This is a genomic window from Klebsiella sp. HC6, from assembly GCF_022605325.1.
GTDB lineage: Bacteria > Pseudomonadota > Gammaproteobacteria > Enterobacterales > Enterobacteriaceae > Klebsiella > Klebsiella terrigena.
Map to the genome: position 1 here is coordinate 1,420,358 of NZ_CP093276.1, position 54,826 is coordinate 1,475,183.

60 protein-coding genes, 1 tRNA gene, 3 rRNA genes, 2 pseudogenes and 1 other annotated feature (2 of these 67 cut by a window edge) are annotated in these 54,826 nt (G+C 54.6%); of the genes and pseudogenes, 21 read left to right on the forward strand and 45 right to left on the reverse strand.

All coding sequences use genetic code 11. From position 1 onward, the window contains the following. The 19 genes from MMW58_RS06990 to MMW58_RS07080 all read right to left on the reverse strand — a co-directional run. On the reverse strand, positions 1-915 hold the 5' portion of the coding sequence (locus MMW58_RS06990) for a phage tail protein (RefSeq protein WP_241722985.1). 249 nt of this gene lie to the left of the window's left edge; 915 of the gene's 1,164 nt are visible here — the first part of the coding sequence; its start codon is at positions 913-915; the stop codon falls past the left edge of the window. Positions 916-929: 14 nt separating this feature from the next. Next, positions 930-1,379: a DUF7736 domain-containing protein gene (locus tag MMW58_RS06995; RefSeq protein WP_241722986.1), complete on the reverse strand. Its 450-nt coding sequence runs from the start codon at positions 1,377-1,379 to the stop codon at positions 930-932. Positions 1,380-1,382: 3 nt separating this feature from the next. Next, positions 1,383-1,592 (reverse strand): hypothetical protein, encoded by a 210-nt coding sequence (locus MMW58_RS07000; protein ID WP_241722987.1) that lies wholly within the window; start codon positions 1,590-1,592, stop codon positions 1,383-1,385. 10 nt (positions 1,593-1,602) lie between these two features. Beyond that, positions 1,603-3,348 (reverse strand): tail fiber/spike domain-containing protein, encoded by a 1,746-nt coding sequence (locus MMW58_RS07005; protein WP_241722988.1) that lies wholly within the window; start codon positions 3,346-3,348, stop codon positions 1,603-1,605. Positions 3,349-3,358: 10 nt separating this feature from the next. Continuing rightward, on the reverse strand, positions 3,359-3,952 hold the full coding sequence (locus MMW58_RS07010; protein WP_241722989.1) for a phage tail protein I: 594 nt from the start codon (positions 3,950-3,952) through the stop codon (positions 3,359-3,361). Continuing rightward, positions 3,945-4,853, reverse strand: coding sequence for a baseplate assembly protein (locus MMW58_RS07015; RefSeq protein WP_241722990.1), 909 nt, complete (start codon positions 4,851-4,853; stop codon positions 3,945-3,947). The genes MMW58_RS07010 and MMW58_RS07015 overlap by 8 nt, the downstream gene beginning before the upstream one ends. 4 nt (positions 4,854-4,857) lie before the next feature. Then, positions 4,858-5,205: a GPW/gp25 family protein gene (locus MMW58_RS07020; RefSeq protein ID WP_241722991.1), complete on the reverse strand. Its 348-nt coding sequence runs from the start codon at positions 5,203-5,205 to the stop codon at positions 4,858-4,860. Next, positions 5,202-5,837 (reverse strand): phage baseplate assembly protein V, encoded by a 636-nt coding sequence (locus MMW58_RS07025; RefSeq protein ID WP_241722992.1) that lies wholly within the window; start codon positions 5,835-5,837, stop codon positions 5,202-5,204. Before MMW58_RS07025 ends, MMW58_RS07020 begins: the two co-directional genes overlap by 4 nt. 68 nt (positions 5,838-5,905) lie before the next feature. After that, a complete protein-coding gene (locus MMW58_RS07030; protein WP_241722993.1) occupies positions 5,906-6,355 on the reverse strand; it encodes a phage virion morphogenesis protein in 450 nt (149 codons plus the stop codon). Further along, on the reverse strand, positions 6,348-6,815 hold the full coding sequence (locus tag MMW58_RS07035; RefSeq protein ID WP_142131520.1) for a phage tail protein: 468 nt from the start codon (positions 6,813-6,815) through the stop codon (positions 6,348-6,350). Before MMW58_RS07035 ends, MMW58_RS07030 begins: the two co-directional genes overlap by 8 nt. Further along, on the reverse strand, positions 6,778-7,029 hold the full coding sequence (gene lysC / locus MMW58_RS07040; protein WP_241722994.1) for an Rz1-like lysis system protein LysC: 252 nt from the start codon (positions 7,027-7,029) through the stop codon (positions 6,778-6,780). The genes MMW58_RS07035 and lysC overlap by 38 nt, the downstream gene beginning before the upstream one ends. Further along, the gene (gene lysB, locus MMW58_RS07045; protein WP_191679287.1) at positions 6,911-7,342 is read right to left on the reverse strand and encodes an Rz-like lysis system protein LysB; all 432 of its coding nucleotides are present in this window, start codon (positions 7,340-7,342) and stop codon (positions 6,911-6,913) included. Before lysB ends, lysC begins: the two co-directional genes overlap by 119 nt. Continuing rightward, a complete protein-coding gene (locus MMW58_RS07050; RefSeq protein WP_241722995.1) occupies positions 7,339-7,836 on the reverse strand; it encodes a glycoside hydrolase family 24 protein in 498 nt (165 codons plus the stop codon). The genes lysB and MMW58_RS07050 overlap by 4 nt, the downstream gene beginning before the upstream one ends. After that, positions 7,823-8,113 (reverse strand): phage holin family protein, encoded by a 291-nt coding sequence (locus MMW58_RS07055; RefSeq protein ID WP_009309693.1) that lies wholly within the window; start codon positions 8,111-8,113, stop codon positions 7,823-7,825. The genes MMW58_RS07050 and MMW58_RS07055 overlap by 14 nt, the downstream gene beginning before the upstream one ends. Before the next feature lie 4 nt (positions 8,114-8,117). Next, on the reverse strand, positions 8,118-8,321 hold the full coding sequence (locus MMW58_RS07060) for a tail protein X (RefSeq protein WP_004175163.1): 204 nt from the start codon (positions 8,319-8,321) through the stop codon (positions 8,118-8,120). Further along, positions 8,321-8,827, reverse strand: coding sequence for a head completion/stabilization protein (locus MMW58_RS07065; protein ID WP_064184058.1), 507 nt, complete (start codon positions 8,825-8,827; stop codon positions 8,321-8,323). Before MMW58_RS07065 ends, MMW58_RS07060 begins: the two co-directional genes overlap by 1 nt. A 96-nt stretch (positions 8,828-8,923) precedes the next feature. After that, on the reverse strand, positions 8,924-9,667 hold the full coding sequence (locus MMW58_RS07070; protein ID WP_064190248.1) for a phage terminase small subunit: 744 nt from the start codon (positions 9,665-9,667) through the stop codon (positions 8,924-8,926). Positions 9,668-9,670: 3 nt separating this feature from the next. Continuing rightward, positions 9,671-10,729, reverse strand: coding sequence for a phage major capsid protein, P2 family (locus MMW58_RS07075; protein ID WP_241722996.1), 1,059 nt, complete (start codon positions 10,727-10,729; stop codon positions 9,671-9,673). A gap of 73 nt (positions 10,730-10,802) precedes the next feature. Beyond that, the gene (locus MMW58_RS07080; protein ID WP_241722997.1) at positions 10,803-11,657 is read right to left on the reverse strand and encodes a GPO family capsid scaffolding protein; all 855 of its coding nucleotides are present in this window, start codon (positions 11,655-11,657) and stop codon (positions 10,803-10,805) included. Between the two features lie 165 nt (positions 11,658-11,822). Between MMW58_RS07080 and MMW58_RS07085 the strand changes: the two genes are divergently transcribed. The 3 genes from MMW58_RS07085 to MMW58_RS07095 are packed head-to-tail and all read left to right on the forward strand — an operon-like array spanning position 11,823 to position 15,309. After that, positions 11,823-13,592: a terminase ATPase subunit family protein gene (locus MMW58_RS07085; RefSeq protein WP_241722998.1), complete on the forward strand. Its 1,770-nt coding sequence runs from the start codon at positions 11,823-11,825 to the stop codon at positions 13,590-13,592. Continuing rightward, positions 13,592-14,269, forward strand: a complete 678-nt coding sequence (locus MMW58_RS07090; protein ID WP_241722999.1) for a terminase large subunit domain-containing protein — start codon at positions 13,592-13,594, stop codon at positions 14,267-14,269. The genes MMW58_RS07085 and MMW58_RS07090 overlap by 1 nt, the downstream gene beginning before the upstream one ends. Positions 14,270-14,316: 47 nt before the next feature. Then, entirely contained in the window at positions 14,317-15,309 is a 993-nt protein-coding gene (locus MMW58_RS07095) for a phage portal protein (RefSeq protein WP_115193882.1), read from the forward strand. Between the two features lie 512 nt (positions 15,310-15,821). Here the strand turns inward: MMW58_RS07095 and MMW58_RS07100 are convergent. Next, a complete protein-coding gene (locus tag MMW58_RS07100) occupies positions 15,822-16,016 on the reverse strand; it encodes a hypothetical protein (RefSeq protein ID WP_064165133.1) in 195 nt (64 codons plus the stop codon). Between MMW58_RS07100 and MMW58_RS07105 the strand changes: the two genes are divergently transcribed. Further along, the gene (locus tag MMW58_RS07105; protein WP_019704249.1) at positions 16,015-16,446 is read left to right on the forward strand and encodes a hypothetical protein; all 432 of its coding nucleotides are present in this window, start codon (positions 16,015-16,017) and stop codon (positions 16,444-16,446) included. The two genes, MMW58_RS07100 and MMW58_RS07105, sit on opposite strands and share 2 nt — an antisense overlap. 72 nt (positions 16,447-16,518) lie before the next feature. On the opposite strand, the pseudogene MMW58_RS07110 reads toward MMW58_RS07105, so the two are convergent. The 12 genes and pseudogenes from MMW58_RS07110 to MMW58_RS07160 all read right to left on the reverse strand — a co-directional run. Then, positions 16,519-16,746 (reverse strand): annotated as a pseudogene (locus MMW58_RS07110) (DinI-like family protein); the annotation flags it as partial. A gap of 6 nt (positions 16,747-16,752) precedes the next feature. Continuing rightward, positions 16,753-16,941 carry a hypothetical protein gene (locus MMW58_RS07115; RefSeq protein WP_064185642.1) on the reverse strand — a complete coding sequence of 63 codons (189 nt, stop codon included), beginning with the start codon at positions 16,939-16,941 and terminating at the stop codon, positions 16,753-16,755. Positions 16,942-17,062: 121 nt separating this feature from the next. Continuing rightward, positions 17,063-19,132, reverse strand: coding sequence for a replication endonuclease (locus tag MMW58_RS07120; RefSeq protein WP_241723698.1), 2,070 nt, complete (start codon positions 19,130-19,132; stop codon positions 17,063-17,065). A 149-nt stretch (positions 19,133-19,281) separates the two neighbouring features. Then, complete coding sequence (locus MMW58_RS30420; protein ID WP_463351432.1) at positions 19,282-19,491, reverse strand: DUF7415 domain-containing protein; 210 nt, start codon at positions 19,489-19,491, stop codon at positions 19,282-19,284. A gap of 18 nt (positions 19,492-19,509) precedes the next feature. After that, a pseudogene (locus MMW58_RS07125) lies at positions 19,510-19,755 on the reverse strand (DUF5405 family protein); the annotation flags it as partial. Further along, on the reverse strand, positions 19,752-20,381 hold the full coding sequence (locus MMW58_RS07130) for a hypothetical protein (RefSeq protein ID WP_241723000.1): 630 nt from the start codon (positions 20,379-20,381) through the stop codon (positions 19,752-19,754). The gene MMW58_RS07130 and the pseudogene MMW58_RS07125, both read right to left, overlap by 4 nt. Further along, the gene (locus MMW58_RS07135) at positions 20,378-20,605 is read right to left on the reverse strand and encodes a TraR/DksA family transcriptional regulator (protein ID WP_241723001.1); all 228 of its coding nucleotides are present in this window, start codon (positions 20,603-20,605) and stop codon (positions 20,378-20,380) included. The genes MMW58_RS07130 and MMW58_RS07135 overlap by 4 nt, the downstream gene beginning before the upstream one ends. Then, the gene (locus tag MMW58_RS07140) at positions 20,605-20,829 is read right to left on the reverse strand and encodes a DUF2732 family protein (RefSeq protein WP_023317536.1); all 225 of its coding nucleotides are present in this window, start codon (positions 20,827-20,829) and stop codon (positions 20,605-20,607) included. Before MMW58_RS07140 ends, MMW58_RS07135 begins: the two co-directional genes overlap by 1 nt. A 65-nt stretch (positions 20,830-20,894) precedes the next feature. Then, complete coding sequence (locus tag MMW58_RS07145; protein ID WP_004195894.1) at positions 20,895-21,182, reverse strand: hypothetical protein; 288 nt, start codon at positions 21,180-21,182, stop codon at positions 20,895-20,897. A gap of 80 nt (positions 21,183-21,262) precedes the next feature. Further along, entirely contained in the window at positions 21,263-21,463 is a 201-nt protein-coding gene (locus MMW58_RS07150; protein WP_040165606.1) for a phage filamentation protein Fil family protein, read from the reverse strand. Between the two features lie 7 nt (positions 21,464-21,470). Next, a complete protein-coding gene (locus tag MMW58_RS07155) occupies positions 21,471-21,980 on the reverse strand; it encodes a phage regulatory CII family protein (protein ID WP_241723002.1) in 510 nt (169 codons plus the stop codon). 32 nt (positions 21,981-22,012) lie between these two features. Then, on the reverse strand, positions 22,013-22,387 hold the full coding sequence (locus tag MMW58_RS07160) for a regulatory phage cox family protein (RefSeq protein WP_042945810.1): 375 nt from the start codon (positions 22,385-22,387) through the stop codon (positions 22,013-22,015). A 121-nt stretch (positions 22,388-22,508) separates the two neighbouring features. Here MMW58_RS07160 and MMW58_RS07165 point away from each other — a divergent pair, with 121 nt between their 5' ends. From MMW58_RS07165 to MMW58_RS07185, 5 genes are all read left to right on the forward strand, one after another. Then, on the forward strand, positions 22,509-23,354 hold the full coding sequence (locus tag MMW58_RS07165) for a phage repressor protein CI (RefSeq protein WP_042945809.1): 846 nt from the start codon (positions 22,509-22,511) through the stop codon (positions 23,352-23,354). 7 nt (positions 23,355-23,361) lie between these two features. Next, a complete protein-coding gene (locus MMW58_RS07170; RefSeq protein ID WP_042945807.1) occupies positions 23,362-23,766 on the forward strand; it encodes a hypothetical protein in 405 nt (134 codons plus the stop codon). Between the two features lie 27 nt (positions 23,767-23,793). Then, complete coding sequence (locus tag MMW58_RS07175) at positions 23,794-24,843, forward strand: site-specific integrase (RefSeq protein ID WP_040165600.1); 1,050 nt, start codon at positions 23,794-23,796, stop codon at positions 24,841-24,843. Positions 24,844-25,060: 217 nt separating this feature from the next. Further along, the gene (locus tag MMW58_RS07180; RefSeq protein WP_241723003.1) at positions 25,061-25,513 is read left to right on the forward strand and encodes a DUF2946 domain-containing protein; all 453 of its coding nucleotides are present in this window, start codon (positions 25,061-25,063) and stop codon (positions 25,511-25,513) included. Positions 25,514-25,570: 57 nt separating this feature from the next. Then, entirely contained in the window at positions 25,571-26,941 is a 1,371-nt protein-coding gene (locus tag MMW58_RS07185) for a PepSY-associated TM helix domain-containing protein (protein ID WP_241723004.1), read from the forward strand. Between the two features lie 5 nt (positions 26,942-26,946). On the opposite strand, the gene MMW58_RS07190 is transcribed toward MMW58_RS07185, so the two are convergent. Genes MMW58_RS07190 through MMW58_RS07200 form a run of 3 tightly spaced genes read right to left on the reverse strand, consistent with a single transcriptional unit; the run spans position 26,947 to position 29,166 of the window. Then, a complete protein-coding gene (locus MMW58_RS07190) occupies positions 26,947-27,429 on the reverse strand; it encodes an OmpA family protein (RefSeq protein ID WP_132514680.1) in 483 nt (160 codons plus the stop codon). An 11-nt stretch (positions 27,430-27,440) separates the two neighbouring features. Next, a complete protein-coding gene (gene dgcN, locus MMW58_RS07195; protein ID WP_241723005.1) occupies positions 27,441-28,664 on the reverse strand; it encodes a diguanylate cyclase DgcN/YfiN in 1,224 nt (407 codons plus the stop codon). Continuing rightward, positions 28,657-29,166, reverse strand: coding sequence for a regulatory sequestration protein YfiR (locus tag MMW58_RS07200; RefSeq protein ID WP_133601450.1), 510 nt, complete (start codon positions 29,164-29,166; stop codon positions 28,657-28,659). Before MMW58_RS07200 ends, dgcN begins: the two co-directional genes overlap by 8 nt. Before the next feature lie 348 nt (positions 29,167-29,514). Between MMW58_RS07200 and aroF the strand changes: the two genes are divergently transcribed. From aroF to MMW58_RS07215, 3 genes are all read left to right on the forward strand, one after another. Then, complete coding sequence (gene aroF / locus MMW58_RS07205) at positions 29,515-30,585, forward strand: 3-deoxy-7-phosphoheptulonate synthase AroF (RefSeq protein WP_241723006.1); 1,071 nt, start codon at positions 29,515-29,517, stop codon at positions 30,583-30,585. 9 nt (positions 30,586-30,594) lie between these two features. Then, positions 30,595-31,716 (forward strand): bifunctional chorismate mutase/prephenate dehydrogenase, encoded by a 1,122-nt coding sequence (gene tyrA, locus MMW58_RS07210; RefSeq protein ID WP_241723007.1) that lies wholly within the window; start codon positions 30,595-30,597, stop codon positions 31,714-31,716. A gap of 66 nt (positions 31,717-31,782) precedes the next feature. Continuing rightward, positions 31,783-32,655 (forward strand): SMP-30/gluconolactonase/LRE family protein, encoded by an 873-nt coding sequence (locus tag MMW58_RS07215; protein ID WP_241723008.1) that lies wholly within the window; start codon positions 31,783-31,785, stop codon positions 32,653-32,655. Here MMW58_RS07215 and pheA read toward each other — a convergent pair. The 4 genes from pheA to bamD form a co-directional block, all read right to left on the reverse strand. Further along, positions 32,652-33,812, reverse strand: coding sequence for a bifunctional chorismate mutase/prephenate dehydratase (gene pheA, locus MMW58_RS07220; RefSeq protein WP_241723009.1), 1,161 nt, complete (start codon positions 33,810-33,812; stop codon positions 32,652-32,654). The genes MMW58_RS07215 and pheA overlap by 4 nt on opposite strands. 90 nt (positions 33,813-33,902) lie before the next feature. Then, positions 33,903-34,027, reverse strand: a sequence feature (Phe leader region). Next, the gene (gene pheL / locus MMW58_RS07225) at positions 33,979-34,026 is read right to left on the reverse strand and encodes a pheA operon leader peptide PheL (RefSeq protein WP_121497579.1); all 48 of its coding nucleotides are present in this window, start codon (positions 34,024-34,026) and stop codon (positions 33,979-33,981) included. (Overlaps the previous feature by 48 nt.) Before the next feature lie 121 nt (positions 34,028-34,148). Then, the gene (gene raiA / locus MMW58_RS07230) at positions 34,149-34,484 is read right to left on the reverse strand and encodes a ribosome-associated translation inhibitor RaiA (RefSeq protein ID WP_045855684.1); all 336 of its coding nucleotides are present in this window, start codon (positions 34,482-34,484) and stop codon (positions 34,149-34,151) included. Between the two features lie 272 nt (positions 34,485-34,756). Then, positions 34,757-35,494, reverse strand: a complete 738-nt coding sequence (gene bamD / locus MMW58_RS07235; RefSeq protein ID WP_041146779.1) for an outer membrane protein assembly factor BamD — start codon at positions 35,492-35,494, stop codon at positions 34,757-34,759. 131 nt (positions 35,495-35,625) lie between these two features. Here bamD and rluD point away from each other — a divergent pair, with 131 nt between their 5' ends. The 8 genes from rluD (at position 35,626) to MMW58_RS07275 (ending at position 47,348) form a co-directional block, all read left to right on the forward strand. Then, positions 35,626-36,606: a 23S rRNA pseudouridine(1911/1915/1917) synthase RluD gene (rluD, locus tag MMW58_RS07240; RefSeq protein WP_241723010.1), complete on the forward strand. Its 981-nt coding sequence runs from the start codon at positions 35,626-35,628 to the stop codon at positions 36,604-36,606. Beyond that, positions 36,603-37,334 carry a purine nucleoside phosphorylase YfiH gene (gene yfiH, locus MMW58_RS07245; protein WP_241723011.1) on the forward strand — a complete coding sequence of 244 codons (732 nt, stop codon included), beginning with the start codon at positions 36,603-36,605 and terminating at the stop codon, positions 37,332-37,334. The genes rluD and yfiH overlap by 4 nt, the downstream gene beginning before the upstream one ends. Positions 37,335-37,462: 128 nt before the next feature. Then, the gene (gene clpB, locus MMW58_RS07250; RefSeq protein ID WP_095105646.1) at positions 37,463-40,036 is read left to right on the forward strand and encodes an ATP-dependent chaperone ClpB; all 2,574 of its coding nucleotides are present in this window, start codon (positions 37,463-37,465) and stop codon (positions 40,034-40,036) included. 465 nt (positions 40,037-40,501) lie between these two features. Continuing rightward, positions 40,502-42,041 (forward strand): 16S ribosomal RNA (locus tag MMW58_RS07255). 84 nt (positions 42,042-42,125) lie between these two features. Then, positions 42,126-42,201, forward strand: a tRNA-Glu gene (locus MMW58_RS07260). Between the two features lie 216 nt (positions 42,202-42,417). Further along, positions 42,418-45,325 (forward strand): 23S ribosomal RNA (locus tag MMW58_RS07265). 96 nt (positions 45,326-45,421) lie between these two features. After that, positions 45,422-45,537: ribosomal RNA gene (rrf, locus tag MMW58_RS07270) — 5S ribosomal RNA — on the forward strand. The 16S, 23S and 5S rRNA genes sit together here with 1 tRNA gene alongside, the layout of an rRNA operon. A gap of 512 nt (positions 45,538-46,049) precedes the next feature. Beyond that, complete coding sequence (locus tag MMW58_RS07275) at positions 46,050-47,348, forward strand: MFS transporter (RefSeq protein ID WP_045856417.1); 1,299 nt, start codon at positions 46,050-46,052, stop codon at positions 47,346-47,348. 3 nt (positions 47,349-47,351) lie between these two features. On the opposite strand, the gene MMW58_RS07280 is transcribed toward MMW58_RS07275, so the two are convergent. From MMW58_RS07280 to trxC, 5 genes are all read right to left on the reverse strand, one after another. Next, a complete protein-coding gene (locus MMW58_RS07280; RefSeq protein WP_128877418.1) occupies positions 47,352-47,675 on the reverse strand; it encodes a YfiM family lipoprotein in 324 nt (107 codons plus the stop codon). Positions 47,676-47,716: 41 nt separating this feature from the next. Continuing rightward, positions 47,717-49,072, reverse strand: a complete 1,356-nt coding sequence (gene pssA / locus MMW58_RS07285; protein ID WP_159237920.1) for a CDP-diacylglycerol--serine O-phosphatidyltransferase — start codon at positions 49,070-49,072, stop codon at positions 47,717-47,719. Between the two features lie 114 nt (positions 49,073-49,186). After that, on the reverse strand, positions 49,187-51,844 hold the full coding sequence (locus MMW58_RS07290) for a bifunctional acetate--CoA ligase family protein/GNAT family N-acetyltransferase (RefSeq protein WP_133601142.1): 2,658 nt from the start codon (positions 51,842-51,844) through the stop codon (positions 49,187-49,189). 35 nt (positions 51,845-51,879) lie between these two features. Beyond that, positions 51,880-52,578 carry a tRNA-uridine aminocarboxypropyltransferase gene (tapT, locus tag MMW58_RS07295; RefSeq protein ID WP_159237907.1) on the reverse strand — a complete coding sequence of 233 codons (699 nt, stop codon included), beginning with the start codon at positions 52,576-52,578 and terminating at the stop codon, positions 51,880-51,882. Positions 52,579-52,647: 69 nt separating this feature from the next. After that, positions 52,648-53,073, reverse strand: a complete 426-nt coding sequence (gene trxC, locus MMW58_RS07300; protein WP_041146770.1) for a thioredoxin TrxC — start codon at positions 53,071-53,073, stop codon at positions 52,648-52,650. A 203-nt stretch (positions 53,074-53,276) separates the two neighbouring features. Here trxC and MMW58_RS07305 point away from each other — a divergent pair, with 203 nt between their 5' ends. Beyond that, positions 53,277-54,347: a tRNA/rRNA methyltransferase gene (locus MMW58_RS07305; protein ID WP_076947769.1), complete on the forward strand. Its 1,071-nt coding sequence runs from the start codon at positions 53,277-53,279 to the stop codon at positions 54,345-54,347. A gap of 80 nt (positions 54,348-54,427) precedes the next feature. Here the strand turns inward: MMW58_RS07305 and ung are convergent, their stop codons facing one another. Next, on the reverse strand, positions 54,428-54,826 hold the 3' portion of the coding sequence (gene ung, locus MMW58_RS07310; protein ID WP_241723699.1) for a uracil-DNA glycosylase. The gene runs 291 nt beyond the window's last position; only the last 399 of its 690 coding nucleotides appear in the window; its start codon lies beyond the right edge, outside the window; it ends in the stop codon at positions 54,428-54,430.

A 54,826-nucleotide genomic window follows, 5' to 3' on the forward strand; every position in this document is an offset into this window, starting at 1 on the left:
GCGCGTGGTCGTCAGCGTCTGCTCGGACTGCTCGCTGGTCTCGCCACTCACGTCAATCTGCACGGCTGGCAGGTTAGCCCGCTGGAGCGTCACGGTATCGCTGCCGCCGGTCGTACCGACGTTCGAGCCGTCCGCTTTGCCGACGCGGATCGTTTTATTTTCGCCGGTGTAAACCCATTGCGACCAGGGCCACTTTTCATTGGGATCCAGGTTCTGATTAAAAAAACGCGTGGTGCCGACGGGGTTATCCAGCTCCCACGCACCCCGGATAGCTTCCGCAATGGCCGCTTTTACCGCCGCCGGGGTAGCGGCTCGCTTGTCGCTGTCGCTGTCGGTGGCATTGCTGAGCTGCGTAAAGCCTTTTTCCTTCAGCGTGGCATCCGGGTGATTGCGGGATTCTGCATGCTCGCTTAGCTGGTTATCGGTATAATCCTTTGCATCATTTCCGGCCTGAATCACCGCTTCAATCGTCGCCACGACCACGCCCGGGTCGGTCAGCAGCTCCATGGCTTCCGTACTGCTGACTGCAATACGCATCCTGATAATGCTGAATCGCCCCGAGCCTTCGCTTAACAACGGCTTGTAGGTTTCGGGGATATTCGCCACCGCCAGGCAAACACCGTCATCATCAAACAATGCCGCCTCACGCAGGGTAAAACCGCCGACCTCCGGGGGCATTATCATTTCCGCTTCGATAATATTTTTCGCGTCGCCGGTCTCTTTCAGGCTGTTCAGCGTGGTGCGGAAAAGCTCATTCACGAGTCCTGACTGATCGTCATCAGGTCGTCTTAGCGTGCCATTGCTGTCGCCAACCGCCATATTCGTGATAGCGACTTTTACGCCGCTGACGACTGCCCCGGCAATTTTCTGAAGTCCGGCAGCAGTGACCAGAGAGATGTATTTTTTTTCGCTCACCGGATACTCCTCATTTATGCGCTGACGCTGTCGCTTTCATCCAGGTTGACAACTGAAGGTCTTAATTTTTCAATGTCATCTTTATACAGCTCACTGATGGCCTTCTGCCCCATTTTAATCAGGCCTTTCTCGTCCAGTTCGTGCCCTGTTCTTTTTTCGATATCGGCTGTCAGTAACGCCATATCGCAGAGCATAAATCCGGTATAACCGGAAATAATGACCGCCTGCTCCCTCGTCAGCGCCATTACCCCGCTGTTAACGGCTTCAACTTCCTGTTGTTCGATTGGTGATTCTTTCCCGGCCTCCGGGCCGTAGAGATTCACGTATTCCGCATTCAGTGAAGAATACTTACCCCAGTTTTTCTCAAGGTTTAATTCCGCATTCAACGACGAAAGCTGGTAAATACTTTCGTTAGCCATGCACAATTCAATTTCAAGCTCTAACTCACGTTTAGTTTTCATCATCCTTTAGTCCTGCTGGTTAATCAGTGATTTTTTCTGCTGCTCTTCGCGGTACTGTTCGCCGTTCTGTTTTGCCAGCAGGCTTGCAGCGCTCATCGCTTCTATTTCTGAGGCAAAACTGGAAAGAAGCGCCTCTCCCTGATATTCGCCCCCGTCATCGTCCTGATAAAAGGCCGTCACATTATTTCCCGTGATTTCATACGTTACAGAAGACATAAATACCTCCTCAGAATATTTCCCAGTTGCTCCCGTCAAAACTGATTTCAACTATTTTCCTGTCCGATGTGATTTCCAGCTTATAACTCACATACCCGTTAACCAGACAATCACCGTTATTCGAGGCGATGTAATATGTCCCCTTGCTCAGAAATTTTAATTTGTACCAGTGCCCGTTCAGGTGGTACGACGCAGGCGGCATGGTCAGCGTGATATCGGTCTTACTTATTGTGACAACCGGGTAGTACACGCTCAGGTTGGCATTTGCATTAAGAACAATATGGCGGTCAAATTTCCGGTAATTGCTGCCCAGCGGCCCGACAATCATGGGGGAGTTTTCCGGCGTCACATCGGTAACATCCGTAACCTTACTGTAGAGAACGGAAAAGGCGTTCTTTCCGGCGAATCGCAGGCCACAAACCGCCGTGGACGTTTCGTAAAATCCGGCACGGGTGGTTTTCACGCCATCAGCGGAAACAAAGTTCATGATGGCGCCTTCCGCCCGGTAAGCGTTGATCCAGCCTTTTTTATTCCCCGTTGCCTGTGCTCCGGCGCTACGAACCAGCACGCCCGCCGTCAGGTCATAGGTGGACTGCGCCAGCGTCACCACATCCAGACCATTCACAGATCCGGTGTAGTCCTTTTGCGCGCTGGCGCCAAACTCACCGATAACGGCGTTGTTGGCGTACGAGTTCGCCGTCAAAAACGCGTTGATGTTGAGAGGGTAAATTTTGGTAATGGGATGAACTTCAAACCCACAGGTAGAAGGCGGAGTAAGATTCGTTGCGGCAGGCGTCGCCCACTTATCCACCGTGACAACACCGCTGACTTTATCCACCGCTTTAACCAGACCGTAATACTTCACCGGGTGCAAAGTACGGATGACATTGCCACTCCGGATACCGGCCAGCGTGGCGGCATAGACCGTCGCGTCCAGCGTGACCGTATCCGCGCTGTAAACTGCACCACCGGCACTGTCAGTGCTGCCCACCGTCTGCCATGACTCCAGCGCCGGGGCGGTGGCGTCCGCGTAAAACGGGACGCATTCAATTTGCCCGTACCGGGCAAGATCATAAGCATCCGACACGCCCATAACCGGCACATTGAAACCGCCACCGAGCAGGGGCTGACCACCGCGAAGACTCAGCATCACACCATTGCGCCTGATGCCATTCGCTGAACGGGCAATATGGATGCCGCCATTCAGCATAATGTCCTGGTCATCCTGCCGGGCCATTTCATCATAAAGCGCGGCGTCGGTTTCGGGGTCATACCCCAGATAGGGCCGCGCTTTCCCTTTGTCCGCAACGGTGCGCATACGGGACAGGACGTCGTAGACCGTGCTACTGCGGTAGCCTGATGATTTCGCCCCCTCCGGGGAGGCCATTTCCTGACGAATAGCCGCATCTGAACTGTACGCCCAGGCACCGGCACCCACACCGCCGGTGTTATAGGGTGACGAACCCGCAGGAACAGTCTTCGGGAAATACCCCGTCCAGACCAGGCGGTAAAGACCGTAAATAATCTCATCGCGCGCGGAGTTCAGTGTTGCCCCGGCACTAAATGTGCTGCGCGCATCCACCTTGCCGGAAACATCTTCGCTGAAGTTATCCTGCTGCTCTTTCAGGAACGCCGTCCGGTTAACGAGTTGCTTTAGCGGGCGGTTGGCCGCACCGTCCTGACCGCCTTCCACGCGCTCCGAGCGTGAAATAAGATTAACTGCATCCCATGATGGTAATTCGCTGATATTTGCCATTGCTATTCACCTAATAACTAAAATTGCCATCGTGGAAGACCTGGCCGTTATAAGTCACATTCTCTTCCGGCTGATAATCTTCCGGGTACACCGTAATAATTTCGCCGCTGCATATAGCTGCCCCCATAAATACCGCGCCGCTGGTTGGAGTGGAGATGCTCATTGTCTCCAGATGGCGACTGACGGGCTTTGCATCCGCAATGAGGCGATTGAGTTCATCCAGTATTTTGCTGGTCAACCCCTTTTCATTCACATCAACCTCAAGGCGGAATGTGCCTGCCGGCCCATCGACTTCCCACCATTCCTCAATCGACATGAAATAGCCCAGTTTTTCCACCACACGACGAATGGCCGATACTGTGCCTTTACGCTGATGCAGCCAGAATGACTCATCAATGACACTGCGTTTTTCCTGTTCGCTCCATCCTTCATCCCAACTGTCAACGGAAAACGCCCAGGCCAGATACGGCAGGAATTTCACCGGACATTTCCACGGATCCCACAAATCACGCAGCGGGACAGATAAATCACTGATGACGGCACACGCTTCTGATGCCCTCTGTTCCAGCACCGACGACCCGGTCGCTATCAACGAATTATTCATCAGAGCCCCCGATCACAACGCTGGTTTCGGTGCAGTACGCAGCCTGGGTTTTATCGAGTACCACGTCGGCCAGCGGTTCGCGCAGTTCGACACGCTGGACGCCCTGCACATGCAGCGCGGCATAGAGGGCAGACATACGAATATCGCGGCCGAGGCGGCGCTGCTCAGTGATATAGGCGGTTAACTGCGCTTTGGCGGCGGCAAGAATTGGCTCAGTTGCCGGGCCAGGATAGACATACAGCACGGCATCGACCGCATAACTGACAATCTCTGCCGAGACGACTTTCAGGCGGTCAGCAACCGGGCGTACGCTCTCATCATTCAGCGCGGTACTGACGGCCAGCAATAAATCATCCGAGGCCGTGCCATCACCTTCCCGAGACAGTACCGCGATAGTGACCTCTGCCGGGGCAGGGCTGTTAGCCGAGGCATCCGCAACGCGGCCATCGGCGCTCAGGGCGTGAAACTCATAGGCACCGGTCGGCCCGGCAACGCTCATTCCCTCAAATGCGGCCGGTACGCGCTGGCGCAAATCGCTGTCGGATTCCATGACCGCTTCCACCGGCGGGATTTGGGTATCGTCTTCGGGGGTAATGACCAGGCGCTCAACGTTATTATTTGCCGCGAGCTGGTCAAGGTCGTTTTTGATGGCATAGGCCACCATTCCGGCTTTTGCTGCCTCGTTAATGCGCTGGCGTAAAATCACCTCCCGGTAGGCGTTCTCTTCCAGATATTTCACCAGTGGCTCTGACTCCAGCGTCAGCGCCCTGGCGACCGCCTCCTGCTCATCTTCCGGGTAGAGCGAAACCAGAGTGGCCTTGCGTTCGGCGAGGATGGTTTCAAAATCCAGCGTTTCCACCACATCAGGCGCGGGGAGCTGGCTCAGGTCGATAACTGCCATAGGTTCAACTCACAGGGATGGTTAAGGAAAGGCTCTCGCCGGTATCGGTGATTTGGCCGGTCACGTCGACGACCATCTGCCCGTCAAACTTCCGCGCGGTAGTGATGCCGGTCAGCCTGACGCGCGGCTCCCACTTCAGGATCGCCATGTAGCACGCCGCCATAATTTGCAGCTCAAGCGCCGGGGTCTGAGGCTGGTCAATCATCTGCGACAACAGCGAGCCGTATTCACGACGCATGACGCGGGAGCCGACAGGCGTGCGCAGAATATCCCCGATGCTCTGGCTGATATGGTCAACGTCTGAAATGCTTTCACCGGTTGTGCGGTTCATGCCGAGATAACGCGCTGTCATAGTGGTTCCCCCGTCTGTCCACCGCTGTCGCCAGGGTGTTTATGGGTGTGGAGCACCTTGCCGTTAGAAGAGAATGAGCCGCCGCTGTGCTCGATATCACCGGACATCTTGCCGCCTTGCTTCACCTCCAGCGTGCCGGTCGTCAGCTTGTTGGTGCAGACCACCTCCGGCGTATCGAGGGTGACACGGGTCGAGGCTTTTACCAGCACCACCGGCACGCTGACGGCAACCGAATCGGATGCGGTCACATCGGCAGTTTTAATGCCGGTGACGGTCAGCGCGCCGGTTTCCGGCTCATAACTCATAACGGCACCGTCGGGAAACTCAACGTGCCAGGCATCCGCCGAGGCAGACGGCGCGGGGCTGTCGTCGGAATAAATACCCGGCAGCACAAAAGCGGTATCGAGCTCACCGCCCACGGCCAGAATCATCACCTGCTCACCAACAGAGGGAGCCCACCAGGTGCGCGAGCGCCCGGCCCGGTGCGTCAGCCACTGGAGCCAGTCGGTATAAATGCCGCCGGTCTGTATGCGACAGCGCCCGGCGTCGAGGTCAGTTTCGACGACGATGCCGGTGCGGATCATGTTGCGTATCGCGCGGGCGAGTTCCTGGATAGATGCGAGAGTATTCATAGGGGAAAGGATGCCGCCGGGGTGTTCCGGCGGCAATCTGCTGGCGTTTTGCCCTGGCTGGCACAACGTTAATCGGCGAGGTAGTCGATAATGACGCTTTCCACAAGTTGCCGGTCGTCTTCGGTAAAGCCAAATAGCTGGCGCTGTGGGTACTCGACGGCGGCACTTTTGGGGGATGGTTTATCCTTGAGCCCAAGCTGATGCACGCGGGCGATGCGCTGCACTTTCCCGGTAAATTCCACCACCGCCGCGCTGTCGTTACCGGTCGCTTTCATATAGCGGTTGGTTCGCAGTTTCGCGAACATCTCGCGCTTAATACGGCCTTTCTTTGCCCTGACGGGCTGGCGCTTACGCGGGGCAAATGGCGAACCGTCCGGGGCTTTCTGCGATTTAATGCGCTGCTGTTGCCGCTGGCGCAGTTTCTTCGCAATGTCGACGGTCATCCGACGCCGCCCGGCAGGAGAAAGGGCCGCTATCAACCCGGCGAGCTTGTCCTCAAAGGGTTTGAAGTCATTCATCCCATTTACTCACCAGTTCGCCATTACTCCACATCTCAACAGGGCGCGTCACCGGCTCCGGCGGTGGCGGTTCCGGGATGTTCTCAACGTACATTGCGCCGTCGACCTCGTTGACCAGCGTGCGCTCGGTCAGCAACAGGCTGATACTGACATCAAGGCTGCTGTCGTTATTAATGTCAGCGTACCAGGCAAATCCTTTTTTTCTCCCCTCGTCGGTTGTCATGATGTCCGGCTGATTGACCCGCAGCCAGGCCATAATCGGCACAAACAGCAGGTCAATATCGTCGGTAAAATCCGTGACCACGATGTTAAGCGTGTACCGCTTTTCAAACGACAGGGAGCGCGCCAGCGTCGCCGTATTGTTGCCATCGTCCAGGCGAAGGCGAAGCATATCGGGGTTGGTACGCAGCACCGGCACCGCATCAGTTAAGGCTTTTCGCAGACTGTTGGGCTTTTGCATCGATTTCATCCTGGCATTGTTTAACCGTATCGACCTGGATTGCGCAGCTTTTCAGGGCGTTTTCGAGCTGGCGTATATCCGCACTCAGGTCGCCATTAGTCAGCGGGTCGCTGCCCGGCATCGGGCAGGGGCTGACCTTCGGGCAGGCGTTGTAAACAATCACCGGCGGCGGCGTTGGTGCAGGCTGTGCGCTGGTGCAACCGGCGCACAGCATCAGGTAAATCAGCGCGATACCAGCGGCGAAACGCTTCATTTTCATTGAGTAACCTCGTGATGGTTTGTTCACGCCTGAAGGCCAGCAGATTAGCGGCGGTGAGCTTATCCCGCATGGCAACCTGCGCCAGCTCTTTGCGCTGCGACTGCTCTGCGGCAACGTTGAGCTGATTTTTCAGCATGGTGATCGTGGTTTTCTGCGTACCGGCGACCCGGTTCGCGCGTTCAAAAGAGGCGCGCAAATTGCTGTTATCGTGTCGCATCCACAGCAGACCCGCGCAGGCCAGCGCCAGCAGGATAATGACTATTTTCATGCGGATACCCCTCCGGCATTGCGCCACACGGCGACCAGCCTGTCGAGGCTGTGCTCGCGCTGACCGTACCCGGCCCCCGGCAATGAAGCCCAGATATTGCGACAACGGGAAATGGCGCGTTCAATTCGCCCCTGCTGCAAGTCTTCCAGCGCGCCGCGCTCACGAATCAGCTGAATGGCGAGTCTGTCCTGTGATGCCGGGCTGAAATCCGGCAAAGCGAGCTGCTTTTTGTAATGCGGCCAGAACAGATAAAGCTGCTGGTAACGCCCGGATGCCGTGGATTTTTCCCCGCGACGATTGAAGACCTTCGCCGGGCGCCCACCGGCAAACGGGTGATCGCGATAGTCGGTAAAAATTTCCGGCCTGCCATCGATACCGGTGACAATGACGTCGTACCCGTTGTTTCTGGTCAGCGGGTGCGTCGCCGTACCCTCTGAAAACGCCAGCGTGTCGAGGAATGCCGCGACGTTGGGGTGTGTCTTAATGACCGCCATCGCTTTCCCCTTTTTTAATCCTGCGCTGAATCGCAATTTCCACTGCCTGATAACCGGCGATACCCAGCATGGAGCCAAATCCGCACACGGCAGCGGGTGGCAGATCGGGAAACTGCACCAGTGCCACCCCGGCCACCATCGAGACAAAGCCGCCCAGCAGCATACGGCCAATAAAAAGCCGGGCGGTGATGGGCTCGCCACCGGCCAGCACTTTCCCGACGACAATCAGCACGCCGATCAAAAACAGTGACAGGACGCTTTTTTCACCTTCCGTCATGTGTTTACTCCCACAGATTAATTGTTTCAGTTACGGGGGATGACTGGACGTCGGGCAGTTCGACCACCGTGCCGTGTGGCAGCACTGCGCCGAGCTCGGCCAGCCCCGGATTTGCGGCGAGCACCGACTCGAATACCCCCTCAGTGCGCCCGTAATACCGGGCGCAAATCATGTCGAGCGTGTCGCCCTGTTGCGCGATGGCCTGCATCAGATTTGGCTCACGATGCAGCGGGGTTTGTCCTGGACGCGTGATACGGCCCAGCGCATGTCCCGCCACAGCTCGTCGACAGTGGTATCGATGCTGTCGGCTTTCTTGTCGCCTCTGGCGCTGGCATCCACACCGCGATAACGCTCATAGACCGTGGCGGTCGCCATTGAGGTGACGGCGCGCAGGTAATAGAAAACGCGCACGCTTTCGCCGTCGAGATCGTCAGCCGGCACGTCGGCCAGCTTGCTAAAACCCCCGGCAATCTGCTGTTCCCGCCACAAAAAAAGCTCGGCATTGGTTTCGGCGATGCCGGTTTTGATGGCCTCACGCAGCCGGGCCGGGGCGACGGTTTGCTCAAGGCGCATCCCTTCACGCACGCGTTTCGGGTCGATGTCAGGAAAGAAAAACGTATTTTTTATCACCGGCTCATCGCTGGCAGGCGGCGGGATGACCACCACGCCATCCGGCTGCGGCTCATCGTTCTTTTTAATAATCAGCGTCGTCATGACTACCTCTGAATAGGTGGGCGGTGGACGCCGGTCTCAGGTCGGGTAAATCACCCTCATCGACCGGCGTGCCGCCCTGGCGCGGGGCGCATTCTGTTAACCGGCGGTCTTTTTCGGGCGGCCACGTTTAGCCGGTGCCGTGGTTTTCACGGCGCGCGGCGCTCTTACAGGGGCTTTAACGACCGTTGCCGGTTTGGGCTTCAGCTCACGCTCAAGCCGTTCAATGTCTTTTTTAACGCCTGCCTGACAATCGAGCTGCATCGCTCGCTTGAGGTGGGCCAGCGCGTCGGCGGGCTGTTTGTTGTCCCGCAGCACCTGGCCGGTGATTTTGTGCAGCTTTGCGCGCACTTCGTCCGGCATATCGGCGGCGGCGGTCAGCGCCAGCGTGTCGAGCAACTGGCTGATGACGACCGGTTCACCGGCGGCATGGGCTCGCATGGCGGCGAGTGCCACCTCTTCGGTAAACATGTACTGCGGCGGGCGGCGGTGTTTGCCTGGCATGGTCAGACCGTACTTAAACGCGTAGCGGGCAATATCCATCGCGCCGCCGATATCGCCGACATCGAGACGCCACAGCATGACGGTCATCACGATGTCATCCTGCGCACCTTTGCCCTGTTCCAGCACGCCACTGACCCACGGCAGATAGAACGGCAGCAGCTCGCGCTTTTTCGTGGCTTTCAGCTCTTTACCAAAGATGGCTTTTAACGTGCGTTGGTCTGCGGCCAGCTTAACCAGCATCTGCTCGTAGGCAGTGGCATGCCGCAGCGGGTTGTTTTCCCGCTGCGCGGTTTCAATGGCCGAGACCCGCATCATGTGACGCTGTGCGGGGCTCGTCATCGGTTAGCCCTCCGGTTGCGCGGCAGAGAAATCGCCCAGCTTGATATTTTCAATGAAGCACCCGGCGGCGTAGGTTTCGACCACGTAATCGATGTTCATCGATTCATAGTTTTCCACCTGGTCGAGTTTCGGGTTTTCGATGATGGATCGGCGGTGACTTTCGTCCATGAAATAAATGGACAGGTTATCGAGACGCGTCACCATAATCGCGTTCGCCGGGAAGTACGGCACACGGACGGCGGGCAGGTTGCCGATGCGTTTCTGGCTGATGATGATGTCAGCCGCGAGCGCTTCGCTGTTCGGCTGGTCTTTGTTGACGATCGGGAAATATTTGTCGGCCAGCAGCTTACGACCCACAATCGCGACGAGCTCCGAATCTTCCTGATAAATCTCGTCAATCAGGTTGTCGGTGGCATCCATAACCAGCGCATCGAGGTTAACGTAATCGCCGTTTTTACCCACGCGGATAACAGCGGAAACGACATTCCCTTCCTCGTCGACGATTTTGCTCATCACGCGGGTCGCCGCTTCATTGCGGTATTTCTGCGGCCAGCCGACGGCGACGTCCTGCAACATCGGATGAGCGGCGCGGTCAGAGGTTTCGGCGCGCTCAACGCCGTTGAACCCGGCCATGATGAAATCGAGCGCCTGCCGCTGGATGATGGCATCGCGAATACGGCGCTGGAAGTCCTGGAAGCGCGCCCACAAATCCAGCTTTTTATATTTGAAGTGGAAGTCAAAGTTGACCTGATCGCACTCGTATTTTTTGGACTCCAACGCGGTAAAGTCGGCTGTTTTACGCTCCTTGCCGCTGTTGGTGTCCGTGGTGCTGGCGATGGTGCCATTGACGCCGACGCCAATTTTTTCACCCTTCAGCTCATCCACCGGCACGATATTAATTTTCTGCAAAAAGGCCGATGACATCTGCACGTTGTTCATCATGGTTTGCGTGACGGACGGCTCGACGTTGAATTTTTTACTCACGTCGTCCGTGCCGATGCCGTTCAGCTCGGCAACGCGGGACAGGTAGGCATTGAATTTAAAACGGGTTTCCTGACGCATAGTCTTTCCTGTTTGGTTAAATCGGGTTGTCTGACCGGGCAATCCTGTCGCCCGGCGATAAATTCACGACCGTTTAGCAGTCGGTCAGCAGCTCATCGCCACCGCCACCGGTGGAGAGCTTGCGGCGTGGCTGCGTGGTGCTTTCGGTTTTATCCAGCGACGTTTTTAACTGGCTGAATGCCTGGCTGGTCTGGTCGGCCTTCGTGGTGACGTCCTGTTTCAGGGTCGCAAAGGCATTTTCCAGCTTGGCAAGACGTTGCTCATTGGCGGTGAGGTTGTCCTGCACATGTTCACTGACGGTCGTCACGGCCTCATGCACATCCTGAAAACGGGCGTCATCGCTGGCCTGTTTGCGGCTGAAAATCGCTTTCACTTTGTCGCTCAGGGCGGTAAAGACATTTTCCGCCTGGTCTTCAAACTCCAGCTCGGCGAGGGTGGCGACGGAAATCAGGTTTCCCGGCTCGGCTTTGAAGCGGTTGAGGGGGTTAAATTTGGCACCCCGGCAAAATTCGAGGTATTCGGTGCCGAGACTGGCCGGGTCATCAGTCACCGCCAGGCCGACCAGGTAGCATTTGCCGCTATTGGCGAAATTCGGCTGAATTTCCATTGAGGTGTAGACCTTCTGCAATTTTTTATTCATTGCGATCAGGTCATCGGTCGGGGTGATTTTGGCGAACAGCGCCAGCTTGCCTTTCAGTACCGAATCGTCGTCAATCTTTTCAGATTTCAGCTCAACCACATCGCCATAACGGCTGAACGGGCCATCTGGCAGGATGCCTTTCAGGTGTTCGAGGTTAATGCGGCAACCGTAGACGCGGGGGTCAAAGGTCTCGGCCATTTCCTGAATATCCGTCGCGCTGATAACGCGGCCGTCACAGGTATCGCCTTCGACGCCGATGCGAAACCATTTTGAAACTTTTTTTGCCATTGTCAGGAGTCCTGATATCGGGTTAACGGGTCGGGGTTAGTTTCCCGACGTCGCCGCCCACCCGCCATCTGTCCCGGATGGCTTATCCCTCACACAACAGCACCTTAGCGATTCGCATCACCCGTTTCTTTAGCCTTGCCCTGTATCAATCACGGCGAGGCATCCATGACCATCACCACCGACACCACTTTGTTAAACGACCCGCGACGCCAGGCGGCTTTGCTGTACTGGCAGGGGTTTTCCGTGCCGCAGATTGCCGAAATGTTGCAGACCAAACGCCCGACGGTGCAGAGCTGGAAACAGCGCGACCAGTGGGATGAAACCGCACCGCTTAACCGGGTAGAAAGCACTTTAGAGGCCCGGCTGATTCAGCTCTATGCAAAGCCCAACCTGACGCCCCACGATTTCAAGGTCGCGGATTTTCTGGGACGGCAGATGGAACGCTTTGCGCGCATTAATCGCTATGGTCAGACCGGAAACGAGGTTGACCTTAATCCCAACGTAGCCAACCGCAACAAAGGCGATCGCAAAAAGCCGACAAAGAACTTTTTCAGTGACGAGGCTATCGAGAAACTGGAAGAGATTTTTTTCGCGGAGTCTTTCGAGTATCAGCTCCGCTGGCACCGCGCCGGGCTTGAGCACCGTATTCGCGACATTCTGAAATCGCGCCAGATTGGGGCGACGTTCTACTTTTCCCGTGAGGCGCTGCTGCACGCGCTGAAAACCGGCCATAACCAGATTTTTCTGTCAGCGAGTAAGACGCAGGCGTATGTATTCCGCGAGTACATCATCCAGTTTGCCCGACTGGTCGATGTTGACCTGACCGGCGACCCGATTGTCATCGGCAACAACGGCGCAAAGCTGATTTTTCTCGGCACCAACTCAAACACCGCGCAGAGCCATAACGGCGACCTGTATGTCGATGAGATATTCTGGATCCCCAACTTCCAGAAACTGCGCAAAGTGTCATCGGGCATGGCCTCACAAAGCCACCTGCGCAGCACCTACTTTTCGACACCTTCCACCCTGGCGCACGGCGCTTACCCGTTCTGGTCTGGGGAATTATTCAACCGTGGCCGCGCCCGCGCCAGCGAGCGGGTCGACATCGATATCAGTCATGACGCGCTCGCTGCTGGCGTGGCGTGTCCTGACGGCCAGTGGCGGCAGATTGTCACCATTGAGGATGCGCTCTCCGGGGGATGTACGCTGTTCAATCTGGAGCAACTCCAGCGCGAAAACAGCGTCGACGACTTCCGCAATCTGTTTATGTGCGAGTTCGTTGACGACAAGGCGTCGGTGTTCCCGTTCGAGGATTTGCAACGCTGCATGGTCGACAGTCTGGAAGAATGGGAAGACTTTGCGCCGTTCGCCGACAACCCGTTCGGCTCCCGCCCGGTGTGGGTGGGATACGACCCGTCGCACAGCGGCGACAGCGCCGGGTGTGTGGTGCTCGCGCCGCCGGTTGTCGCCGGGGGCAAGTTCCGCATTCTGGAGCGTCACCAGTGGAAAGGCATGGACTTTGCGACGCAGGCCGAATCCATTCGCCAGCTCACCGAAAAATACAACGTCGAGTACATCGGTATCGATGCGACCGGCCTCGGTATTGGCGTCTTCCAGCTGGTTCGCTCGTTTTATCCCGCCGCCCGCGATATCCGCTACACGCCGGAAATGAAAACCGCAATGGTGCTGAAAGCAAAAGACGTTATCCGCCGTGGCTGTCTCGAATATGACGTCAGCGCCACCGACATCACCACCTCGTTTATGGCAATCCGCAAGACCATGACCAGCAGCGGGCGCAGCGCCACCTATGAGGCCAGCCGCACCGAGGAGGCCAGTCACGCGGACGTCGCCTGGGCGACCATGCACGCGCTGTTAAATGAACCGCTGACCGCTGGCAGCGGCCAGGCTACATCTTCCATTCTGGAGTTCAACTGATGCGATATGAATTTTCTGGCCTGCAAGCCGCTACCTTAAAAATCCTGCTGGCCGATATTGGTTTTGAATATCAACGCCGCTGGTTTATTTCACAAAAACGGGTACGCCACATTACCAAAACTCGACAATGTGGCGCTGACTGGTATTTCTCACTGGAAGCACTGATTGACGCCATCGAGACCGGGCGCAGCCAGTATTTCATAGCCCCAGGTGAAGGTAACTCACTGTCAAATAACCGCCAATGGATGGTTCACTTTGCCCGACTGGCTGGCGTCAACATTGCCCCTGATGACTCAGCCATCCGGCTGACAAACGGTGCTGAAATACAGTTTATTGGCGAGCAACACACCCTTGCCGCGTGTAACGGTAACGCTTACGTCAGTGAATACGCCTGGGCTGATAAACCGGCCAATATGTTCAAAGTGGCGAAGGGTATTTCAGCCCATAAAAACTGCCGATTTACGGCTTATACCTCACCCTCGCCAAGTGATGAGGCTTACGCGCTTTGGTCTTCTGAAAAACCAGATAACCAGCAGCGACTGTCTGCATATTCAGCGCTTCAACAAGGCTGCACTATTTTGAATCTGCCAGACATTGAGGCCGAATTTTCAAAAGAGGATTTTAACATGCTTTTTTCGGCTATCTGGCCGCAGGAAAATAGCGAGGTAGCCAAGTGAGCAAGCAGAACAAACGTCAGCGCGGCCAGCAAAACCGCACTCGCAACATGAAAGACACCGCCCCCAAAAAAGTGGAGGCGTTTACTTTTGGTGAACCGAGCGCCGTGCTCGACCGCCGCGATATTCTGGATTACGTGGAATGCGTCAATAACGGCCGCTGGTTCGAACCGCCGGTCAGCTTTAACGGGCTGGCGAAAAGCCTGCGCGCCGCCGTTCATCACAGCTCGCCGATTTACGTTAAGCGCAACATTCTGGCCTCAACGTTTATTCCGCACCCGCTACTGTCACAACAGGACTTCAGCCGCTTCGCGCTTGATTTTCTGGTGTTTGGCAACGCGTTTTTAGAGCTCCGAAAGAGTGTCACTGGTCGCCCGCTGAAGCTGGAAGCATCACCGGCAAAATATACACGGCGTGGTATTGAGGATGATGTCTACTGGTGGGTGCCGTCATTCGACCAGCCGCACCCGTTCGCGCCGGGATCCGTATTCCACCTGCTGGAGCCAGACATCAACCAGGAGCTGTACGGCATGCCGGAATATCTAAGCGCGCTAAACTCCGCCTGGCTGAATGAAGCGGCGACGCTGTTCCGTCGCAAGTATTACCAGAACGGGGCGCATGCGGGTTACATCATGTATGTGACGGACGCCGCACAAAGCGGTACCGATGTTGAGGCGCTGCGCGATGCGATGCGCAGCTCGAAGGGGCTAGGCAACTTCAAAAATCTGTTTTTCTACGCACCGCACGGAAAACCGGACGGCATAAAAATTGTGCCGCTCAGTGAGGTGGCAACTAAAGACGATTTCTTCAATATCAAAAAAGTCAGCGCCGCCGACCTGCTCGACGCTCATCGCATCCCGTTCCAGCTGATGGGCGGCAAGCCGGAAAACGTCGGTTCGCTCGGTGACATCGAGAAGGTGGCAAAGGTATTTGTCCGTAACGAGCTCATCCCGCTACAAGACCGGATGCGCGAGGTCAACGCGTGGGCCGGTCAGGAGGTGATCCGGTTCAAAAGTTACACCCTCGACACCGAAAGTGACTGATTTCCGCCGCCTCCGGGCGGCGTTTCCTTACCCCCACGCCTGACCGCCTCAGAAGCCCGCCACGCCATCGGACATCTCCGCACCACCCACCGCTCCCATCGCGAACCCGCGCGGCATAGCGACGCGCTCAGGCTGCGAAAATAAATGAGCAAAAGTACGCTGGCGCGCAGTGCTTTCCCCGCCTCGCCTGCCCGCTTCGTGGGTCGGATTTAATGCAACTGCAACAGGTCATAGGATCCGCGCCAGCTCTGGCGGCGATCGTCAAATTATGATGAAAAGCCTGCATGCAGATTGATGCACTTAATGCATGCACGACTAAGAAACGGAAAAATCGCGGGGAAATGGCATAAAAAAACCGGCATTCAGGTTGCCGGTTAGGGGCGCTACTGTGAAGTTACTGGCCGCGTAATGTGCCAATGATACTGTTGAGACACGCGCTGGTAACAATCAGCAGAAAAACAGTTGTCCACGGATTTTCATAAATGGGAGATAACATATTGATAAAGATCCTTTTATTTTTGCATTCTGATGTGATTCAGTAGGTCTTTAATGACCTTGCCTAGCTCTGCGCTGCTTGCCTGTTCGACCAGCTTATCGGTATAGCTGTCGACCTCTCGTGAACTAAGGTCATTGTTCTGCGCCATACAGGTAATGTGCTTCGACCAGCGCTTAACCCACTTATCCTCACTAGAAATGGAATTTTGCATGTCTAAAAACCTCGATTTATTTAACCAACAGACGGCGGAAATCTTTGCGGTGCTATGGGAGAACTTTCCCGTTCCGCAAGTCATCACCTACGAAAAATTTAACGCAGCACTACCCGATGACTACTTTAACCAACTTAACTCACCGGAAATGAAAGCAATAAATCAATTGCGTAGTGTGGTTGAAGGTACATTCACTTTTCTTGGTGAAAATGGATACATCCAGTATGAAACCGACCATCAAACGTATTTTATGGATGTGCGCCTGACCGAGAAAGCACTGGCTGTGCTCAATAAAAAGCCCGATTCGCTTGGGAGCAGCGAAACGATGGGGGATAAAATTATCAGCGCGGTGAAAGAGGGAACTCCGGGGGTTATTGCCGGGGCGGTGACGAATCTGCTTACTCTCGGGGTTAATCTAGTAACCAGCTAACGCCTCGCAAAGCGAGTTGTTCAACCGAGATGGCCCAAAAATCGAGTTTTTGCGCCATCGCGGTTAGCATGTTTAACGCCAGCTCTCGTCTTCCCAAACTTCCTGAAGGATACCGTCTAACGCTTCACGGTCTGACTCCTTATCGAAACCAAGTAGTTCGACGCCAGTTACAGACCCTTTCTTAACAGTAACCCGTGTGGTTGGAAAAGCACATCTCACCTTACGTGTTAATTCATTCTGGAAAGCATCGACTATCTGCTGACCTATTTTTTGTTCTTTATCCAGCGTGATATTGATTCTCATAATCTATTCAGCCTTATAGAAAACTTCTTCTTCTTCTTCTGGTTCTTTATTTTCACTGTTTGCAAGGTCAGCAATGAGAGACAGGGCGAGCTTGAGTTCTGACGGTTTGCAGTTTGCAATCAGAGACACTTCGGCGATGAATTGCACACAAGCCCATTTTTTCTGTCTTTGGCTGAAATATTCATCAACCATGAAATCCCTCCCACAAGTATCACTGTATATTCATACAGTATCACGTATGAGCAAGGGATTAAAAGAAAAATTATCAATCGTGATTGGTCTGTATGTTAATGAAATCGATGAATATTAAATGTCATCTCTGGTGCTGCTTTGCTGCTAACTCCGCGACTCGATTTAGGATTTGTCTGGCCTGCGCCCGGCGTGACGGTGCTGCCGGGAAAATTTCACCGGCTGATGAACCACGGCACCATTTGCCGTTTATGCAACTTTTTCCACCGGCCATCAGGTGCAGGGCCTCACCCCGGCTGATGGTTTCTCCGGTCGTGAGCTGAATCGCGTCTATTGTTCTGTCAATGGCTACGCTTTGTTTATCCGTCCCGTGGACAAAATCACGCCTGGTGACCCGTTTTTTGTCCCTGAGTCTGGCCGTTAGCTTCCGCCTTTCACTTCGACTCAACGGTTTGGATAAATCCAGCTCCGGCGGATCGCTTTCGCTTCCCGTACAGTTATTGACAGAACTCCGAGAGGGCGCAGGAGCGCCCTGAAGGTCAACGGCCAAATCAACGGCACGCTTCGGTACAATTTTCCACTGCGTTAGCCGGGTTAAAATCGGGGCATCAGCGCCGACGGCGGAATCGTACACGCCACGAATACAGATAGTTTCCTCACCATACTGGTTAAACTCGGCACGAGGCTCATACAGCGTGCGCACCTGCAAATCATCACGACGCACAAACGGGCCACCTTGCGCATTAACATAACCAGCCCAATCACCGGCGTCGGCGGCATCATGAACGGCGGCAAACTCAACGCTCAGGCCGTGCGCGGTCTCGGTATCAGCGAGACGACGTAACTCACGGTAGACCGTCACCGGTGCGCCACCGATAAACTGAAACTGACGGATGTGCCAGCGCGCGGCCCAGGCAGAAACGGCAGGTGCGGTCTCTTTCAACAGTTCGCCGCTTTCGTCGTCGAGCTCGCCATCAAGTGCATAACCGTCGATATTTTTGGAAATGTATTTAGCGACATAGCCGGTAGCGCTGCCCTTTTCCGGGTCGATGGCCTCGGCATGAAAGCGTGCTTTTTTAGCTTTATCGCTTCTCAGTTCGTGGTGGTCTTCCTCCCACGCATAATCACGGATGATGTGGCGCACGCGCTCGACATCTTCCGGCAGCATGAACATAAGCATGTGCCAGTGCGGGGTTCCATCGTGGTGGGGTTCTGCTACGCGGATCCCGAAAATACGAATCTCTTCACGGTGCAGCTTCGCTCGGATACGCGCCCATAAGCCAGTAAGATAGCTTTGTGTATCTGCCGGGCTGGCTCCATTCCATTTGCTGTTACGGTAGCCCGCTTTGGTGGTGGCGTGGTATTTAGACGGCGCGGTCAGGGTGTAAAACTCCCCGACATAACCGAGTTCATTGCAGATATTTTCAAACCCACGGATGCGGGTCATCAGCTCGCAGCGGCGTATCGCAGGGTTAGCGACCGAACCGTCATATTTTTCTATCAGGCTGATGCGGTTGCCGTCTTCGTCTTCGAGATCCAGCCCTTTGAGAAACTCACGCGTGCGGCGCTTCTGCTCGCGCCAGTCGGTCACGCAGTTTTTACTCGCGTAGGCGTGCTTTTTCTTGCTGACGTTGCCGACTGCAATTTGTAGATGTTCGCGCCATGCCGACGCGACACGACGCAGACGATTACGCCACCATGACTCAGTAAACATACGGATTACTGCGGGGGCGATATCATCTTTGTTGAAGTATTTATTTGCCACGCGCTCCCAATGGGGAGGGGTGACATTAAATTGCAGAGAAATAAAACCAGCGTGCATGTACCAGGTGTACAGCGTTTTGAGCTCACCAAAACCTGAGTCATCAATATTTGCCAGCTCAGAACGAATGAAATTAGCAATGTCACCGGCCAGCAGGTCAACATCGGCGCGCGACATATCAGGGAGTCGGTTATATCTGGCGACCAGATTAACCATACGTGACGCCAGATATTGCATGAGTCGGGTGTCAAAATGACCACCGAAAACAGCAGTTGATACATTGCTGTTGATACCCACGCACTCGTATTTTTTTGCGACCAGTTCAAGACGTGGCAATGCCTTTTTACAGAAGCTGATTAAAAAGGCATTGGCTCGCTGACTGCCCTGATTTTGCTCCAGCACCGCAGCGGTGCGATAGACGTCAAAGCGCACGTACTCAGGTTGAAGTGAGAGGGCTTTACGCGCACGCAGCAAAGCCGCAATCATTCGATCGCGGCGATACTCTTCATCATAGGTAAGGTATGGGCTGGCTATTGCCGACCGTGGAGCATTCCACGGATAAGCGTAAGAAATCCCCACGCTCACCCCTTCACTGAACCGGACTGGTCATATTCCCATACACCATCTGGGGAAACTAAAGCGCCCCGTGACATACCTGTTTGAGGGTCACGGAAAACCGCCAGCCCAATAGGGTGTAGAATTTCTTTATTAATACGGATGATAAGACCGCGTTCGCTTAATTCATTCCACGATATCCAGTTACAACCTCCAATTTTTTCGCTTTGTTCCATGACGTTAAATACATCGCCACATAGTGCGCCGATGCGCTTAATCTCTGCGGCCATTTCCTCAATTGAGGTGATGGTCGACTGCTGGATATGATGATGAATCATCCCGGAAATAAGCTGATTAATTTTCGGGAAATATCCAATAGTGTCGAGCCATTCCTCGCCAGCTTTTTTCCCGGATTTAGCGACTTTCTTTTCATTCAGGATGAATTGATATTGGTCGCTGGTAATTATCCATTTGTCGCCGATTTCGATGCGGAGGCTCATGCTGCACCACCTTTCAACATGGCGGCGCGGCAGGCTTCCCAGATTGTTTGAGCATTTGCACCGCAGTCTACGAAACCGCCGCATTCCTGATAGATGACCATATAAACACTGTGCGGTATTTTCTTCGGCACTACCGGCGCTGACTGCATGCTACCAACGAGTCGAGTTATTTCCGCTTCCAGGCGCGAACCTAATACAGTTTCAGTGCAATGCTCTGCCCATTCATTGTTTTCTAATAGCCCAATTATGTTGCGCACATCGTCATCGACACCGGTTTGTACGCGCTTCTTAGCAATCATTTTAATCGCTGTTTCCGCACTTTCCCTGCTCATAAAGTCCATAAGCGCATCGCAGGTCCCATCCTCGTTACGGCGGTACACGGTCCAGAATTGTGCGGCAATATCGTCAACCGCAGTGCAGTCGCCATCCTCATCACGAACACCTGAAATAAAAAGCGCAGAAACTACCGGCGCACGGTCTGCATCATCCTTACGGCGCTCTTGTAGTTCGCATAACGCAACGCGAGTTAGCGCGAGCGGCAGCGATTTCTCATTGAGAGATATTGCTGCAATTAATTCAGATAAGGCACTGTCTTTTAACTGGTTTGTTGGTTTTCTGTTGTTCATACCGCACTTCCGTTGTAGTGTTTGCCTTTCAGCTCTGCGATTTCTTTACAGGTAACGCAAAGCGCAACGCCCTGGATAGCAATGCGGCGTTCCTCCGGGATTGGTGCTTCACATTCTTCGCAGGTAAAACGAGAAGGCGCAGCGATATGGCTGCGCGCGTTGTTGATAAGTCGCTCGCGTTCTGCCTGCTCGCGCTGCTGTGCGATATCCATTGAGTCGGCCATTAGTGCAGCTCCTGAGATTCGTTTTCGTAGCGGGTGGCTTCCCGGCGCAACAGTTCAGCCGCTTCTATGGCGCTCATACCTTTGTTAGCGATATGAGTTGCCAGCGCCTCAAGGCGGATGGAAACAGCGAGAGCGCGACCTTTACGCTCTTCACGTTTTGCAATACCGATAACCTCAAGAAGCAGGTCGGTATTTTCTTTAGGTTCTAAAGTTTGTTTATGCATTCTTAATCTCCTGATTTGGGGCAATAAGAAGCCCGGCGGGTTTACGCCATTAATTACGGGTTTATTTAATTAGCTAAAAAACATTCATGGATGGAAATATGCCGTGGCAAAATCCCACCCCAACGGGAAATTTTATTCATTGACGCAATAATCAGCTTGCGGCGATCCATATCAAAATACTCATATGGTTTACCGACTTCATCAGAGCGAAACGCGCCCGGATTATTTCGGTTAGCAAGCGTTAAAACCACAAACTTAAAATCTTCATCAAGCTTATTGAAATTACGTAGCGCCTTATTTTCTGTTGCCTTCAGTTTTTGATGAAACCGTGCGAAACACTCTTCGCCGGTCATGGTCTTCGGTTGCTCAGTAGTACAATCAGCATTGCTAAAAAGCTTGCTCGCCTGGGTGTCATGAGCTGAAATTCTTTCGTTCATTTTGCCCCCATTAATGCATTCAAAAGCCGCTTAACCGCAGAGACTTTTTTTGCTGTTAAGCCGTTCAACAATTCGGACTGAGAGCTGCAAGGGTGCCAGCGCTGGCCGTCGCTACCCATTATCCAGCCGTGCCCGTAGTGCATGGATGGGCTACGTTTTTTGAGCAGAGAGGCGAATGACGGTTCGTTAGTCAACATAGCCACCTCAAATCAAACCGAATGACGCGCCGATGCCGCTGACGGTATCGACGACACTCGTCATTGCCGGGTTAGCCTGGAGCCGGGCCTGCAACGCCATTGCCGACAGGGACAGCATTCGAATACCCGCGTTTACGCTCGCAATCATGTTTTGCTTATGGGCCGGGGTAAGGCGGTCGCCTGAAACGGCACCGCTCGCCAGTTCGCCGAGTTCACTCATGGCGCGCATGACATACGATTGCAGTTTTTCTTTTGCCAGCTCGTTGACCGGCACGCATGGCAGACAATGGATCTGCGCCAAAAACCCATCGACGAGGGTCGAATCTTCGGTCAGGTCTGTCAGCGTCCAGATTTCGCGCGGCGTTAACTGGTGCGGCTGTTCCGGGTTGAGTTTGTTGTAAAGCGTATGCGGCTTGATACCGGCTTTATCCGCCAGCTCTTTCACGTTATGCGTTGCCGAGAATTTTCTGCATGCATCATCAAAGTGTGCATGTGACGAAACACGAAAATCTAACATGCTGTAACTCCCTTTAACTTGCAAAATCAAACTCAGTTGAACGCGGTTTTGTGATTTTCGATGTAACGGCAGTCGATAGCCTGTTGAGTTAACTTGTCGCGCCAGGCTTTCACATTGATGAGAACTCGGCCTCGTTTACTGGCTTCCTCTTTGCTAGAAAAATCTTTAGTGGGAGCCTTTAGAAGAATGCCCTTATCAATCCATTGCCACACCAGACGGTCACTCACACCGCGCGCGGCGGCAAAGTCTTCAACGGTCATGGTGTCGGACATAGCCGAGCGGATCATCGTTTCCACTGCTGGTAGCATTGCGCTAACGATGGCGTTCAACTGCTCAGGGTTTAATAGCAAAGTTTGGATTTGCGAGTCATTAATGGTGTGAGGCATGGTTGATTTTGCATCTGACATATCGCATCATCTCCGGTTGGTTGTAGTGAATTGCATTGACGTGCATCGTGGTTGATAAACGTCACTTTAATTCGCGTTATTTAACTTTGCAATGGCAAAAATTAATTTTTGGCGGCTTCGTATGGCGAAATTTGGTGATGGTGCAGCTCCGGCAATAGAAAGAATCCTTTCTGCTTATGGACTTAGCTCTCAGAAGGAGCTTGGTGAAAAACTCGGTATTTATGCCAACAACATCAGCAGTTGGCTTGCTAGGGATAGCGTTCCCGGGAACGTTTTTGTGGAGTGTGCTCTAGAAACAGGGGTCGACATTGAGTGGTTGGTGACTGGTAAGTTTGCAAAATCGAAATCCGTCAGCAGCAAAATCCAGCTAAAAGGGAAACCTCTTTACGAAGAGATAATGTCCAGCGGCGGCAAAACGGTTCTGAGACGTATACTTGACGCTTATGGCTTTCGGCAGCAAAAAGAACTTGGTGATTTGCTCGATATCCCTTCTGGCACTATCAGCACTTGGATCCGGCGTGATTTTTTTCCTGGCGATGTTGTGGTTACATGTGCTCTTGATACCGGCGTTTCTTTGGAATGGCTGGCAACTGGAAAGGGCGAAATGTGGGAAAACCGCGAAGATGCAACTTATCAAAAGTCATCAGTAAAAAAATATCGCCTTGAGGCTGGTGAGCTAAAACCTGCTGGCTTATGGTTGGCTGACCCATCATTACTCACCGATAACCATGAGTCGTTGATGCTTATCGAGGGCATAGGATCGTCATGGCTAGTAGACAGTTCAACCTCAACTATTGGAAATGGGCGATGGCTTATTGGTATTGATGGGGCATTAGATGTATTTGATGTTATTCGACTGCCCGGTAGCAAAGTCAGACTCTCCAACAAATCGGCCTCATTTGAATGTGGCCTATCAGATATCACGCCATCAGGCGCGATTGTTTTAACATTAGAAAAACACTTATAAGGACATTATGAAACGTTCATTTTTCGCAGTAGCTTTATTTGCCTCTTTTTCGGCATTAGCTCAGCCATCAAATTTAGCAGTATTAAAAAAGTCTCTGAATGATATGCAACCACTAACAATTAAAGAGAACAATCGGGTTATTACTGTTGCGCTCGATGCTGCGAGTATTACCCCTGAAATTTACGATACTGCCATTTATGGTGTTTGCTACCCGGTATGGTTACATAAAGAAAACACCTCTTATCTAAAAAATACGAAAGAGATTCGTATTTTGAATAAGTTCAACTTCATGGGCTATAGCTTGGAAAATCCCAGAGCCACTTGTGATAAAGCCGGGGCAGAACAGCCGAAAGAATCCAAAGTCACAATCATGGCTAATACCCATCTCGTAACGAACAAAGACCCTCAGTAAACATAAACTCTCGGCCTCGGTGCTGCTATGACAATCAGTAAACAAAAAAACGGTAAATGGTTATGTGAGCTTTACCCAAATGGTCGAGAAGGTCGCCGTATACGTCGGCAATTCAACACTAAAGGCGAGGCCGAGGCATTCGAGCTATATACAAAAACCGAGAGCGCGGATAAACCGTGGCTGGGTAAGAAAGAGGATCGCAGGAAGCTAAGCGAGATAATCCAACTTTGGCACAATTTACACGGGCAGGCGTTAGTCGCCAGTAAGTCGCGACTGGCAAAGTTGCAAATCGTTTGTAACGGGCTTGGCGACCCTATCGCATCCCGTCTTACTGCTAAAGATTGGGCTCACTACCGTGACCGCCGACTACGGGGAGAAATTGATAATGGTTATCATAAAGACCCGTCGAAATGGGTTGCGAAGCCAATAACCGTCAACCGAGAGCAACAGTACCTTGAGGCGGTTTTCAACGAATTGAAAAGGTTAGGGGAATGGAGTTTACCTAACCCTCTTGATGGCGTCCGCGTATTCAAGGAAGCCGAGAAAGAAATGTCCTGGCTGACTCTTGAACAGATTCCACAACTTTTATCGGCTTGCCATAAATATGGTCATGAAGACCTTACGACAATCGCGAAAGTTTGCCTGGCCACTGGTGCGCGCTGGGGGGAAGCTCAACGGCTTACACGGCCGCAGCTTTCACCGTATAAATTGACCTTCACAAAGACGAAGGGCAAAAAGAATCGCACCGTGCCGATACCGAAGTGGCTATATGAGGAACTTTCTACGAGGCAGGGGAGAATGTTTAAGCCCTGCTATCAGGAGTTCAAGAAAATGCTGGCGCTTACGGATATCGAGTTGACCGAAGGACAAAAGACACATGTTCTGCGTCACACCTTCGGTGCGCATTTTATGATGAACGGCGGTAACATCCTTGTACTGCAAAAGATACTCGGCCACGCCAACATTCGTGAAACAATGAAGTATGCGCACTTTGCTCCCGACCACTTGGAACAGGCCGTCACTCTAAATCCATTATCATTATCTATTGGCGACAAATTGGCGGCGGAGGTTTCATAACACTGCAACTCACTGCACTTAAAATTGCTTTAACTAATTGTTTTTAATGATAAGTGTATGTTGTTAGTATGCTTATACTAGGAGCGTCTTAACTAAGATTCGCTTTCGCGACATCCTGATAAAAAGGGCTGGCCTGATAGGCTGGCCCTTTTTTTATCTTTGTTTTAACTATCTTGATGTAAATCATTTACAATATCGCCCTCACGATGGAGGGGCGGTGGCCGGCAATATTTATCGACAGTCAGCACATAAACGGCGGGCCGCATGGCTGGCGCTGTTTTCGATCCTGCTGATCGTCGTCGCACCGCTGATCTCTATCTCATTGCAAAAAGATCCGATGGGCGCGATGCCCGGGATGCACCACGCGATGATGATGGCGGACACGCCTCACGCCATGGAAATGCCGCACGGCATGGCGATGTCCCATTCCGCTGCGCAGACGTCTGCGCCTTCGCATACCCTGCCGGCCGACCACGCCGAGGCCTGCGGCTACTGCGTGCTGCTAGCCCACGTGCCGGGCCTGCTGCTGGCGCTGGCGCTGCTTATTACCTTCATCCTGCGTCGGCTGCGTCTCTTTACGGCCCGTCCGGTGCAGAAGCATTGGCACTTCTTCCCCTGGCTCTATCCCGATACCCGCGCGCCGCCGCGGCAGTCCGCTTTTTCCTGTTGATAAAAAATAATGTGCGCACTGCGCAACGTTCTCTTTTTGCTTTCGGAAAGGAAAAGTATGACTACCTGCACCTCGCGCGCGGCATGGCTGAACCTGCTGCGACGTCTTCATTTTTATATTGGCCTGTTTATCGGGCCGTTCATCTTCGTGGCCGCGCTAACCGGTACGCTGTACGTGGCCACGCCGCAGCTGGAAAACTGGCTATATCACGACGCGCTGAGCGCGACACCCGGCGGGGAGAAGCAGCCGCTGAGCGCCCAAATAGTGGCCGCGGAGGCGCTAACTCAGGGAAATCTTCGCCTGCAGGCGGTGCGCCCGGCGATGGTCGCCGGCGAGACCACGCGGGTGATGTTCGCCGACCCGCAGCTGGGAGAGTCAGAATCCCGGGCGCTGTTTATCGATCCGGTAACCTTGCAGGTTAAAGGCGATATGACGGTCTATGGCACCAGCGGTATTTTGCCCCTGCGCCAGTGGATTGATTATGCGCACAGGTCCCTGCTGGCAGGAAATATCGGGCGGCTGTATAGCGAACTGGCGGCATCCTGGATGTGGGTTGCCGCGCTGGGGGGCATTGCGCTATGGGCCATGACCCGGCCCCGCCGGCGGATCAATAACCGCCAGCAAAATACGCGCCGGCTGCATGCTTCCCTCGGCTGGGTGCTGCTGGCGGGCATGCTGCTGTTCTCCGCGACCGGCTTAACCTGGTCGCAGTGGGCCGGGGATAATGTCGATAAGATGCGCGCCGCATTCGGCTGGCTGACGCCGCAGGTCAACGCCCGGCTGCACGCCGCGATGCCGATGGCTCATGATGCCCATGCTGAGCATCATATGGGCAATATGGCGATGCCCGAAACGATGCCGCCGCTGAAGGGCGAGCAGTTTGACCAGGTGCTGACGCTCGCGCGTAGCGCAGGTCTCGATGCCAGCAAGCTTGAGATTCGCCCTCCCAAAGGGGCGGGGTTCGCCTGGACGGTGAACGAAATAGACCGAAGCTGGCCGACCCGGGTGGATGCGGTAGCGATTGACGGTGAGCGGATGCAGGTTGTTGATCGTACGCGCTTTGCCGATTTCCCGCTGATGGCGAAACTCACCCGCTGGGGCGTCGATTTCCACATGGGGATCCTCTTTGGCCTGGCGAATCAGCTGCTGCTGATCGCCTTTGGCGCGGCGCTGTGCGTGATGATAGTCGTTGGGTATCGCTTATGGTGGCTTCGCCGTCCGCCGAAGGCGGCGTTTAATCCGGCAGGTACGCTGGTGCAGGCCTGGCTTAATCTGGCATGGCCCGCCCGTACGCTCACGCTGGTGATGGCCTTCCTGCTGGGGCTGGCGCTGCCGCTGATGGGCGCCAGCCTGCTGCTGTGCATTGCTGTGGACTATCTGCGCTGGCGTGCGGCCAGCGCTGTGACGCTCGCCAGTTCAGTAGACTAAGGGAGTTAAGGCGTGCTGATAACCACCGTCACCCGGCGGTTTTCGGCACGACCTTTTGCCGTATCGTTGCTGGCAATCGGATATTTTTTACCTAACCCGCGGGTCGTTAAATTGCCGCGCGGGATGCTGGCACCCTCCGCCCAGGCGTCAGCGACGCTGTTTGCGCGTTTCAGCGACAGCATCTCGTTGTAGCCATCTTCGCCATAGTTATCCGTATGACCATCTAAACGACTGTGCGTAATCCCGGTTGAGGCAAGGCGGGAAGCCATGCTGTGAATTTGCTGCTGGCTTTCGGGACGCAGGCGGTAGTCATTTTTATCAAACAGAATGGTGTCAGAGATGCCCAGGGACCAGTCGCCGTTACTTTCCGTAAAGCCGTAGGACTTCATCGCCGCAACCTGCTGCGGAGAGAATTTTCCTTGCGGAGCCTGGCAGCCGGTGAGAAAAACCGCGGCCAGCAGAGCGGGAGCAAAATATTTCCTGAGCATGATGATTCCTTTTATTTTTGTACCTGCTGCAAACGCTGATGTTTCATCCGATACATATTTTGATCGGCAAACTCTTGCAGATTTTCGGCAGAAGTATGCTCCCACGCCAGCGCGTAACCAATGCTGAGCGACAGGGTAGCGGTGTGGCCGTTGTGCAGATTAAACGGCTGGAGAAACTGTGCCGAGAGTAAGGCGCACTGTGCCTGGACTTCAGCTTCGGTGTGGACATTGCGCAGCAGAATGGCAAATTCGTCGCCGCCTAACCGCCATGCCTGATGGTGGGTACCGGCAAACGCCATCAGCCGGCTGGCCACTTCGATTAAGACCTTATCGCCCGTCGCGTGCCCCCAGTTATCGTTGATGAGCTTGAAGTTGTCGCCATCAAGGAATAAGAGCGCGGAGCTGCGGTGGGTGACGTCGTCATTCATCAGTTTGCCGATGACGTTACGAAACGCCGCGCGGTTGGCAAGCCCGGTCAGCGGATCGTGCAGAGAGCTGCGCAGAAGCTGGGCGTTTTTGGCCTGCAGCTGCCGCTGCCAGTCCTCCATCTCGCCGAGCAGGCTATTAAAGTCCTGGGCGAAAATATGAAACTCTTCAATGTGTTCTTCGGGAACGCGACGCGAGAAGTGGCGGTTTTCCCGGATATCGTGCACCACTTCGGTAATGCTCTGCAGCGCGGTAACGATGCCGCGGTGCAGGGAGTGGGTCAGCAGCAGGGCGATAAAGGACGCCAGCAGGATGCTGCCGGTCAGGACGATAATGGAAATGCCGAGGAAGTGGCTTATCAGCCGATCCAGCGCCGTCAGGCGAAGCTCGCCGATCGTTTTCCCTTCATGCCAGATGGGCTGCACGGTGGGCTGTGGGAAAAGCCACCTGCTGATAAGGCCGCTGAGTTTTTCCTGGCTTACCAGATCGTGGTTATGCCAGAGGGCAAAATGCTTTTTCTGGCTATCAAGCACCAGCGCTTCGGAAAACTGTCCCTGCTTCCCCAGCGTCGCCAGCGTATCTTCTGCCGCCGCGCTATCGCCAAAGACCAGCGCTGCTTCGAGGCTGCGGCTCATTGTGGCGGCCGTTAGTTCGAGATTCTTCTGCGCGTATTGTTTCAGCGTGAATACGGAGGCGGTGCTGAGCAGCAGCCAGACCAGAGTCATCGATATGATTACGCTTATCATGCTGATACGGCGTAGCGCTCTTTTGAAGGTGGGGCGCGGGCCCTGAGGATAATCCTTATTCATGTGCGTTTTTCCGGGCAAGCATCAGTACATCTGGATTGACCCGCACACCGCTGTGCGTCAGGACATCAAGATTAACGGAGAATTTGACCCTGTCGTCATTGATGATCAGGCAAAAAGCACTGCCAATAGCGCATTCGGTATTCTGTTCCGCGATAAGTAATAGGGGCCTTGGCCGGTATTTAGAGGTGAATTCGGACTGCTGTGACGGCGATTCGCTACCAAAATAAAAACCATCACAAACCGTATTCAACGCTTCCTCTGTGCTGTGAACAACCACCGGCTGGTAGGGCAAAGCTTCAGGCGATTGCTGGGTCAGACTTTGGGTGTAGCGTGACGTAGAGAAAATACACAGCCTGGGCGGGGCGGAGAGTTCTGGCCAGCGGGTGTACGTCACGATCCCTGAAACAATGGCTCGCACATTTGCAGACGACCCGGCGGCAAAAGCGGGATAGATCACGATGAATAACAAAGACATCAAAAAAAGACGGTGAAACTGTTTCATTAACGGATCCGTCTGGTTCGTCATGGTACGTGAATTGCAGCGCGCTGTTGCCCGGCCGAAGAATAGCATTGTTGGTGAAAATCGTCATTAGCCACGGTCTTTGCCATGGGTTAATTTTGGCCAGGATTTTTCGTAAAGAAAAGGTGGCCCAACGGATAATTTTTGGGCGGTCGTTGCGGGTGGTGTTAATTTAAGTTTACGTTTTATGGCGGATAAAGGGCCATTTATTTTGCATGTGTAAAGTAAAATTTACGGAATATGGATTGAAATCTTTACTTTGTGTGGTATCGTTACGTTCTCCTCAGTGAGGAAAACACTATCGCAAACGAGCTACCCAGGATCGCAATCATGCAAAAAGACGCGCTGAATAACGTACATATTACCGACGAACAGGTTTTGATCACTCCGGATCAGCTGAAGGCTGAATTCCCGCTGAGCCTTGAACAAGAAGCGCAGATTGCGCAGTCCCGTCAGACTATCTCTGACATTATTGCCGGCCGCGATCCGCGCCTGCTGGTGGTCTGCGGTCCTTGCTCAATTCACGATCCGGAAGCGGCAATCGAGTACGCTCATCGTTTTAAAGCACTTGCCGAAGAGGTCAGCGATAGCCTCTACCTGGTAATGCGCGTCTATTTTGAAAAACCCCGTACCACCGTCGGTTGGAAAGGGCTGATTAACGATCCGCACATGGATGGCTCGTTTGACGTTGAAGGCGGTCTGAAGATTGCGCGCCGGCTGCTGGTCGAGCTGGTCAATATGGGGCTGCCGCTGGCCACTGAAGCGCTGGATCCTAACAGCCCGCAGTACCTCGGCGATCTGTTCAGCTGGTCGGCGATCGGCGCACGTACCACTGAGTCCCAGACGCACCGCGAAATGGCATCCGGCCTCTCAATGCCGGTCGGCTTTAAAAACGGTACCGACGGCAGCCTGGCGACGGCGATCAACGCCATGCGCGCCGCGGCGATGCCGCACCGCTTTGTCGGGATTAACCAGGCCGGCCAGGTCTGCCTGCTGCAAACCCAGGGCAACCCGGATGGTCACGTCATTCTGCGCGGCGGTAAAGCGCCGAACTACGGCCCGGCAGATGTCGAGCAGTGCGAAAAAGAGATGACTCAGGCGGGACTGAAGCCGTCGCTGATGGTAGATTGCAGTCATGGTAACTCCAATAAAGACTACCGCCGTCAGCCAGCGGTGGCAGAATCCGTCGTCGCGCAGATCAAGGATGGCAATCGTTCCATTATTGGCCTGATGATTGAGAGTAATATCCACGAAGGCAACCAGTCCTCTGAGCAGCCGCGTTGTGATATGAAATACGGCGTATCCGTCACCGATGCTTGCATCAGCTGGGAAACCACCGATGCGTTGCTCCGCGAACTTGATAAGGATCTGCGCGGCCATCTGGCGGCTCGTCTGGCGTAAGAGGATAGTATGGTTGCTGAACTGACCGCGTTGCGCGATCAAATTGATGAAGTTGATAAGGCGCTGCTGAGCCTGCTGGCTAAGCGCCTGGAGCTGGTGGCGGAAGTGGGAGAGGTCAAGAGCAAATACGGCCTGCCCATTTACGTCCCGGAGCGGGAGGCGGCGATGCTGGCCTCCCGCCGCGAAGAGGCGGCCGCGCTCGGCGTGCCGCCGGATCTGATTGAAGACGTGCTGCGCCGCGTGATGCGCGAGTCCTATTCCAGCGAAAACGACAAAGGTTTTAAAACCCTCTGTCCGAACCTGCGGCCGGTGGTGATTGTCGGCGGCGGCGGGCAGATGGGGCGCCTGTTCGAGAAGATGCTGACGCTTTCAGGCTACCGGGTACGTATTCTGGAGAAAGAAGACTGGCCGCGGGCGACGGAGATTGTTGCCGACGCCGGGATGGTGATCGTCAGCGTCCCTATTCATACCACGGCTGAAACGATTGCCCGGCTGCCTTCGCTGCCGGCGGACTGCATTTTGGTTGACCTGGCATCAATTAAAGCGGAGCCGCTGCAGGCGATGCTGGCGGCGCATAATGGCCCGGTGCTGGGCTTACATCCGATGTTCGGTCCGGACAGCGGTAGCCTCGCCAAGCAGGTTGTGGTCTACTGCGACGGCCGCCAGCCGGAAGCCTATCTGTGGTTCCTTGAGCAAATTCAGGTTTGGGGCGCCCGTCTGCATCGCATCAGCGCCGTTGAGCACGATCAGAACATGGCCTTTATTCAGGCTCTGCGCCACTTTGCGACCTTTGCCTATGGCCTGCACCTGGCGGAAGAGAATGTTCGTCTGGAGCAGCTGCTGGCGCTGTCGTCACCGATTTACCGCCTTGAACTGGCGATGGTGGGCCGGCTGTTCGCCCAGGATCCGCAGCTCTACGCCGACATCATTATGTCGTCGGAGAGTAACCTGGCATTGATTAAGCGCTACTACCAGCGTTTTGGCGAGGCGATTGGCCTGCTGGAGCAGGGAGATAAGCAGGCGTTTATCGACAGCTTCCGCAAAGTTGAGCACTGGTTTGGCGATTATGCCCAGCGCTTCCAGAGCGAAAGCCGTACGCTGCTGCGCCAGGCGAATGATAATCGGCAGTAGCTGAAAACCGTATATAATCAAAGCCAGAGGGGCAACCCGCTGGCTTTTTTTATAGGGATGAAAACGATGGCTGAACCACAACCGCTGTTTGATTACGCCGGACACCTGCCGGAATGCCCGACCTGGAATGAGGCTGAGCAAGCTCTATACTGGGCCGATATTATGGCGGGCGAAATTCACCGTTACGAGATGCACAGCGGTGAACATCAGGTCCTGCAGTTTCCTGAAGAGGTCGGCTGCTTTGCGCTGCGCGAGAAGGGCGGCTTTATCGTGGCGCTGCGCAGCGCTATCTGGTTAACCGATGCGCGCGGCCTGCTGCGTCGCAAAATCTGCGATAACCCAAGCAACCCGCAGCTGGCCCGTTTTAACGACGGCGGGACCGATCGCGACGGGCGCTTTTATGCCGGCACCTTCTGGGCGCCGGGAGATTATAACGGCGCGCTTCTGGTGCGTATTGACAGCGATCTTACCCCGCGGGTCATCCAGTGCGATATCCACGGCGCTAACGGCCTCGCCTTTAGCGAGGACCGGCGCTGGATGTATACCTCCGATACGCCGAATGCCGTTATCTACCGTACGCCGCTGGATGAGCAGGGCGAGCCGGGCAGGCGTGAGGTTTTCCGGCGCTTTCAGCCGGGGGAAGGTATTCCTGACGGTGCGGCTATCGATGTCGAAGGGTGCTACTGGAGCGCGATGTTTGACGGCTGGCGTATAGCCCGCTTCTCGCCGACCGGCGAACAGCTGGAAGAGTACCGTCTGCCGGTACGCTGCCCGACGATGGTCTGTTTTGGCGGGGCAGATATGCGTACGCTGTTTATCACCACCACCCGGGAAAACATGGCTGGGGATGAAGTGGCGAAATATCCGCTCTCCGGCGCGATCTTCACCCTGCCGGTTGCGGTGGCAGGGATGAAGAAGCGGGCGTTTATCGAGCGTTAGATGGGCTCGACGGGCACCACGTTTTCGCCTGGATAGCAGCCCAGTACCTTCATTGAGCGGGTGATCTCCGCCAGCTCCTTGAGCGCCTTGCGCATGGGGATGGATTCCAGGTTGGCCTGGATATCCAGATAAAACATCTCTTCCCACGGGTTGCCGTAGATTGGGCGCGACTCCAGCTTGGTCATGATCAGGTTGTGGTTGCGCAGTACCAGCAGCGCTTCTACCAGCGCACCCGCCTGCTGGCCGGTCGCTATGAGCAGGGTGGTTTTTGCCGGAACCTGATCGGAGACGTTCACCGCCTTGCGCGCCAGTACCAGGAAGCGGGTGATATTTTGCGTCTGGTTGGCCTCACAGTGTTCAAGCACCTGCAGTCCGTACAGCGCACCGCCGGCTTCGCTGCCCAGCGCCGCGATGGTTGGCGATTTGGCCTGCGCGACTTTCTCCATTGCCGCCGAGGTACTTTCGGTGTATTCGATTTTCCAGTGCGGATAGCGGCTCAGATACTGGCTACACTGCTGGAACGGCTGAGGATGGCTGTAGACGGTAGTAATTTGCTGCGGATCGGTAGAGGCGGCAACCAGGACGCAGTGATCGATAGGGATCGTCAGTTCACCAACGATCGACAGGGTGGTGTGCTGCAGCAGATCGTAGACGTCGTTGATCCCGCCGGAGCTGGTGTTTTCGATCGGCACTACCGCGTAGTCAGCCTGGCCGGTTTCAACCTGGTCGAAGATATCCGCAAACTTGGCGCAGCCGCTTTCGATAAACTGTTCGAAATGGCGGGCCGCATATTGCCGCGCGGCAAGGTGCGAATATGACCCTTTTGGCCCCAGAAAAGCGACGCGCGCTGAATGCGGGTTGATCTTATTCAGGTGCTGCTGCAGCAGGGTTTGCTGGGTGAGCACGGAATCCTCAATGATCAGCTGGAACAGGCGGGTGATGTAGTGCGCGTCCAGATGGTGAGCTTTGCCCAGGGTCATCAGGCGCTCCAGCAGGTCACGCTCGCGGTCGATATCGCGTACCGGGCGATGCGATGCCAGCTTGGCCTTGCCGACTTCGACAGCCAGCCCGCGACGCTCTGCCAGCAGCGCGAGCAGCTTCTCATCCAGGGCGCTTATCTTATCGCGCAGGGCCAGTAATGGATTTTCCTCGGTCATATGTGTTGCCTTTCTTGTTATTGGTTTAGATACCCTAAATCGTTCGAGCCACCGACAGCGCGCGTGCAGCCTGAAAAATAGCGGGCATAAATAAAAAAGGCCTCCCTGGTGGGAGGCCTTGTAGTTCGTCTTCGCATTCTTTATCACACGACGAATTGCCTCCCAATTAGGGGAAGGTAAAAAAGAATGCGAAGAAGAACGGCAGTAGTTTCAAGATAAATTCCTTTAATCAGCTGGGATTACAGTACCCGGACTGTTTTCATCCTGTCAATAAAAAACGCGCCCGAAGGCGCGTGGCGTTACACAATATTAAGTTAAGGACAGTAAAGTTCAGGATTACTCTTCTTCTTCCACAAAGCCTGCCTCTTTCACCGATGTTGCGGCGCGGCGGGCTTCCCCTTTGTGTTGCACTTTGTTCAGCTGCCGTTCCAGCTTGTTGATTAATTCGTTGATCGCGGCGTACATATCTTCACTTCGCGCGCTGGCAACCAGGTGACCGTTTGGCGTATTGATGGTTGCGTCAGCGACAAAACCTTGCGGCTCCTTGGAGAGAATGATGTGCGGGTTGATTAAGTGGGTTTGCCATTTATCCAATTTGGCGAGACGGTCTGCGACATGCTGGCGAATAGCCGGAGTAATTTCCATTTGTTTACTGGTAATGTTCATTGTCATAAATTTTACCTCTTGTCTTTCCCGTCTTGGTGAACTCAGCATACCTCGCCCAATGTCAAAATGCGTGATATAAATCACATTTTAATGTCACTTTTTGTCAACGAATGCAATTTGTGAGGCAGGACAGGAACGGGGGAGATTTTACTTGTCGAACGCGGGAAAGAGCGTCATATTTGATGGGATGACTTGACGCTAAAACGCTTCAGCGTATAGCTCTGATGAATAAAAAAACGGCAGCCCCAGGGCTGCCGTTTTGCTTACCTCAAAAGCGATCAGGTGTTTTTGCCGTTAGCCGCGATAATTTTGGCCACCTTGTCTGCCTGTGCGTTCATTTGCATCTGGCGATAGGCGTTTTCCATTTTCGGCAATGCGTCGCGGGTAGCCTGCGCATCCGGATAGCTACGCAGCATGCCGTCAACGCGGTTTACGACGGCAACCCACGCGCCGCGGTCGGTATAGTAATCAACCACCGACAGTTCGTACTTAGCCAGACGATCCTTCAGGAACACCATACGTTTGTAGGCGTCGGTCGAATACTGGCTGTTCGGATAGCCGCGCACCAGCTTCGAGAAGTCATTGAAGGCATCGCGTGCGTGCTGGGGGTCGCGATCGGAGCGATCGACCCCGAAGAATCCTTGCAGCGCACTATCATCCAGAGCCATATTTGTCAGACCACGCATATAAATGACGTAATCAATGTTAGGATGGGTCGGGTTCAGACGAACAAAGCGGTCGATGGCCGCCTGAGCTAACGGCAGATCGGCATTTTTGTAGTACGCATAAATCAGGTCCAGCTGTACCTGTTGGGAATAAGGGCCGAACGGATAGCGATTATCCAACGCTTCCAGTTGCGTTATTGCCTGTTTCCAGTTACCGTCCTGCAGTTTTTGCTGGGCAGTCGCGTAGATTTCATTCGGCGGATTATCAGGCACCTCTTCCTTTGAGCCGGAGCAACCCACCAAAGCCAGGCTCAGTGTGGCAGCTGCCACCAGGTATTTCATGCGCGTCATGACGTTTTGACTTCCTCAAAATGTTTATGCGGGAGAATCTCTGTTCCTGCTCCCGATTAAGACCAGCTACAATAGCACACTATATTATACGGCAAAGCCGTAAAACCCAACGTTAAACGAAGAAGCTGTATATGGCACAACGAGTACAACTCACCGCAACGGTGTCCGAAAATCAACTCGGGCAACGCTTAGATCAGGCTTTGGCCGAAATGTTCCCGGATTATTCGCGTTCGCGCATAAAAGAATGGATCCTTGACCAGCGAGTGCTGGTAAACGGCGCTGTCAGCGACAAGCCGAAAGAGAAAGTTTTAGGGGGAGAAAGCGTCTCTATCGATGTTGAAATCGAAGAAGATGTGCGCTTCGAACCGCAGGATATTCCGCTCAATATCGTCTACGAGGATGACGACATCCTCGTGATCAATAAGCCGCGCGGCCTGGTCGTCCATCCGGGGGCGGGCAATCCTGACGGTACTGTGCTGAATGCGCTGCTGCACTACTATCCGGCGATTGCCGATGTTCCGCGTGCGGGCATTGTCCACCGCCTGGATAAAGACACCACCGGCCTGATGGTTGTGGCGAAAACCATCCCGGCGCAAACGCGTCTGGTGGAGTCGCTGCAGCTGCGCGAAATTACCCGCGAATACGAAGCGGTAGCGATTGGTCACATGACGTCTGGCGGTACGGTAGAAGAACCGATTAGTCGTCACCCGACCAAGCGTACGCATATGGCGGTGCACCCGATGGGTAAACCGGCGGTAACGCATTACCGCATTATGGAGCATTTCCGTATTCATACGCGCCTGCGCCTGCGTCTGGAAACCGGCCGTACTCACCAGATCCGCGTACACATGGCGCATATCACCCATCCGCTGGTTGGCGATCAGGTATACGGCGGCCGTCCACGTCCGCCGAAAGGGGCGTCAGAGGAGTTCATTACCGCACTGCGCCAGTTCGATCGTCAGGCTCTGCACGCCACCATGCTGCGTCTGTATCACCCGGTTAGCGGTATTGAGATGGAATGGCATGCGCCGATCCCTCAGGATATGGTTGTGCTGATCGATGCCATGCGCGCCGATTATGAAGAGCATAAGGATCGTATTGACTGGCTATGACTAAACTGATTGTACCGCAGTGGCCAATGCCGGAAAGCGTGGCGGCCTGTAGCTCCACGCGCGTTGGCGGCGTCAGCCTGCCTCCGTATGGCTCGCTTAATCTGGGCGCCCATTGCGGAGACAATCTGCCGGACGTTGAGGAAAACCGCCGGCGGATGTTTGCCGCAGGCGGGCTCCCCGCGTATCCGGTGTGGCTCGAACAGGTTCACGGTACGGCGGTGCTGAAACTCGACGGCGGGCCGTATGCGTCAAAACGCGCGGATGCGTCATACTGTAATACGCCGGGCACCGTTTGCGCCGTGATGACCGCTGACTGCCTGCCGGTGCTTTTTTGCAACCGTGCCGGTACCGAAGTGGCGGCGGCCCACGCGGGCTGGCGCGGACTATGCGACGGTGTGCTGGAGGAAACGGTCGCCTGCTTCGCTGATAAGCCGGATAATATTCTGGCGTGGCTCGGGCCGGCTATCGGTCCCGAGGCTTTTGAAGTCGGCGCGGAAGTTCGCGAAGCCTTTATGAGTAAAGACGCGAAGGCCGACAGCGCTTTTCGTCCGGTCGGTGAGAAATACTTTGCCGATATCTATCAGCTGGCTCGTCAGCGCCTGGCCAACGTTGGCGTGGAGCAAATCTTCGGCGGCGATCGCTGTACGCTAAGCGAAAAGGACGATTTTTTCTCTTATCGCCGTGATAAGACGACGGGTCGTATGGCTAGTTTTATCTGGCTGATATAACCTGGTGCATCAAGACGGTCCGGAAGGCAGACTTATTTTTCGCATAGTTCAGGTCTTTAACCTTGAATAATTGAGGGATGACCTCATTTAATCTCCAGTAGCAAATTTGACCTGTTATGGGAGGAGTTATGCGTCTGGACCGTCTTACCAATAAATTCCAGCTTGCTCTTGCCGATGCCCAGTCGCTCGCGCTAGGGCACGACAACCAATTCATCGAACCTCTTCATCTAATGAGCGCCTTGCTTAATCAGGAAGGGGGATCTGTACGTCCTTTATTAACTTCTGCGGGCATTAACGCCGGCGAGTTAAGCACCAGTATTACTCAGGCCTTGAGCCGTTTACCGCAGGTGGAAGGCACCGGCGGCGACGTGCAGCCGTCCCAGGATCTGGTGCGTATTCTGAACCTTTGCGACAAGCTGGCGCAAAAGCGGAAGGATAACTTTATTTCGTCGGAACTGTTCGTTCTGGCGGCGCTTGAATCACGCGGTACGCTAACCGATCTGTTGAAATCTGCCGGTGCAACAACCGCCAATGTGACTCAGGCGATTGAACAAATGCGTGGAGGTGAAAGCGTGAACGATCAGGGTGCCGAAGACCAACGTCAGGCATTGAAAAAATTTACCGTCGATCTGACCGAGCGTGCTGAACAGGGCAAGCTGGATCCGGTTATCGGTCGTGATGAAGAGATTCGCCGTACTATTCAGGTACTGCAGCGGCGCACTAAAAACAACCCGGTGCTTATCGGTGAACCTGGCGTCGGTAAAACGGCTATCGTCGAAGGGCTGGCGCAGCGTATCGTCAACGGCGAAGTACCGGAAGGGCTAAAAGGCCGGCGGGTACTGGCGCTGGATATGGGCGCGCTGGTGGCAGGTGCTAAGTATCGCGGCGAGTTTGAAGAGCGTCTGAAAGGCGTGCTGAACGATCTCTCGAAGCAGGAAGGCAACGTCATTCTGTTTATCGATGAGCTGCATACCATGGTGGGCGCGGGTAAAGCGGACGGCGCGATGGATGCAGGTAATATGCTGAAGCCCGCGCTGGCACGTGGTGAACTGCACTGCGTCGGTGCGACTACCCTCGATGAGTATCGGCAATATATTGAAAAAGATGCGGCCCTGGAGCGGCGTTTCCAGAAAGTCTTCGTGGCCGAACCTTCGGTGGAAGACACCATTGCGATTCTGCGCGGCTTAAAAGAGCGCTATGAGCTGCATCACCATGTGCAGATCACCGATCCGGCGATCGTCGCGGCCGCAACTCTGTCGCATCGCTACATTGCCGACCGCCAGCTGCCGGATAAAGCGATTGACCTGATCGATGAAGCCGCTTCCAGCATTCGTATGCAGATTGACTCGAAGCCGGAAGAGCTTGACCGACTCGATAGGCGTATTATTCAGCTCAAGCTGGAGCAGCAGGCGCTGAAGAAAGAAGCCGATGAGGCAAGCCTGAAGCGTCTGGATATGCTGAATGAAGAGCTGGCGGATAAAGAGCGTCAGTATTCCGTATTAGAAGAGGAGTGGAAGGCGGAAAAAGCGTCCCTCTCCGGAACTCAGACGATTAAAGCCGAGCTGGAACAGGCAAAAATTGCCATCGAGCAGGCGCGACGCGTTGGCGACCTGGCCCGGATGTCAGAGCTGCAGTACGGCAAAATCCCGGAGCTGGAAAAACAGCTGGCAGCGGCCACGCAGTCTGAAGGTAAAACGATGCGTCTGTTGCGTAATAAAGTAACGGATGCGGAAATTGCTGAAGTTCTGGCGCGCTGGACCGGCATTCCGGTCGCGCGAATGATGGAAGGCGAGCGTGAAAAGCTGCTGCGCATGGAGCAGGAACTGCACAGTCGGGTGATTGGTCAGAACGAGGCGGTTGAAGCGGTCTCTAACGCTATTCGCCGTAGCCGTGCCGGCTTGTCCGACCCTAACCGTCCTATCGGCTCGTTCCTGTTCCTTGGGCCGACCGGTGTCGGTAAAACCGAACTGTGTAAAACGCTGGCGAACTTCATGTTCGATAGCGATGACGCGATGGTGCGTATCGATATGTCCGAGTTTATGGAGAAACACTCCGTCTCGCGGCTGGTGGGTGCGCCTCCGGGATACGTCGGTTATGAAGAGGGCGGCTATCTGACGGAAGCCGTACGCCGTCGTCCTTATTCGGTGATTTTGCTGGATGAGGTCGAAAAAGCGCATCCTGACGTGTTCAACATTCTGCTGCAGGTGCTGGATGATGGGCGCTTGACGGACGGACAGGGGAGAACGGTCGATTTCCGTAATACGGTAGTCATTATGACCTCTAACCTCGGCTCCGATCTGATTCAGGAGCGGTTCGGTGAGCTGGATTATAGTCATATGAAAGATGTGATTATGGGCGTTGTTAGCCAAAGCTTCCGTCCGGAATTCATCAACCGTATAGATGAGGTTGTGGTATTCCACCCGCTGGGTGAAAAACATATTGCCTCTATTGCACAGATTCAGCTGCAGCGTCTGTATAAACGTCTGGAAGAGCGTGGCTATGAAGTGCGCATGTCCGATGAGGCGCTGAAGCTGCTCAGCGCGAACGGTTACGATCCGGTGTACGGGGCGCGGCCGTTAAAACGAGCCATCCAGCAGCAGATCGAAAACCCGCTGGCGCAGCAAATCCTTTCCGGCGAACTTATTCCCGGTAAAGAAGTGCAACTGGTGGTGAAAGATGACCGGATAGTGGCAGTGCAGTAAATCACAAAACGACAAAAACGGGCCCGACGGGCTCGTTTTTGTTTAAAAACCAGGCAAGAATTAAAGCCTGAACGTGATTTTGTGTGAAAAGTAACCGATTGAATTGTTTTTTTGAATTTATACTTGTCACCTCAGAATTACCGCCTATAATGCGCCTCCACTGACACGGAACAACGGCCAACACGCCGCCGGGTCAGAAGGCTTCAGCGCTGAATATCAGCCGCGAAAGCCGACAGAGAAAAGCAAAATAAACGCTTGACTCTGAATGAGGAAAACGTAATATACGGGACCTCGCGACAGAGCGCTAAAGCGCGTCGCAACTGCTCTTTAACAATTTATCAGACAATCTGTGTGGGCACTCAAAGTGACATGGATTCTTAACGTCCTCGGACGAAAAATGAATACCAAGTCTCTGAGTGAACATACGTAATTCATTACGAAGTTTAATTCACGAGCATCAAACTTAAATTGAAGAGTTTGATCATGGCTCAGATTGAACGCTGGCGGCAGGCCTAACACATGCAAGTCGAGCGGTAGCACAGAGAGCTTGCTCTCGGGTGACGAGCGGCGGACGGGTGAGTAATGTCTGGGAAACTGCCTGATGGAGGGGGATAACTACTGGAAACGGTAGCTAATACCGCATAACGTCGCAAGACCAAAGTGGGGGACCTTCGGGCCTCATGCCATCAGATGTGCCCAGATGGGATTAGCTAGTAGGTGAGGTAATGGCTCACCTAGGCGACGATCCCTAGCTGGTCTGAGAGGATGACCAGCCACACTGGAACTGAGACACGGTCCAGACTCCTACGGGAGGCAGCAGTGGGGAATATTGCACAATGGGCGCAAGCCTGATGCAGCCATGCCGCGTGTATGAAGAAGGCCTTCGGGTTGTAAAGTACTTTCAGCGAGGAGGAAGGCGATAAGGTTAATAACCTTGTCGATTGACGTTACTCGCAGAAGAAGCACCGGCTAACTCCGTGCCAGCAGCCGCGGTAATACGGAGGGTGCAAGCGTTAATCGGAATTACTGGGCGTAAAGCGCACGCAGGCGGTCTGTCAAGTCGGATGTGAAATCCCCGGGCTCAACCTGGGAACTGCATCCGAAACTGGCAGGCTAGAGTCTTGTAGAGGGGGGTAGAATTCCAGGTGTAGCGGTGAAATGCGTAGAGATCTGGAGGAATACCGGTGGCGAAGGCGGCCCCCTGGACAAAGACTGACGCTCAGGTGCGAAAGCGTGGGGAGCAAACAGGATTAGATACCCTGGTAGTCCACGCTGTAAACGATGTCGACTTGGAGGTTGTTCCCTTGAGGAGTGGCTTCCGGAGCTAACGCGTTAAGTCGACCGCCTGGGGAGTACGGCCGCAAGGTTAAAACTCAAATGAATTGACGGGGGCCCGCACAAGCGGTGGAGCATGTGGTTTAATTCGATGCAACGCGAAGAACCTTACCTACTCTTGACATCCAGAGAACTTAGCAGAGATGCTTTGGTGCCTTCGGGAACTCTGAGACAGGTGCTGCATGGCTGTCGTCAGCTCGTGTTGTGAAATGTTGGGTTAAGTCCCGCAACGAGCGCAACCCTTATCCTTTGTTGCCAGCGGTTCGGCCGGGAACTCAAAGGAGACTGCCAGTGATAAACTGGAGGAAGGTGGGGATGACGTCAAGTCATCATGGCCCTTACGAGTAGGGCTACACACGTGCTACAATGGCATATACAAAGAGAAGCGACCTCGCGAGAGCAAGCGGACCTCATAAAGTATGTCGTAGTCCGGATCGGAGTCTGCAACTCGACTCCGTGAAGTCGGAATCGCTAGTAATCGTGGATCAGAATGCCACGGTGAATACGTTCCCGGGCCTTGTACACACCGCCCGTCACACCATGGGAGTGGGTTGCAAAAGAAGTAGGTAGCTTAACCTTCGGGAGGGCGCTTACCACTTTGTGATTCATGACTGGGGTGAAGTCGTAACAAGGTAACCGTAGGGGAACCTGCGGTTGGATCACCTCCTTACCTGAAGAACCTGCCTTTGTAGTGCTCACACAGATTGTCTGATGAAAAGTAAATAGCAAGGCGTCTTGCGATTGAGACTTCAGTGTCCCCTTCGTCTAGAGGCCCAGGACACCGCCCTTTCACGGCGGTAACAGGGGTTCGAATCCCCTAGGGGACGCCACTTGCTGGTTTGTGAGTGAAAGTCGCCGACCTCCATATCTCAAAACTAACTCAGTGAGTTATGTTTGAGATATTTGCTCTTTAAAAATCTGGATCAAGCTGAAAATTGAAACGACACACTGTTTCCTTTCTCCGTAATAAGAAAGGAAAAGCGGTGTGTTCGAGTCTCTCAAATTTTCACAACACGACTGTTTTACGAAACAGCTTCGGGTTGTGAGGTTAAGCGACTAAGCGTACACGGTGGATGCCCTGGCAGTCAGAGGCGATGAAGGACGTGCTAATCTGCGATAAGCGTCGGTAAGGTGATATGAACCGTTATAACCGGCGATTTCCGAATGGGGAAACCCAGTGTGTTTCGACACACTATCGTTAAGTGAATACATAGCTTAACGAAGCGAACCGGGGGAACTGAAACATCTAAGTACCCCGAGGAAAAGAAATCAACCGAGATTCCCCCAGTAGCGGCGAGCGAACGGGGAGCAGCCCAGAACCTGAATCAGTTTGTGTGTTAGTGGAAGCGTCTGGAAAGTCGCAGGGTACAGGGTGATACTCCCGTACACTAAAATGCACATTCTGTGAGTTCGAAGAGTAGGGCGGGACACGTGGTATCCTGTCTGAATATGGGGGGACCATCCTCCAAGGCTAAATACTCCTGACTGACCGATAGTGAACCAGTACCGTGAGGGAAAGGCGAAAAGAACCCCGGCGAGGGGAGTGAAACAGAACCTGAAACCGTGTACGTACAAGCAGTGGGAGCCTGATTTGTCAGGTGACTGCGTACCTTTTGTATAATGGGTCAGCGACTTATATTCTGTAGCAAGGTTAACCGTATAGGGGAGCCGCAGGGAAACCGAGTCTTAACTGGGCGTTAAGTTGCAGGGTATAGACCCGAAACCCGGTGATCTAGCCATGGGCAGGTTGAAGGTTGGGTAACACTAACTGGAGGACCGAACCGACTAATGTTGAAAAATTAGCGGATGACTTGTGGCTGGGGGTGAAAGGCCAATCAAACCGGGAGATAGCTGGTTCTCCCCGAAAGCTATTTAGGTAGCGCCTCGTGAATTCATCTTCGGGGGTAGAGCACTGTTTCGGCTAGGGGGTCATCCCGACTTACCAACCCGATGCAAACTACGAATACCGAAGAATGTTATCACGGGAGACACACGGCGGGTGCTAACGTCCGTCGTGAAGAGGGAAACAACCCAGACCGCCAGCTAAGGTCCCAAAGTCATGGTTAAGTGGGAAACGATGTGGGAAGGCACAGACAGCCAGGATGTTGGCTTAGAAGCAGCCATCATTTAAAGAAAGCGTAATAGCTCACTGGTCGAGTCGGCCTGCGCGGAAGATGTAACGGGGCTAAACCATGCACCGAAGCTGCGGCAGCGACGCTTAGGCGTTGTTGGGTAGGGGAGCGTTCTGTAAGCCGTTGAAGGTGGCCTGTGAGGGTTGCTGGAGGTATCAGAAGTGCGAATGCTGACATAAGTAACGATAAAGCGGGTGAAAAGCCCGCTCGCCGGAAGACCAAGGGTTCCTGTCCAACGTTAATCGGGGCAGGGTGAGTCGACCCCTAAGGCGAGGCCGAAAGGCGTAGTCGATGGGAAACAGGTTAATATTCCTGTACTCGGTGTTACTGCGAAGGGGGGACGGAGAAGGCTATGTTAGCCGGGCGACGGTTGTCCCGGTTTAAGCATGTAGGCGGAGAGTTTAGGTAAATCCGGACTCTTGTTAACGCTGAGGTGTGACGACGAGGCACTACGGTGCTGAAGTAACAAATGCCCTGCTTCCAGGAAAAGCCTCTAAGCATCAGGTAACATCAAATCGTACCCCAAACCGACACAGGTGGTCAGGTAGAGAATACCAAGGCGCTTGAGAGAACTCGGGTGAAGGAACTAGGCAAAATGGTGCCGTAACTTCGGGAGAAGGCACGCTGATGGTAAGTGAAGCGACTTGCTCGTGGAGCTGAAATCAGTCGAAGATACCAGCTGGCTGCAACTGTTTATTAAAAACACAGCACTGTGCAAACACGAAAGTGGACGTATACGGTGTGACGCCTGCCCGGTGCCGGAAGGTTAATTGATGGGGTTATCCGTAAGGAGAAGCTCTTGATCGAAGCCCCGGTAAACGGCGGCCGTAACTATAACGGTCCTAAGGTAGCGAAATTCCTTGTCGGGTAAGTTCCGACCTGCACGAATGGCGTAATGATGGCCAGGCTGTCTCCACCCGAGACTCAGTGAAATTGAACTCGCTGTGAAGATGCAGTGTACCCGCGGCAAGACGGAAAGACCCCGTGAACCTTTACTATAGCTTGACACTGAACATTGAGCCTTGATGTGTAGGATAGGTGGGAGGCTTTGAAGCGTGGACGCCAGTCTGCGTGGAGCCAACCTTGAAATACCACCCTTTAATGTTTGATGTTCTAACGTAGACCCGTGATCCGGGTTGCGGACAGTGTCTGGTGGGTAGTTTGACTGGGGCGGTCTCCTCCCAAAGAGTAACGGAGGAGCACGAAGGTTAGCTAATCCTGGTCGGACATCAGGAGGTTAGTGCAATGGCATAAGCTAGCTTGACTGCGAGCGTGACGGCGCGAGCAGGTGCGAAAGCAGGTCATAGTGATCCGGTGGTTCTGAATGGAAGGGCCATCGCTCAACGGATAAAAGGTACTCCGGGGATAACAGGCTGATACCGCCCAAGAGTTCATATCGACGGCGGTGTTTGGCACCTCGATGTCGGCTCATCACATCCTGGGGCTGAAGTAGGTCCCAAGGGTACGGCTGTTCGCCGTTTAAAGTGGTACGCGAGCTGGGTTTAGAACGTCGTGAGACAGTTCGGTCCCTATCTGCCGTGGGCGCTGGAGAATTGAGGGGGGCTGCTCCTAGTACGAGAGGACCGGAGTGGACGCATCACTGGTGTTCGGGTTGTCATGCCAATGGCATTGCCCGGTAGCTAAATGCGGAAAAGATAAGTGCTGAAAGCATCTAAGCACGAAACTTGCCCCGAGATGAGTTCTCCCTGACTCCTTGAGAGTCCTGAAGGAACGTTGAAGACGACGACGTTGATAGGTCGGGTGTGTAAGCGTAGCGATACGTTGAGCTAACCGATACTAATGAACCGTGAGGCTTAACCTTACAACGCCAAAGCTGTTTGGTGTGGTGAATTTGAGAGATTTTCAGCTGATACAGATTAACTGACAGGCCTTAAGGCGTGTTGGTAAACAGAATTTGCCTGGCGGCAACAGCGCGGTGGTCCCACCTGACCCCATGCCGAACTCAGAAGTGAAACGCCGTAGCGCCGATGGTAGTGTGGGGTCTCCCCATGTGAGAGTAGGGAACTGCCAGGCATCAAACAAACAGAAAAACCTCATGCGAAAGCATGGGGTTTTTTTGTTGTCTGACGTTTGTCGGTAAGCGCTCTCCTGAGTAGGACAAATTCGTCGGGAACGAATTTGCACAGTACGCCGTGCTGCCCGGAGGGTGGCGGGCAGGAGGCCCGGCATACAACGGCCAGGCATCAAACAAACAGAAAAACCTCATGCGAAAGCATGGGGTTTTTTTGTTGTCTGCGGTTCATGAAAAGCGGCCGGACGCCGCCCGGATCGGGCGCTGGGCGATCTCATCTGCTGATGAGTTGCAACATAAAAGCCTACTGTCGCCGCCTCACCCCCATATTTCACTCTATCCCCGCTCCTGCTTTATCGTTCATTCCGAATACCCGCATGGCGAAAATAAATGTGAGATAAATCACATATAAAAATATAACAATTATATAACATTTGTTTTACTAATTGATTTGTCTAAGTGACGTGGTACGCCCGACGAGACAGATTGCAGTCTTTGCTGGAGCAGAATGACAATGGTAGAAAGCAGTATTAACGAACGGGGATCGCTGAAACACGCTGATACCCGCCGTCGCATATGGGCGATTGTTGGAGCATCCTCGGGGAATTTGGTCGAATGGTTTGATTTTTATGTCTACTCATTCTGCTCTCTCTATTTTGCGCATATCTTCTTCCCCTCAGGAAACACCACCACCCAGCTACTACAAACCGCAGGCGTATTCGCCGCCGGCTTTCTGATGCGCCCAATTGGCGGATGGCTGTTTGGCCGTATTGCCGATCGCCGTGGCCGCAAAACCTCGATGCTTATCTCGGTGTGCATGATGTGCATGGGCTCGCTGGTTATTGCCTGCCTGCCGGGCTACGCGACGATCGGCACATGGGCCCCCGTACTCCTGCTGCTGGCCCGTCTTTTCCAGGGGATCTCAGTCGGCGGTGAATACGGGACCAGTGCAACCTACATGAGTGAGGTTGCCGTTGAGGGGAAGAAAGGCTTCTACGCATCCTTCCAGTACGTAACGCTTATCGGCGGGCAGCTGCTGGCGGTCCTGGTGGTGGTGGCGCTGCAGCAGGTTCTCAGCGATGAACAGCTGCACGCCTGGGGATGGCGCATTCCTTTTGCGCTGGGAGCCGTACTGGCGGTAGTGGCGCTATGGCTCCGACGTCAGCTGGATGAAACTTCGCAGCAGGAGACCCGGGCGCTGAAAGAAGCAGGATCCTTTAAAGGATTGTGGCGCAATCGCCGGGCATTCATGATGGTGCTGGGCTTTACCGCCGCCGGCTCGCTAAGCTTTTATACCTTTACGACCTACATGCAGAAATACCTGGTCAATACGGCAGGAATGAGCGCCAGTACGGCCAGCATGATTATGACCGCTGCCCTGTTTTTCTATATGCTGGCTCAGCCGCTATTTGGTGCGCTATCGGACAGGATTGGCCGGCGAACCTCAATGCTCTGTTTCGGCGTACTCGTGACCCTCTTTACGGTACCGATTCTGAGCGCATTGCAAAATGTCACTTCACCGTATGCAGCATTCGCGCTGGTTATGTGCGCCTTACTGATCGTCAGTTTCTATACCTCGATCAGCGGTATTTTGAAGGCGGAGATGTTCCCGGCTCAGGTACGTGCACTGGGCGTGGGGTTATCCTACGCGGTCGCTAATGCGCTGTTCGGTGGCTCGGCTGAATATGTCGCATTGCTGTTAAAATCAGTCGGAGCAGAACACGCGTTTTACTGGTATGTCACCGTCATGGGAGCGTTAGCTTTCTTCGTCTCCCTGATGCTGCACCGTAAGGGCAAGGGATTACGCCTGTAGATATTACTGATGCGCCAGCTGCCACACCGCGTAACCGGTTGTGGCGCCGGCCACGTCCCAGGCAAAATCTTTCCAGCTCCAGCCGCTCCCCGCCGGGCGGCTATCCCACAGCTCCTTCGATGCGCCCAGGCTTACCGAAAACATAAAGCCGATGGCGGCGCTGCGATCGCGGCTGTAACCCTGGTGCTGCGCGTATTCGTTACCCGCTGCGGAGAGCATGGCTGAGGCGAGAAAGTGCTGGGCCTTATCCTGGCCGCGCCATGAATCATTGGCCATATGGCTACAGCCGCTCAGCAGCAGAGGAGCGATGATGATGACTTTACGCATAACGATCCCATAAAAAAGCCCCGGCGAAGCGGGGCTGAAATTCAGAGAATACGGCTGATAAGCCGGTCGATACGGATGCGCCTCAGGCGGCGAATCAGCTTACGCACTTTTACCGGATACTCGGCGATGCTTTGCAGGTCGCGATAGTGTTTAACCACCGTCGTATGCTGGCGAATCAGATGCAGCTCTTTTTCACGCATCGCGCCAAGCTGGTGCTGCGGATCGTGGATAAGAATGGCGTTTTCCAGATCGAGGCGCCAGGCGCGCGGATTAAGATTATTGCCGGTCAGCAGCATCCATTCGTCATCAACCCACATGCCTTTCAGGTGATAGCTGTTATCGTCATCCTTCCACAAACGGACAATCAGCTGATCGGTGTTGACATAGTACTGTAGCCGGCTCAGGAAGCGGCGCAGGTTGATCTCATACAGATAGGGGAGCGCGCCGATAATCTTAAACGGCTGATCTTCAGGAATATAAAAGTCGTTCGCCGTCTTATCGCCGACGATAATTTCTACCGTCTTCCCGCTACGCAGCAGCTGGATGATATTACGCACCAGCAGAGCCGGAAGGTTAAAGTACGGCGTACAGATAGTCAGCTTCCGTTCCGCGCAGGGCATCAGATGGAAGATGGTTTTGTTGAGCAGGCTTGATTTACCGAGGCCGACCAGCGGCGTTACCGACAGACGATCGTTTTCCGCATCGCCGACATAATGATAGCCGCTATCCCGAAGTTCCTGGCGATACTGACGGATATCATTTTTAATTTCCGGGCTTTTTGGGCGATCGGGTCTGTCGAGGCGGTTCACGCCGCGGCCTTCGACCAGATTATGCTCGACCCAGTCGAACATCACGTCGGCCATTTTGCCGTTGCGAATGCACTGATAGCGGTCATAGCGATACTTATCGTGCTGATGAAGATAAACATCGTTCAGGCTGGCGCCGCTGTAGAGCACGCAGTCATCAACGATGAAACCTTTAAAATGCAGTACGCCGAGGGCTTCGCGGGTATTCACCGGCACGCCGTAAACCGGGATATCAACGCCAGGATTTTCCTGCGCCATGCGGCAGTACCAGTCGGCGTTGGTGTTGGCTGCCGCAGCGCCAATGCGCCCGCGCTGGGCGCGGTGCCAGTCAACCAGGATACGAACATCTAATTCTGGACGCTGGCGTTTGGCGTCATAGAGGGCCTGCAGAATTCCTTTGCCGCCATCATCTTGCTCCAGATAGAGCGCAATAATGCAAATACGCTGGGTGGCGTGAGCTATCTTTGCCAGTAACGCTTGCCGAAAATCTGCGGGAGCGTAAAAGAACTCGATATCATCAACTGACTGAGAAAGCTTAGGGAGTTGGGCAAGGTGTTGTTGATGTTTATTGCGCTTAAATTTTGACAACATCACAGTGCGTTTCTTCTCTGTTTATTGAAGGGTCTTCTGTACCATGCAGACGACGTAAGCGGGCAATAATAACATTACTACCCGCTAAAGTGGTCAACAATTGCGGTCGTCAGTTTATGATTGTTGCGCTGGAAATTGCAGGGACAAGCTGACAATCCCGTCTTCCAGCTGAATATCCACCTTAAAGCCAAGCTTCCTGGCAAGCGCAATCATGCCCCTGTTATTGGGCATTGTGATCCCGTTTAACCGCTGCAGGCCGTGGCTTTGCGTATAGGTAATTAGCTTTTCCATCAGCCGGCGGCCTAAACCTAAACCCTTCAGATCAGAGCGGACCAGGACGGCGAATTCCGCATCAATGTTGTCGGGATCGGAAATCGCGCGCGTAACGCCGAGGATCTCATCTCCCTCTGCGCTCGCGCGTACCGCAACAAAGGCCATTTCTCGATCGTAGTCGATCTGCGTCATATTGGCTAAATCATCGTGAGTAAATTCATTGATCTCGCTGAAGTAGCGGTAATAGAGATCTTCTTTGGTCACCTGAGCGATAAAGGCCAGCAGCTGCGGTTCATCTTCGGGCAATATTGGGCGGAACAGGCAGCGTTCACCATTTTTCAACACCACCCACTCCTCCTGCTGCTGGGGATAAGGGCGTATCGCCAGCCGGCTTTCGCTATCGCCGGTGAACGGGGCAAGGCCTAGCGTCACGTCGAGGGCGGTAAACTCGTTGCCGGACGCCAGCAGAGGGTGGATGTCCAGCCGCTGGATCTCCGGGCAGTCGACGATAAGGTTCGACACCTGAACCAGCAGCTGGCTTAAGCCGGAGATATCCAGCGGGCGCAGGGCGCTACGGCCACGGATCTTTTTGCTTTTGATCGCCTGGATCACCAGATAGCGGGCCAGATTCATATTGAGCGGCGGCAGGGCGACGGCGGCCTGATCTTCCGCGCGCCATTCGACGCCGCCTTCACCCAGCATAATCAGCGGGCCGAAAACCGGATCCTGTTCAACGACTACCCTCAGCTCCTGCGCTCCGGCGCGATTCGCCATGCTCTGTACCAGCAGGCCATGAATGCGCGCCTGCGGCCAGGTCATTTTGACCCGGTCAAAAATAGCATCCGCCGCCTGCTGTACTTCGGCGGCGGTACGCAGATAGAGCATTACGCCCTGAACTTCTGACTTGTGCGGAATATCCGGGGAACGCAGCTTCAGCGCGACCGGGTAGCCAATTTGTTCGGCGATGTGCACCGCCTCGGCGCTGTCGGCGGCAATCCACGTCGGCAGTGTATGGATGCCATAGGCGCGCAGCACGGGGCTGACTTCGTGGGTATCTAAGGTACTTGCGCCTTCGGTGATGGCCCGCTGCAGCAGCGTATGGGCTTCTGCAGTGTTGGCCGTCACCGTATCCGAAAGCACCGGCGTTTCACGCAGCTGCTTCTGGTTACGTCGGTACTCCACCATATGCATAAAGGCGGTGATGGTGCCTTCCGGCGTACGGTAGGTTGGCAGACCCGCATCGCTGAACAGGCGTCGGGCTTCCTGAGACGAATATTCGCCGCACCAGTTCGTCAGCACCGTAACGTACCTGCCGCGCGGATGGTGTTTTAAGGCGTCAATCAGCGCCAGCGCGCTTTCGGTTCCCGGCGCGGCCGCGCTCGGAGAGTGAATGACCAGCAGGGCATCATAATCCTGGCTATCCAGCAGCACGTTGAGCGCCTTGAGATAGTGCTCGCTGCTGGCATCGTCGCGCAGATCCAGCGGGTTAGCGATGTCGATACTTCCCGGCAGCGCCTGCCGCAGCCTGTCGCCGGTCTCATCGCTTAGCGACGCGAGCTTGCCGTTGCGCAGCCAAAGTTCGTCCAGCGCCAGCGCCGCAGGGGCCGCGCCGTTGCTGACTATCATTAATTTCTCGCCCCGCAGCGGGCGCATATGGCTCAGCGTCTCGACGGCGGAGAAGAGCTCATGGGTATCCTGCACCCGCAGCAGGCCCGCGCGCTGAATCGCGGCGTCCCAGGCCGGGTCCATGCCCGAGTTAACGTGCAGCAGCTTTTGCGCCGCCGGGCTGCGCCCGCTTTTAATCACCAGGATCGGCTTATTGCGCGATGCGCTTCGGGCCGCGGAAACAAAGCGGCGAGCGTCGCTGAGGTGTTCGAGATAGAGCAGAATGGCGCTGGTTTTGCTATCACGGGCGAGGAAGTCGAGCAGATCGTCAACGTCAATATCCAGGCTGTCGCCCAGCGCAATAAAGTATGAGAAGCCCATCTCGCGCTGCTGCGCCCAGTCAAGAATAGTATTCGACACCGCCGCGGACTGGGAGATAAACGCCAGCTTGCCCCGGCGAATCGGCACCGGTGAAAAGCTGGCATTCAGCCCTTGCCAGGGCGCCAGCAGCCCGAGACTGTTTGGGCCCAGCAGCCGCATCTGATAGCGGGCGGCACGCTCGAGCAGCGCCGGATACTGCTCCGGCGGCGAGGAGAGGATAATGCAGGTTTTGCAGCCCTTTTGCCCCAGCGCCTCAAGTAGCTCAAGGTTTCGCCGGGCGTTGGTGCAGAGTACGGCAAGATCGGGAGTAAACGGCAGGCTATCGATAGTCGGCCAGGCCAGCACGCCCTGAACGGCTTTCCATGCCGGAGTGACCGGCAGGACCGGGCCGTTAAAGCCGCCGGCCAGCAGGTTGCGCATCATCAGATAACCGGCACGCTGTGGTTTCATTGACGCGCCAATGACGGCGATCGATTTTGGCCGCAATAGTGCTTCCAGGCCTCGTTGGCTCATACCGGTCTCCTTTGATCCCCAGTGACCGGATGATTTTAAACGCTTTCCGCCTCTTGTGCTGTGATACTGCCCTTATGCTGCGTCTTTCCTGCCAGGTAGCGGCTTCTGAACAGGCTAAAGTGATCGCCGAGCGCGCCCGCGGCGCTTGTGTCTCCGGCGAGATCCAGCAGGGCAATGGCCACTTCCGCCGTACAATACTGTCCCTCCGCGTGGGCCTCTCTCAGGCGATAGGTCGAAACACGCGAAAGATCGACGGAAATGACCGGCAGCGCGTCAAGCCAGGGGCTTTTACGGAACATTTTTCGCGCTTCGGTCCAGGTGCCGTCGAGCATGATAAATAGCGGCGGCTTACCCGCAGGCGGCGAGCTCAGCACCTCGCGCTCCGTTCCGGCATACGACGCCGGGAAAACGACCATTGGCTGGTAGTCAGGATCGGCGACCAGATCGAGCAGCGCCTGCGGCGGCTCGGTTCGTGACCACTGAAATGCCTCGGTGTCCGGCAGGATATCCGCGATAAGGCGCCCGGTATTGCTTGGCTTCATCGGCTCAGTATCGAACATCACCAGGCAAAAACGGCTGGCCGCCGCCGCGGGAGCGAGGGTTGCGCACAGGCACTGCTTCAAAGGCAGCAAACAGCGCTGGCAGCGGTGGACTCGATTACCGCGAGCAAGAAAAGGTCGGGTCGCGCGCGCGAGGCGTTCGGCACGCAGGCGAAGAACGGCGTTATCAATCATGGGGGGTCGCTAAAAGAAAACGCTATTGTCGCAGAGGAGAAAACGGGGCACAAGCGCGCCCCGTCAGGTTTACTGCTGGTTGGCCTCGTTAAGCCAGCTGTCGAACGGCGCCTTAGGTACCGCCCCGTTCAGCATGTCGATGACTTCGCCGTTTTTAAACATCATAATGGTCGGAATGCTGCGAATGCGAAAACGCGCGCTTAGCTCACGTTCAGCTTCGGTATTGACCTTCACGAAGCGCATTTGGCCGCTGCGTTCCTCCGCAACGTCTTCAAAGATCGGGGCGAAATTACGGCAGGGTCCGCACCACGGGGCCCAGAAATCGACAACAACCGGCAGATCGTCCTTCAGCAGTTTATCCAGCATTGCCCCGGTCGCGTTGATGACGTCGCCGTCAAAAAGATCGTGGCCGCAGCGCCCGCACTTAGCGCCATCGGCGCTACGATCGTCGGGGATGCGGTTCAGAGCCTGACAACTGGCACAAACGGTATTCATAACTAACCTCTGGTTATGGGTTGCAGCGCGGCACGTGGCCGATTTGTATCTGTAATGTTACATATTATCGATTAGGTACCGTTAAACAACAATGCGTTTTGTTCGATGAATACGATAGACCCTATCTTTTAAACGAAATAATGGCGAAGCGGTGATACATCGGGTAATCTGCGCGCTTCGCGCAGCGCAGGTGGAGAAAATTGATGAGCGACGAACTGAAAAATAAAAGCGGCAAGGTCAAAGTGATGTATGTCCGCAGTGATGATGATTCTGACAGACGCACCCATAACCCGCGTACCGGGAAAGGGGGAGGGCGCCCAGGAAAATCTCGTGTTGACGGCCGTAGCCGCCCTGCCCGCGATGAAAGAAACAGCCGCGGCGACGACCGCAAACGTGACGATCGTAAACGCGATGATTTCGATCGCGATGGGGGCTCCCCGTGGCGTACCGTTTCACGTGCACCGAATGATGACGCCGTAGCCAAGCCGGATCACGGCGGGATCAGCGGTAAAAGCTTTATCGATCCGGAAGTGCTGCGCCGTCAGCGTGCGGAAGAGACCCGCGTGTATGGCGAAAATGCCTGCCAGGCGCTTTTCCAGAGCCGTCCGGACGCTATCGTTCGCGCCTGGTTCGTGCAGAGCGTCACCCCGCGCTTCAAAGAAGCCCTGCGCTGGATGGCGGCCAACCGTAAAGCCTATCACGTGGTTGACGAAGCCGAGCTGGCGAAAGCATCCGGCACCGAGCACCACGGCGGGGTTTGCTTCCTGATTAAGAAACGTAACGGGACTTCCGTTGCGCAGTGGGTCGCTAAGGCCGATGCAGAAGATTGCGTCCTGGCGCTTGAAGACGTCGGTAACCCGCACAATCTTGGCGCCATCATGCGCAGCTGCGCCCACTTCGGCGTGAAGGGCGTGGTGGTTCAGGATGCCGGCATGCTGGAATCCGGTGCGGCCATTCGTACCGCAGAGGGCGGCGCCGAGCACGTAGAGCCGATTACCGGCGATAGCTTCCTCGACACGCTGGAGCAGTTCCGCGCGGCGGGCTATGCGATTGTGTCTACCTCCAGCCACAACGGAACGCCGCTCTACAAAGCCGAGCTGCCGAAGAAAATGGTGCTGGCGTTAGGCCAGGAGCGCGATGGTCTGTCCGATGCGGCGATCTCCAGCGCGGATCTGAACGTGGCTATCGAAGGCACCGGCAACGTCGAAAGCCTGAACGTCTCCGTCGCGACCGGCGTTCTGCTGGCCGAATGGTGGCGCCAGAACAAGGCCTGATGCCTGACCTGTCTGAAAAAATGCCAGCGTAATGCTGGCATTTTTGTATTTGCGCTTAGCGTAACGGGCGAGTAACCCGATTACTTCCCGGCGGCCGGTAAGGTCGGCATCCAGTCGATCGGCGCTTCGCCGCGTTCGGCCAGCCACTGGTTGGCCTGGACAAAATGGTTGCTGCCGAAAAAGCCCCGGTGGGCGGAGAGCGGAGATGGATGCGGCGCCTTCAGTACGCAGTGGCGCTGGCGGTCGATGATGGCACCTTTCTTCTGCGCGTGCGCGCCCCACAGCAAAAACACCACCCCTTCCCGATGCTCGTTGATCAGCGAAATAACCTTATCGGTAAAGGTTTCCCAGCCAAGGCTGGCATGAGAATGCGCCTGCCCCGCGCGTACCGTTAATACCGTATTGAGCAGCAGCACGCCCTGGCGCGCCCAGCTCTCAAGATAACCATGCGCGGGACGGCTGAAGCCAGGGATGGTTCC

Bases quoted from the DNA above. Each gene is read 5' to 3' on its own strand.
- MMW58_RS07095 (WP_115193882.1), top strand. From the start codon at position 14,317: ATGAAAGACACCGCCCCCAAAAAAGTGGAGGCGTTTACTTTTGGTGAA.
- MMW58_RS07170 (WP_042945807.1), top strand. From the start codon at position 23,362: ATGAAACGTTCATTTTTCGCAGTAGCTTTATTTGCCTCTTTTTCGGCA.
- MMW58_RS07185 (WP_241723004.1), top strand. From the start codon at position 25,571: ATGACTACCTGCACCTCGCGCGCGGCATGGCTGAACCTGCTGCGACGT.
- MMW58_RS07010 (WP_241722989.1), bottom strand. From the start codon at position 3,952: ATGAATAATTCGTTGATAGCGACCGGGTCGTCGGTGCTGGAACAGAGG.
- dgcN (WP_241723005.1), bottom strand. From the start codon at position 28,664: ATGAATAAGGATTATCCTCAGGGCCCGCGCCCCACCTTCAAAAGAGCG.
- MMW58_RS07160 (WP_042945810.1), bottom strand. From the start codon at position 22,387: ATGTCAGATGCAAAATCAACCATGCCTCACACCATTAATGACTCGCAA.
- tyrA (WP_241723007.1), top strand. From the start codon at position 30,595: ATGGTTGCTGAACTGACCGCGTTGCGCGATCAAATTGATGAAGTTGAT.
- MMW58_RS07025 (WP_241722992.1), bottom strand. From the start codon at position 5,837: ATGAATACTCTCGCATCTATCCAGGAACTCGCCCGCGCGATACGCAAC.
- clpB (WP_095105646.1), top strand. From the start codon at position 37,463: ATGCGTCTGGACCGTCTTACCAATAAATTCCAGCTTGCTCTTGCCGAT.
- MMW58_RS07200 (WP_133601450.1), bottom strand. From the start codon at position 29,166: ATGAAACAGTTTCACCGTCTTTTTTTGATGTCTTTGTTATTCATCGTG.
- lysB (WP_191679287.1), bottom strand. From the start codon at position 7,342: ATGAAAATAGTCATTATCCTGCTGGCGCTGGCCTGCGCGGGTCTGCTG.
- lysC (WP_241722994.1), bottom strand. From the start codon at position 7,029: ATGCTGTGCGCCGGTTGCACCAGCGCACAGCCTGCACCAACGCCGCCG.
- MMW58_RS07030 (WP_241722993.1), bottom strand. From the start codon at position 6,355: ATGAATGACTTCAAACCCTTTGAGGACAAGCTCGCCGGGTTGATAGCG.
- MMW58_RS07015 (WP_241722990.1), bottom strand. From the start codon at position 4,853: ATGGCAGTTATCGACCTGAGCCAGCTCCCCGCGCCTGATGTGGTGGAA.
- MMW58_RS07080 (WP_241722997.1), bottom strand. From the start codon at position 11,657: ATGGCAAAAAAAGTTTCAAAATGGTTTCGCATCGGCGTCGAAGGCGAT.
- MMW58_RS06995 (WP_241722986.1), bottom strand. From the start codon at position 1,379: ATGATGAAAACTAAACGTGAGTTAGAGCTTGAAATTGAATTGTGCATG.
- tapT (WP_159237907.1), bottom strand. From the start codon at position 52,578: ATGATTGATAACGCCGTTCTTCGCCTGCGTGCCGAACGCCTCGCGCGC.
- MMW58_RS07085 (WP_241722998.1), top strand. From the start codon at position 11,823: ATGACCATCACCACCGACACCACTTTGTTAAACGACCCGCGACGCCAG.
- MMW58_RS07130 (WP_241723000.1), bottom strand. From the start codon at position 20,381: ATGAACAACAGAAAACCAACAAACCAGTTAAAAGACAGTGCCTTATCT.
- MMW58_RS07035 (WP_142131520.1), bottom strand. From the start codon at position 6,815: ATGCAAAAGCCCAACAGTCTGCGAAAAGCCTTAACTGATGCGGTGCCG.
- raiA (WP_045855684.1), bottom strand. From the start codon at position 34,484: ATGACAATGAACATTACCAGTAAACAAATGGAAATTACTCCGGCTATT.
- pssA (WP_159237920.1), bottom strand. From the start codon at position 49,072: ATGTTGTCAAAATTTAAGCGCAATAAACATCAACAACACCTTGCCCAA.
- MMW58_RS07140 (WP_023317536.1), bottom strand. From the start codon at position 20,829: ATGCATAAACAAACTTTAGAACCTAAAGAAAATACCGACCTGCTTCTT.
- MMW58_RS07275 (WP_045856417.1), top strand. From the start codon at position 46,050: ATGGTAGAAAGCAGTATTAACGAACGGGGATCGCTGAAACACGCTGAT.
- MMW58_RS07105 (WP_019704249.1), top strand. From the start codon at position 16,015: ATGTCTAAAAACCTCGATTTATTTAACCAACAGACGGCGGAAATCTTT.
- yfiH (WP_241723011.1), top strand. From the start codon at position 36,603: ATGACTAAACTGATTGTACCGCAGTGGCCAATGCCGGAAAGCGTGGCG.
- MMW58_RS07060 (WP_004175163.1), bottom strand. From the start codon at position 8,321: ATGCAGGCCATCGCGCAACAGGGCGACACGCTCGACATGATTTGCGCC.
- MMW58_RS07155 (WP_241723002.1), bottom strand. From the start codon at position 21,980: ATGTTAGATTTTCGTGTTTCGTCACATGCACACTTTGATGATGCATGC.
- MMW58_RS07065 (WP_064184058.1), bottom strand. From the start codon at position 8,827: ATGACGACGCTGATTATTAAAAAGAACGATGAGCCGCAGCCGGATGGC.
- MMW58_RS07305 (WP_076947769.1), top strand. From the start codon at position 53,277: ATGAGCGACGAACTGAAAAATAAAAGCGGCAAGGTCAAAGTGATGTAT.
- MMW58_RS07190 (WP_132514680.1), bottom strand. From the start codon at position 27,429: ATGCTCAGGAAATATTTTGCTCCCGCTCTGCTGGCCGCGGTTTTTCTC.
- MMW58_RS07090 (WP_241722999.1), top strand. From the start codon at position 13,592: ATGCGATATGAATTTTCTGGCCTGCAAGCCGCTACCTTAAAAATCCTG.
- MMW58_RS07075 (WP_241722996.1), bottom strand. From the start codon at position 10,729: ATGCGTCAGGAAACCCGTTTTAAATTCAATGCCTACCTGTCCCGCGTT.
- MMW58_RS07165 (WP_042945809.1), top strand. From the start codon at position 22,509: ATGGCGAAATTTGGTGATGGTGCAGCTCCGGCAATAGAAAGAATCCTT.
- MMW58_RS07055 (WP_009309693.1), bottom strand. From the start codon at position 8,113: ATGACGGAAGGTGAAAAAAGCGTCCTGTCACTGTTTTTGATCGGCGTG.
- rluD (WP_241723010.1), top strand. From the start codon at position 35,626: ATGGCACAACGAGTACAACTCACCGCAACGGTGTCCGAAAATCAACTC.
- MMW58_RS30420 (WP_463351432.1), bottom strand. From the start codon at position 19,491: ATGGAACAAAGCGAAAAAATTGGAGGTTGTAACTGGATATCGTGGAAT.
- MMW58_RS07005 (WP_241722988.1), bottom strand. From the start codon at position 3,348: ATGGCAAATATCAGCGAATTACCATCATGGGATGCAGTTAATCTTATT.
- MMW58_RS07150 (WP_040165606.1), bottom strand. From the start codon at position 21,463: ATGTTGACTAACGAACCGTCATTCGCCTCTCTGCTCAAAAAACGTAGC.
- MMW58_RS07070 (WP_064190248.1), bottom strand. From the start codon at position 9,667: ATGACGAGCCCCGCACAGCGTCACATGATGCGGGTCTCGGCCATTGAA.
- MMW58_RS07290 (WP_133601142.1), bottom strand. From the start codon at position 51,844: ATGAGCCAACGAGGCCTGGAAGCACTATTGCGGCCAAAATCGATCGCC.
- MMW58_RS07115 (WP_064185642.1), bottom strand. From the start codon at position 16,941: ATGGTTGATGAATATTTCAGCCAAAGACAGAAAAAATGGGCTTGTGTG.
- MMW58_RS07135 (WP_241723001.1), bottom strand. From the start codon at position 20,605: ATGGCCGACTCAATGGATATCGCACAGCAGCGCGAGCAGGCAGAACGC.
- trxC (WP_041146770.1), bottom strand. From the start codon at position 53,073: ATGAATACCGTTTGTGCCAGTTGTCAGGCTCTGAACCGCATCCCCGAC.
- MMW58_RS07050 (WP_241722995.1), bottom strand. From the start codon at position 7,836: ATGGCGGTCATTAAGACACACCCCAACGTCGCGGCATTCCTCGACACG.
- MMW58_RS07000 (WP_241722987.1), bottom strand. From the start codon at position 1,592: ATGTCTTCTGTAACGTATGAAATCACGGGAAATAATGTGACGGCCTTT.
- MMW58_RS07020 (WP_241722991.1), bottom strand. From the start codon at position 5,205: ATGACAGCGCGTTATCTCGGCATGAACCGCACAACCGGTGAAAGCATT.
- MMW58_RS07145 (WP_004195894.1), bottom strand. From the start codon at position 21,182: ATGACCGGCGAAGAGTGTTTCGCACGGTTTCATCAAAAACTGAAGGCA.
- MMW58_RS07215 (WP_241723008.1), top strand. From the start codon at position 31,783: ATGGCTGAACCACAACCGCTGTTTGATTACGCCGGACACCTGCCGGAA.
- MMW58_RS07175 (WP_040165600.1), top strand. From the start codon at position 23,794: ATGACAATCAGTAAACAAAAAAACGGTAAATGGTTATGTGAGCTTTAC.
- bamD (WP_041146779.1), bottom strand. From the start codon at position 35,494: ATGACGCGCATGAAATACCTGGTGGCAGCTGCCACACTGAGCCTGGCT.
- aroF (WP_241723006.1), top strand. From the start codon at position 29,515: ATGCAAAAAGACGCGCTGAATAACGTACATATTACCGACGAACAGGTT.
- pheA (WP_241723009.1), bottom strand. From the start codon at position 33,812: ATGACCGAGGAAAATCCATTACTGGCCCTGCGCGATAAGATAAGCGCC.
- MMW58_RS07100 (WP_064165133.1), bottom strand. From the start codon at position 16,016: ATGCAAAATTCCATTTCTAGTGAGGATAAGTGGGTTAAGCGCTGGTCG.
- MMW58_RS07280 (WP_128877418.1), bottom strand. From the start codon at position 47,675: ATGCGTAAAGTCATCATCATCGCTCCTCTGCTGCTGAGCGGCTGTAGC.